General features: G+C 67.9%; 56 protein-coding genes, 1 other RNA gene and 2 pseudogenes (2 of these 59 only partly in view). 29 read left to right on the top strand and 30 right to left on the bottom strand.

The annotated features are described in order from the left end of the window. Positions 1–1,031, bottom strand: partial view of a glycerate kinase gene (locus ACQ260_RS09125; protein ID WP_432559114.1) — the 5' portion only. 67 nt of this gene lie to the left of the window's left edge; the window shows 1,031 of its 1,098 coding nt (coding positions 1–1,031); it begins with the start codon at positions 1,029–1,031; the stop codon falls past the left edge of the window. Between the two features lie 34 nt (positions 1,032–1,065). Here ACQ260_RS09125 and ACQ260_RS09120 point away from each other — a divergent pair, with 34 nt between their 5' ends. Continuing rightward, positions 1,066–1,596: a hypothetical protein gene (locus ACQ260_RS09120; protein ID WP_432559113.1), complete on the top strand. Its 531-nt coding sequence runs from the start codon at positions 1,066–1,068 to the stop codon at positions 1,594–1,596. 89 nt (positions 1,597–1,685) lie between these two features. Here the strand turns inward: ACQ260_RS09120 and pspAA are convergent, their stop codons facing one another. Then, positions 1,686–1,991 carry a PspA-associated protein PspAA gene (pspAA, locus tag ACQ260_RS09115; RefSeq protein ID WP_432559112.1) on the bottom strand — a complete coding sequence of 102 codons (306 nt, stop codon included), beginning with the start codon at positions 1,989–1,991 and terminating at the stop codon, positions 1,686–1,688. Positions 1,992–2,137: 146 nt separating this feature from the next. After that, positions 2,138–2,938 (bottom strand): annotated as a pseudogene (locus ACQ260_RS09110) (PspA/IM30 family protein); the annotation flags it as partial. Between the two features lie 243 nt (positions 2,939–3,181). Here ACQ260_RS09110 and ACQ260_RS09105 point away from each other — a divergent pair. Both ACQ260_RS09105 and ACQ260_RS09100 read left to right on the top strand, forming a co-directional pair. After that, positions 3,182–3,754: a DUF3043 domain-containing protein gene (locus ACQ260_RS09105; RefSeq protein WP_432559111.1), complete on the top strand. Its 573-nt coding sequence runs from the start codon at positions 3,182–3,184 to the stop codon at positions 3,752–3,754. Continuing rightward, positions 3,754–3,930, top strand: a complete 177-nt coding sequence (locus tag ACQ260_RS09100) for a hypothetical protein (RefSeq protein WP_432559110.1) — start codon at positions 3,754–3,756, stop codon at positions 3,928–3,930. The genes ACQ260_RS09105 and ACQ260_RS09100 overlap by 1 nt, the downstream gene beginning before the upstream one ends. A 48-nt stretch (positions 3,931–3,978) precedes the next feature. On the opposite strand, the gene gcvT is transcribed toward ACQ260_RS09100, so the two are convergent. Further along, positions 3,979–5,076 (bottom strand): glycine cleavage system aminomethyltransferase GcvT, encoded by a 1,098-nt coding sequence (gene gcvT / locus ACQ260_RS09095; RefSeq protein ID WP_432559109.1) that lies wholly within the window; start codon positions 5,074–5,076, stop codon positions 3,979–3,981. A 163-nt stretch (positions 5,077–5,239) separates the two neighbouring features. Here gcvT and ACQ260_RS09090 point away from each other — a divergent pair, with 163 nt between their 5' ends. Together ACQ260_RS09090 and ACQ260_RS09085 are read left to right on the top strand one after the other, a co-directional pair. Continuing rightward, entirely contained in the window at positions 5,240–6,724 is a 1,485-nt protein-coding gene (locus ACQ260_RS09090) for a leucyl aminopeptidase (RefSeq protein WP_432559108.1), read from the top strand. 7 nt (positions 6,725–6,731) lie between these two features. Beyond that, entirely contained in the window at positions 6,732–7,655 is a 924-nt protein-coding gene (locus ACQ260_RS09085; protein WP_432559107.1) for a DUF4031 domain-containing protein, read from the top strand. A gap of 42 nt (positions 7,656–7,697) precedes the next feature. On the opposite strand, the gene ACQ260_RS09080 is transcribed toward ACQ260_RS09085, so the two are convergent. Beyond that, positions 7,698–9,461 carry an FUSC family protein gene (locus ACQ260_RS09080; protein ID WP_432559106.1) on the bottom strand — a complete coding sequence of 588 codons (1,764 nt, stop codon included), beginning with the start codon at positions 9,459–9,461 and terminating at the stop codon, positions 7,698–7,700. Positions 9,462–9,638: 177 nt separating this feature from the next. Between ACQ260_RS09080 and sucB the strand changes: the two genes are divergently transcribed. The 6 genes from sucB to ACQ260_RS09050 all read left to right on the top strand — a co-directional run bounded on the left by sucB (position 9,639) and on the right by ACQ260_RS09050 (position 16,075). Continuing rightward, positions 9,639–11,576, top strand: a complete 1,938-nt coding sequence (sucB, locus tag ACQ260_RS09075) for a 2-oxoglutarate dehydrogenase, E2 component, dihydrolipoamide succinyltransferase (RefSeq protein WP_432559105.1) — start codon at positions 9,639–9,641, stop codon at positions 11,574–11,576. A 131-nt stretch (positions 11,577–11,707) separates the two neighbouring features. Further along, entirely contained in the window at positions 11,708–12,418 is a 711-nt protein-coding gene (gene lipB, locus ACQ260_RS09070) for a lipoyl(octanoyl) transferase LipB (protein WP_432559104.1), read from the top strand. Between the two features lie 68 nt (positions 12,419–12,486). Further along, on the top strand, positions 12,487–13,443 hold the full coding sequence (locus tag ACQ260_RS09065) for an ABC transporter ATP-binding protein (protein ID WP_432559103.1): 957 nt from the start codon (positions 12,487–12,489) through the stop codon (positions 13,441–13,443). Then, positions 13,440–14,210: an ABC transporter permease gene (locus tag ACQ260_RS09060; RefSeq protein ID WP_432559102.1), complete on the top strand. Its 771-nt coding sequence runs from the start codon at positions 13,440–13,442 to the stop codon at positions 14,208–14,210. The genes ACQ260_RS09065 and ACQ260_RS09060 overlap by 4 nt, the downstream gene beginning before the upstream one ends. 72 nt (positions 14,211–14,282) lie before the next feature. Next, positions 14,283–15,254: a lipoyl synthase gene (gene lipA / locus ACQ260_RS09055; protein WP_432559101.1), complete on the top strand. Its 972-nt coding sequence runs from the start codon at positions 14,283–14,285 to the stop codon at positions 15,252–15,254. A 32-nt stretch (positions 15,255–15,286) separates the two neighbouring features. After that, on the top strand, positions 15,287–16,075 hold the full coding sequence (locus ACQ260_RS09050; protein WP_432559100.1) for a DUF4191 domain-containing protein: 789 nt from the start codon (positions 15,287–15,289) through the stop codon (positions 16,073–16,075). An 85-nt stretch (positions 16,076–16,160) separates the two neighbouring features. Here ACQ260_RS09050 and ACQ260_RS09045 read toward each other — a convergent pair whose 3' ends face one another. Further along, entirely contained in the window at positions 16,161–18,056 is a 1,896-nt protein-coding gene (locus ACQ260_RS09045) for an ABC transporter ATP-binding protein (protein ID WP_432559099.1), read from the bottom strand. A gap of 181 nt (positions 18,057–18,237) precedes the next feature. Here ACQ260_RS09045 and ACQ260_RS09040 point away from each other — a divergent pair, with 181 nt between their 5' ends. Together ACQ260_RS09040 and ACQ260_RS09035 are read left to right on the top strand one after the other, a co-directional pair. Beyond that, entirely contained in the window at positions 18,238–18,729 is a 492-nt protein-coding gene (locus ACQ260_RS09040; protein ID WP_432559098.1) for a MarR family winged helix-turn-helix transcriptional regulator, read from the top strand. A 12-nt stretch (positions 18,730–18,741) separates the two neighbouring features. Continuing rightward, complete coding sequence (locus tag ACQ260_RS09035) at positions 18,742–20,538, top strand: ABC-F family ATP-binding cassette domain-containing protein (RefSeq protein ID WP_432559097.1); 1,797 nt, start codon at positions 18,742–18,744, stop codon at positions 20,536–20,538. Between the two features lie 16 nt (positions 20,539–20,554). On the opposite strand, the gene ACQ260_RS09030 is transcribed toward ACQ260_RS09035, so the two are convergent. Then, positions 20,555–20,989, bottom strand: coding sequence for an RDD family protein (locus tag ACQ260_RS09030; RefSeq protein ID WP_432559096.1), 435 nt, complete (start codon positions 20,987–20,989; stop codon positions 20,555–20,557). Between the two features lie 186 nt (positions 20,990–21,175). On the opposite strand from ACQ260_RS09030, the gene glnA reads away from it, so the two are divergent. Beyond that, entirely contained in the window at positions 21,176–22,597 is a 1,422-nt protein-coding gene (gene glnA, locus ACQ260_RS09025) for a type I glutamate--ammonia ligase (protein WP_432559095.1), read from the top strand. 67 nt (positions 22,598–22,664) lie between these two features. On the opposite strand, the gene ACQ260_RS09020 is transcribed toward glnA, so the two are convergent. The 10 genes from ACQ260_RS09020 to ACQ260_RS08975 form a co-directional block, all read right to left on the bottom strand. After that, positions 22,665–23,276: a TetR/AcrR family transcriptional regulator gene (locus tag ACQ260_RS09020; protein WP_432559094.1), complete on the bottom strand. Its 612-nt coding sequence runs from the start codon at positions 23,274–23,276 to the stop codon at positions 22,665–22,667. A 112-nt stretch (positions 23,277–23,388) separates the two neighbouring features. Continuing rightward, entirely contained in the window at positions 23,389–24,630 is a 1,242-nt protein-coding gene (locus ACQ260_RS09015; RefSeq protein WP_432559093.1) for a Fic family protein, read from the bottom strand. A gap of 59 nt (positions 24,631–24,689) precedes the next feature. After that, positions 24,690–26,300 (bottom strand): ABC transporter permease, encoded by a 1,611-nt coding sequence (locus tag ACQ260_RS09010; RefSeq protein WP_432559092.1) that lies wholly within the window; start codon positions 26,298–26,300, stop codon positions 24,690–24,692. A gap of 3 nt (positions 26,301–26,303) precedes the next feature. Continuing rightward, positions 26,304–27,194: an ABC transporter ATP-binding protein gene (locus ACQ260_RS09005; protein ID WP_432559091.1), complete on the bottom strand. Its 891-nt coding sequence runs from the start codon at positions 27,192–27,194 to the stop codon at positions 26,304–26,306. Beyond that, positions 27,166–27,825: a TetR family transcriptional regulator gene (locus ACQ260_RS09000; RefSeq protein WP_432559090.1), complete on the bottom strand. Its 660-nt coding sequence runs from the start codon at positions 27,823–27,825 to the stop codon at positions 27,166–27,168. Before ACQ260_RS09000 ends, ACQ260_RS09005 begins: the two co-directional genes overlap by 29 nt. A 112-nt stretch (positions 27,826–27,937) precedes the next feature. Further along, positions 27,938–28,258: a hypothetical protein gene (locus ACQ260_RS08995; RefSeq protein ID WP_432559089.1), complete on the bottom strand. Its 321-nt coding sequence runs from the start codon at positions 28,256–28,258 to the stop codon at positions 27,938–27,940. 184 nt (positions 28,259–28,442) lie between these two features. Next, on the bottom strand, positions 28,443–31,172 hold the full coding sequence (locus ACQ260_RS08990) for a multicopper oxidase domain-containing protein (protein WP_432559088.1): 2,730 nt from the start codon (positions 31,170–31,172) through the stop codon (positions 28,443–28,445). Positions 31,173–31,175: 3 nt separating this feature from the next. Beyond that, complete coding sequence (locus ACQ260_RS08985; RefSeq protein WP_432559087.1) at positions 31,176–32,306, bottom strand: DUF8744 domain-containing protein; 1,131 nt, start codon at positions 32,304–32,306, stop codon at positions 31,176–31,178. A gap of 41 nt (positions 32,307–32,347) precedes the next feature. Then, on the bottom strand, positions 32,348–32,665 hold the full coding sequence (locus ACQ260_RS08980; RefSeq protein WP_432559086.1) for a putative quinol monooxygenase: 318 nt from the start codon (positions 32,663–32,665) through the stop codon (positions 32,348–32,350). A gap of 17 nt (positions 32,666–32,682) precedes the next feature. Next, positions 32,683–33,111 (bottom strand): hypothetical protein, encoded by a 429-nt coding sequence (locus ACQ260_RS08975; RefSeq protein ID WP_432559085.1) that lies wholly within the window; start codon positions 33,109–33,111, stop codon positions 32,683–32,685. Between the two features lie 307 nt (positions 33,112–33,418). Here ACQ260_RS08975 and ACQ260_RS08970 point away from each other — a divergent pair, with 307 nt between their 5' ends. Next, positions 33,419–34,009: a TMEM165/GDT1 family protein gene (locus ACQ260_RS08970; protein ID WP_432559084.1), complete on the top strand. Its 591-nt coding sequence runs from the start codon at positions 33,419–33,421 to the stop codon at positions 34,007–34,009. Here ACQ260_RS08970 and ACQ260_RS08965 read toward each other — a convergent pair. Then, the gene (locus ACQ260_RS08965; protein ID WP_432559300.1) at positions 34,006–34,191 is read right to left on the bottom strand and encodes a hypothetical protein; all 186 of its coding nucleotides are present in this window, start codon (positions 34,189–34,191) and stop codon (positions 34,006–34,008) included. The two genes, ACQ260_RS08970 and ACQ260_RS08965, sit on opposite strands and share 4 nt — an antisense overlap. Here ACQ260_RS08965 and ACQ260_RS08960 point away from each other — a divergent pair. Then, entirely contained in the window at positions 34,190–35,029 is an 840-nt protein-coding gene (locus tag ACQ260_RS08960) for a hypothetical protein (protein ID WP_432559299.1), read from the top strand. The two genes, ACQ260_RS08965 and ACQ260_RS08960, sit on opposite strands and share 2 nt — an antisense overlap. A gap of 59 nt (positions 35,030–35,088) precedes the next feature. Here the strand turns inward: ACQ260_RS08960 and ACQ260_RS08955 are convergent. Then, positions 35,089–35,394: pseudogene (locus tag ACQ260_RS08955) on the bottom strand (glucosaminidase domain-containing protein); the annotation flags it as partial. On the opposite strand from ACQ260_RS08955, the gene ACQ260_RS08950 reads away from it, so the two are divergent. Next, positions 35,321–35,611: a hypothetical protein gene (locus ACQ260_RS08950; RefSeq protein WP_432559298.1), complete on the top strand. Its 291-nt coding sequence runs from the start codon at positions 35,321–35,323 to the stop codon at positions 35,609–35,611. The pseudogene ACQ260_RS08955 and the gene ACQ260_RS08950 sit on opposite strands and share 74 nt — an antisense overlap. A 262-nt stretch (positions 35,612–35,873) precedes the next feature. Here ACQ260_RS08950 and ACQ260_RS08945 read toward each other — a convergent pair whose 3' ends face one another. The 3 genes from ACQ260_RS08945 to ACQ260_RS08935 are packed head-to-tail and all read right to left on the bottom strand — an operon-like array spanning position 35,874 to position 40,492. Then, positions 35,874–36,074 (bottom strand): ferredoxin, encoded by a 201-nt coding sequence (locus tag ACQ260_RS08945; RefSeq protein WP_432559083.1) that lies wholly within the window; start codon positions 36,072–36,074, stop codon positions 35,874–35,876. A gap of 24 nt (positions 36,075–36,098) precedes the next feature. Next, positions 36,099–37,538, bottom strand: coding sequence for a hypothetical protein (locus tag ACQ260_RS08940; RefSeq protein WP_432559082.1), 1,440 nt, complete (start codon positions 37,536–37,538; stop codon positions 36,099–36,101). Further along, the gene (locus ACQ260_RS08935; protein WP_432559081.1) at positions 37,538–40,492 is read right to left on the bottom strand and encodes a bifunctional [glutamine synthetase] adenylyltransferase/[glutamine synthetase]-adenylyl-L-tyrosine phosphorylase; all 2,955 of its coding nucleotides are present in this window, start codon (positions 40,490–40,492) and stop codon (positions 37,538–37,540) included. The genes ACQ260_RS08940 and ACQ260_RS08935 overlap by 1 nt, the downstream gene beginning before the upstream one ends. 127 nt (positions 40,493–40,619) lie before the next feature. Here ACQ260_RS08935 and ACQ260_RS08930 point away from each other — a divergent pair, with 127 nt between their 5' ends. Beyond that, positions 40,620–41,405, top strand: coding sequence for a sterol carrier family protein (locus ACQ260_RS08930; RefSeq protein WP_432559080.1), 786 nt, complete (start codon positions 40,620–40,622; stop codon positions 41,403–41,405). Positions 41,406–41,417: 12 nt separating this feature from the next. Here ACQ260_RS08930 and ACQ260_RS08925 read toward each other — a convergent pair whose 3' ends face one another. Next, positions 41,418–42,761, bottom strand: coding sequence for a glutamine synthetase family protein (locus ACQ260_RS08925; protein WP_432559079.1), 1,344 nt, complete (start codon positions 42,759–42,761; stop codon positions 41,418–41,420). A 77-nt stretch (positions 42,762–42,838) separates the two neighbouring features. Here ACQ260_RS08925 and ACQ260_RS08920 point away from each other — a divergent pair, with 77 nt between their 5' ends. After that, positions 42,839–43,507, top strand: coding sequence for a hypothetical protein (locus ACQ260_RS08920; RefSeq protein WP_432559078.1), 669 nt, complete (start codon positions 42,839–42,841; stop codon positions 43,505–43,507). Between the two features lie 7 nt (positions 43,508–43,514). Here the strand turns inward: ACQ260_RS08920 and ACQ260_RS08915 are convergent, their stop codons facing one another. Beyond that, a complete protein-coding gene (locus ACQ260_RS08915; RefSeq protein WP_432559077.1) occupies positions 43,515–43,715 on the bottom strand; it encodes a hypothetical protein in 201 nt (66 codons plus the stop codon). Between the two features lie 66 nt (positions 43,716–43,781). On the opposite strand from ACQ260_RS08915, the gene map reads away from it, so the two are divergent. From map to rnpB, 5 genes are all read left to right on the top strand, one after another. Further along, on the top strand, positions 43,782–44,630 hold the full coding sequence (gene map, locus ACQ260_RS08910; RefSeq protein WP_432559076.1) for a type I methionyl aminopeptidase: 849 nt from the start codon (positions 43,782–43,784) through the stop codon (positions 44,628–44,630). Between the two features lie 13 nt (positions 44,631–44,643). Further along, positions 44,644–45,597 (top strand): DMT family transporter, encoded by a 954-nt coding sequence (locus tag ACQ260_RS08905; protein WP_432559075.1) that lies wholly within the window; start codon positions 44,644–44,646, stop codon positions 45,595–45,597. Between the two features lie 106 nt (positions 45,598–45,703). Then, entirely contained in the window at positions 45,704–46,333 is a 630-nt protein-coding gene (locus ACQ260_RS08900) for a hypothetical protein (protein ID WP_432559074.1), read from the top strand. Then, complete coding sequence (locus ACQ260_RS08895) at positions 46,334–46,948, top strand: hypothetical protein (RefSeq protein WP_432559073.1); 615 nt, start codon at positions 46,334–46,336, stop codon at positions 46,946–46,948. A 21-nt stretch (positions 46,949–46,969) separates the two neighbouring features. Continuing rightward, positions 46,970–47,322, top strand: an RNA gene (gene rnpB, locus ACQ260_RS08890) — RNase P RNA component class A. Positions 47,323–47,335: 13 nt separating this feature from the next. Here the strand turns inward: rnpB and ACQ260_RS08885 are convergent. The 3 genes from ACQ260_RS08885 to ACQ260_RS08875 are packed head-to-tail and all read right to left on the bottom strand — an operon-like array spanning position 47,336 to position 49,993. Then, positions 47,336–47,812, bottom strand: a complete 477-nt coding sequence (locus ACQ260_RS08885) for a PPOX class F420-dependent oxidoreductase (protein WP_432559072.1) — start codon at positions 47,810–47,812, stop codon at positions 47,336–47,338. Continuing rightward, entirely contained in the window at positions 47,812–49,260 is a 1,449-nt protein-coding gene (locus tag ACQ260_RS08880) for an RNB domain-containing ribonuclease (RefSeq protein ID WP_432559071.1), read from the bottom strand. Before ACQ260_RS08880 ends, ACQ260_RS08885 begins: the two co-directional genes overlap by 1 nt. A 19-nt stretch (positions 49,261–49,279) precedes the next feature. Continuing rightward, positions 49,280–49,993, bottom strand: a complete 714-nt coding sequence (locus ACQ260_RS08875; RefSeq protein WP_432559070.1) for a zinc ribbon domain-containing protein — start codon at positions 49,991–49,993, stop codon at positions 49,280–49,282. A 125-nt stretch (positions 49,994–50,118) separates the two neighbouring features. On the opposite strand from ACQ260_RS08875, the gene ACQ260_RS08870 reads away from it, so the two are divergent. The 5 genes from ACQ260_RS08870 to ACQ260_RS08850 all read left to right on the top strand — a co-directional run bounded on the left by ACQ260_RS08870 (position 50,119) and on the right by ACQ260_RS08850 (position 53,989). Next, positions 50,119–51,609 (top strand): aminopeptidase P family protein, encoded by a 1,491-nt coding sequence (locus ACQ260_RS08870; RefSeq protein ID WP_432559069.1) that lies wholly within the window; start codon positions 50,119–50,121, stop codon positions 51,607–51,609. Next, positions 51,599–52,669 carry a magnesium and cobalt transport protein CorA gene (locus tag ACQ260_RS08865; protein ID WP_432559068.1) on the top strand — a complete coding sequence of 357 codons (1,071 nt, stop codon included), beginning with the start codon at positions 51,599–51,601 and terminating at the stop codon, positions 52,667–52,669. Before ACQ260_RS08870 ends, ACQ260_RS08865 begins: the two co-directional genes overlap by 11 nt. Positions 52,670–52,673: 4 nt before the next feature. Then, positions 52,674–53,510, top strand: coding sequence for a PaaX family transcriptional regulator C-terminal domain-containing protein (locus ACQ260_RS08860; RefSeq protein WP_432559067.1), 837 nt, complete (start codon positions 52,674–52,676; stop codon positions 53,508–53,510). Positions 53,511–53,582: 72 nt separating this feature from the next. Continuing rightward, positions 53,583–53,789 carry a hypothetical protein gene (locus tag ACQ260_RS08855; RefSeq protein ID WP_432559066.1) on the top strand — a complete coding sequence of 69 codons (207 nt, stop codon included), beginning with the start codon at positions 53,583–53,585 and terminating at the stop codon, positions 53,787–53,789. Continuing rightward, on the top strand, positions 53,786–53,989 hold the full coding sequence (locus ACQ260_RS08850; protein ID WP_432559065.1) for a hypothetical protein: 204 nt from the start codon (positions 53,786–53,788) through the stop codon (positions 53,987–53,989). Before ACQ260_RS08855 ends, ACQ260_RS08850 begins: the two co-directional genes overlap by 4 nt. Before the next feature lie 9 nt (positions 53,990–53,998). On the opposite strand, the gene ACQ260_RS08845 is transcribed toward ACQ260_RS08850, so the two are convergent. The 3 genes from ACQ260_RS08845 to ACQ260_RS08835 all read right to left on the bottom strand — a co-directional run. Continuing rightward, positions 53,999–54,496 carry a YflT domain-containing protein gene (locus ACQ260_RS08845; RefSeq protein ID WP_432559064.1) on the bottom strand — a complete coding sequence of 166 codons (498 nt, stop codon included), beginning with the start codon at positions 54,494–54,496 and terminating at the stop codon, positions 53,999–54,001. A gap of 50 nt (positions 54,497–54,546) precedes the next feature. Next, positions 54,547–55,533, bottom strand: coding sequence for an HpcH/HpaI aldolase/citrate lyase family protein (locus ACQ260_RS08840; RefSeq protein WP_432559063.1), 987 nt, complete (start codon positions 55,531–55,533; stop codon positions 54,547–54,549). Positions 55,534–55,624: 91 nt separating this feature from the next. Next, positions 55,625–55,891, bottom strand: the 3' end of a protein-coding gene (locus tag ACQ260_RS08835) for a TIGR03086 family metal-binding protein (RefSeq protein WP_432559062.1). The gene runs 303 nt beyond the window's last position; the window shows 267 of its 570 coding nt (coding positions 304–570); its start codon lies beyond the right edge, outside the window; its stop codon occupies positions 55,625–55,627.

Genomic DNA, 55,891 nt, shown 5'->3' with positions numbered 1-55,891 from the left:
CCGCTGGGCCGATCCGACATGCTGTCGGGTGTCACCGGCGGATAAACCGGATAGGCCGACTCCACCCCCATCGTCCGCATCTCCCGCGAGCCGATCACGACCGTCCCGGCCAGCGCGATGCACGGTCGCATGGCGCGCTGGGCCTGCTCGGCGACGAATTGCATGACGCTGCCGCCCCGCGAACCGAAATCGAAGGACGACGATCCGGTGACGACGAGTTCCGCCACGTTGATCGTCTCCGAAAGCCCCACCAGTTCGGCGCAGGCGGCCGGTCCGGTGACGATCGTGCCCCCCAGCGCGGCGATCGCGTACGCCGCACCACCGGCCGCACCAGCACCGGGCAGGGCTGACGCCTCCGGATTGGCGAGCGCCGCCAGCCGCTCGAGGGCCGCATCCGCCGCGAGCATGTCGGCCGGGTCGGCGTTCACCTCACGCCCGCGCAGCGAGGTCACGCCGCGCAGTCCGAGGAGATGCTGCTCCACCTCCTCCGATCCCACGACTGCCACCAGTTCGGTGTCCCCGATGAGATCGCGGACGGGACCGAGATCGAGATCGGTGATGCCGGAGAGCGCCGCGTACCCCTCCGTCAACGGACGGTCTCCACGCGCCCCGAGGGCGCCCAGGATTCCAGCCCCGGCATCGTGGCAGTGGACCCCCTTGAGGTCCACGAAGACGCGACGCACCGGTTGAAGGCGCAGCACCTCTGCAAGCGCCAAGCCGATCGTCACCGACGAGGCGGTCGGGTCGAGACCGCGTGCCGCGCTGTCGGCTTCCACCGGTTCGGCGGCCACTGCTGCGATCTCGGGAGTGCAGAGCCGTGAGATCACTCGCCCATCGGGCTCGCTGATCAGCTCGAGGTCGGTCTGGAGTTGATCGGCGATCGCGCGGGCGAAGCCGCTGCCGGCCTCGCCCAACGGCGCGACCGCGAGTTGGGCACCTGGTTGGGCCTGCAGCCAGCCTGCGGCGATGGCGCGGCCCGCCTCGGCGGAGGACAGCGCGCCGATCTGGTCAGTGGCGACAAGGACTCTCATCCTCCAAGTATCCCCGGGCCACTAGTTTGGGGCCATGGCAGCATCCCGACTCCCCCGCCGCTGGTTCCTTCCGTCGGCGGTGGTGGCCCTCGCGGCGCTGTTCGCGCTCGGCGCCTCCGTGACGTGGCTGGTGTCGATGCTGGAGGCGCCGGACACGCGGGCGTTCGCCTGGCCATTCGTGGGCGCGATTCTCGCCTGCCTTGTGCTGACCGTCGCCGTGCCGGTCCTGCGAACCCGCTCGGTGCCCCGCTGGGCAGGCCTCACCGTTCCACCCCTGGTCGGGCTGTTCGCGCTGGTCGCCGCCGTCGCGGTCTGGTTGCTGACCCTGTTGCTGGCCTGTGAGGCCGACGGGGTCTGCCGTCCAGCGGACACGTGGCAGGCGCTGCCGAGCTTTGTCACGTGCGGCATCCTCGCCGCATCGGGCCCTGGCCTGGCCGCGCTGGCCAGCCGGCCCCACGGCGAGTGGCGGGGCCGGTTCTGGGCACTCACTGCGGTTTTCGGGCTGCTCGGGTTCGCCGTTGCCCTGGGCGCGTGGATCGAGCTCGGCATCTATGCCCTGTCCTGAGGCACGGCGAGCGCACGCTCCGGCACACCACCACCGGACAACGCGAAGGGGCCCGACCGACAGCGGTCGAGCCCCTGTGCACGAGAGCGTCAGGCCTGGGGTGCCCGTCCGGGGATCAGGCCGTCGTCGGAGTCCGAGCCGTTGAGCAGCGCTTCGACCTCCTCGACGGTCGCGTCCGCGCCCGGCACGATGAGATCGGATTCCTCCAGCGAGTCGAGCGGCAGCGGCTGGCCCAGCGCTTGGATCTCATCGATCAGCGTGCGCAACGCCGCCGTCAGCTGTTCCTGATCACGCGCCGCCATCGCTGTCTCGACCGCGTCATCGCACGCGTTCAGGTCATCCATGTGGGACTCGTCGAACCTGAACTGGCCCAGGTTGAGCACGCGGATGATCATCGCAGGTCCTCCTGATCGGGCTGACCGTTCACCGGATAGGCCTGGAAGGGAGGTTGCTGGCCGGACGGCTGGGCGTACCCCTGAGCCTGCTGCTGACCCGGCGCACCCTGCTGACCCGGCGCACCCTGCTGGGGCTGGTGGCCCTGCTGGGGCTGCTGCCACTGCGGGCCGCCCTGCTGGCTCTGCGGATCCTGCTGGTAGTGGGCGGGTCCACCCTCGATCGCCTGCGGCTGGGCGGCCGGCCCGCTCCCGAGCTGGGCCTTCATGCGGGCCAGCTCATCCTCGACCTGGGAGTCCGACGACAACGCCTCGAGTTCGCGGGTGATGTCGTCCTTCGTGGAACCGGTGATGTCCTCGAAGGCACCCGACGCCAGGAGTTCGTCCATCGCGCCGGCGCGGGCCTGCATCTCGGCGGTCTTGTCCTCCGCGCGCTGGATGGCGAGGCCGACGTCACCCATCTCCTCACCGATTCCGGTGAAGGCCTCATTGACGCGTGCTTGCGCCTGGGCGGCGGTATAGGTGGCCTTGAGGGTGTCCTTGCGGGTGCGGAAGGCGTCCACCTTGGCCTGGAGGCTGCGGGACGCGCTGATGAGCTTCTCCTCCTCCGCCTGCAACTGGGCGTGCTGGGTCTGCAGATCGCCGAGTTGCTGCTGCAGGCCGGACTTGCGGGTCAGCGCCTCGCGGGCGAGGTCTTCGCGACCGACCTCGAGGGCCTTCTGCGCCTGCGCGTTGAGCTTGTCGATCTGGGTGTTCAACTGGGTGGCCTGCAGCTCGACCTTCTTGCGGCTCGTGGCAACGTCCGCCACACCGCGACGCACCTTCTGCAGCAGTTCGAGCTGCTTCTTGTACGAATATTCCAACGTCTCGCCGGGATCCTCCATCTTGTCCAGCGCCTTGTCAGCCTTGGCACGGAACACAGTGGAGAGCCGGTTCAGAAATCCGCTCATAGGGGGCCAGGTCCTTCCGATCACCTTCGTCACATGGGCGCCCTTGAGGGCAGACGCCATTCGCGTGTGCGACTAGCCTAGGCGGTGCGGGCCAACCCGAGCAGGTCGGACAGGACGCGAACCGCGGGATCCGTCCACAGTCGAACCGTTTCGCCGATTCGATTTCGCCGCCCCGCTGCTGGGAGAATGCCCGGATCAACCAGCCTCCCGACGAGGCGGGCACCGACGACGAGGACTGCACCGATGGCCCTGTTCCGCGCCAAGAAGGACCCCGAGCCGACCCCGGCACCCGAGCCGGACCCGACTCCTGCGCAAAGGGGGCCCCGAAAGAAGGACGGCCCCACCCCGACGCGCCGCCAGGCCGAGGCAGCGCGGATGCAGCGGCTCAACCCGCAACTGTCCAAGAAGGAAGCCCGTCGGCGCAACGCCGAGGAGAACCGCAAGCGTCGTGAGGCGTACATGGAGGCCCGGGACGGCACCCCCGAACGCAAGTTGATGCGGGACATGGTGGACGCCCGCTGGAGCCTGGGTGAATTCCTGCTCCCGGCGATGATGCTGTTCCTCGCGCTGAGCTTCCTGCAGCAGAGCTGGGGCGGCGCGACGTTCATGTCGCTGGGTCTGATGTATGGCTACATCCTGCTGGTCCTGCTGGATCTGTTCCTGCTGTGGCGCAAATACAAGAGGGTTGCCGCCCAGCGCTTCCCTGGCCTGGATCTCAAGGGCAAGGGCGTCATGATGTTCGGCTTCAACCGCTCGATCCAGATCCGGCGCATGCGCATGCCTCGACCGGTCGTCGAGCGGGGTGGGACGTTCTGATGTGGCGCTGGGAGCCGGACACCGGCGCGATCGAGGGTCGTTTTGATTCCCAGGCCGAGGCCGAGGAGTGGCTGACGGAGCACTATCCGGAGTTGCAGGACAACGGCGTTCGCGAAGTCACCCTCTTCGAGGGAGACCGGGTCGTCTATGGCCCGATGTCCCTCGACCCGGCCTGATCGGACCCGGCTCGTTCACCCGGGCCCGATCACGGCGCACGGCCGCTATCAGGATTCCCGGACGCCCGGGGTCAGGAACGGCGGCTTGACCAGGTCGAACTCCTCGACTCGATTGCGCACCTTCACACCGACCTTGATCCCCGGTTCGAAAGCCGAGTCGACGAGCGCCAGACCGATGCCGGTCTGCAGGCTCGGCGAGAAGGTCCCGGACGTCACCTCGCCGATCTCGTTGCCGTCGCCGTCCACGACCACCATGTGAGGCCGCGGGATGCCCCGCCCGACCGCCTTGAGCCCCCAGAGCTTGCGCGCGGCACCAGCCTCGCGCTCGGCGCGCAGCGCCTCGTGACCGATGAACTCCGGCTTCTTCCAGCCGACCGCCCAACCGGCACGCGCCTTCACCGGGGAGATCTCCGGCGACAGGTCCTGGCCGTGCAACGGATAGCCCATCTCCGTGCGCAGCGTGTCGCGGGCACCGAGTCCCGCCGGGACGATGTCGAACTCGGCACCGGCTGCCATGACGGCGTCCCATACCTTCAGGGCATCGGCGGTGGGCGCCACGAGTTCGTATCCGCGTTCGCCCGTGTAGCCGGTCCGGCACACCGTCAACTGCACGCCGTCCAGTTCGGCCACGTCGAACGACATGTAGTCATGGCCGACCGGCAGGCCCATCGCGGTGAGGGTCTCGTCGGACTTCGGGCCTTGGACGGCGAGCACCGCATAGTCGTCATGGATGTTGGCGACTTCGATGCCTTCCGGAGCGCGGGAGCGCAGGGTCTCGACAACGGTGGCGTTGTTGGACGCGTTCGGAATCAGGAAGAGGTCATTCGCAGCGAACTGATAGACGATGAGATCGTCGACGACCCCGCCGGACTCGTTGCACAGCAGTGTGTACTGCGCCTGCCCGTCACCGATCCTGCCCATGTCGTTGGTCAGGCACGTGTTCAGGAAGTCGACCGCCCCCTCGCCGCGGACGGTGGCCTTGCCCAGATGGGAGACGTCGAACACGCCGACCGATGCCCGGACCGCCTTGTGCTCGGCCACGATCCCTGCGTACTGCAAAGGCATCGACCAGCCGCCGAACTCGGCGAATTTTGCTCCTGCGGCTTCATGGCGTGCGTGCAGGGGGGACTTCTTCAGCTCGCTCATCGGTGTTCCTTCCGAGGGTCCGGGCGGTGTCCGCGACCCTCGCCGAGCACCGTCGCCCTTATACCTGCGAACTTATCGCAGTTCGCGGCGGGTAACCTGACGAAGCCTGGTAATTCCGCGGACCCCGCGGAGTCATTCGAACCCGATCCGGAGGACCACCGTGGTGAACCCGATCACCCTGCCCGAACTCGTCCGCGTCAAGACTGTCCCGGCCAAGGCCGACGTCGTCGTCGTGCCCCTGACCGGGGATTCCGAACCCGCCGCGGTCGACCTGCCGACCAGCGTGGGACGCGGCTACGAGCGGAAGTTCGGACAGTCGGTCGTCGACATGGCGAAGGCGCTGGGGGCCAAGCCGAAACCGGGTGCGACCACGGTCGTGCCCGGGTTGAACGGGCAGCGTCTTGTGGTGGTCGGCATGGGCGCCGACGAGCCGACCCCGAAGACAGTGCGCAAGGCGGCCGGCGCGGCGTCACGCGCGGTCGCGGGCATGAAGGACGTGCGGACGATCGCCGTGGCGTTGCCTGCCGACGAACCCGAATTGCTGCGCGCGGTGGTCGAGGGGACCCTGCTGGGGCAGTACGCCTATGCACCCGTCACCGCTGAACCGGCCGACAAGCCCGCCCTGGAGTTCAGCGTGGTGTCGACCGTCGCCGACAAGTCGATCATCGAGCAGGCCCGCGTGGTCGCCGAGGCGCAACTCGTCGCTCGCGAGTGGGTGAATCTGCCGCCCAACCTGCTCTATCCGGAAACGTTCGCGGGGGCCGCAGAGGACCTGGTCAAGGGCACCAAGGTCAAGGTGCAGGTGCTGGATGAGGGCGATCTGACCTCCGGCGGGTTCGGTGGGCACATGGCGGTTGGCGGCGGTTCGGCGCAGGATCCGCGCCTCGTCCGCCTTTCGTACGCCCCAGCGCGCGCGAAAGCACACTTGGTGCTGGTGGGCAAGGGGATCACGTTCGACTCCGGCGGCCTCAACCTGAAGCCCGGTGAGTCCATGTCGACCATGCGCTGCGACATGGCCGGGGCCGCGGCGGTGATCGCGGCGACGCACGCGATCGCCCAGTTGGGGCTCAACGTGCAGGTCACGACCTATGGCTGCATGGCGGAGAACCTGCCGAGCGACACCGCCTTCCGCCCCTCCGACGTGTTGACGATCTATGGCGGGACGACGGTCGAGAACTACAACACCGACGCCGAGGGCCGGCTGGTGCTGGCGGACGGATTGGCGCGCGGCGCGGAGGACAATCCCGACCTGATCGTCGACGTGGCCACCCTCACGGGTGCCGCGATGGTCGCGCTCGGCACCGAGATCTTCGGGGTGTTCTCCGATTCCGACGAGGTTGCGGAGCGCGTCCTGGGTGCCGCCGAGGCCGCAGGGGAAGAGGCATGGCGCCTGCCCATGGGCGAGTGGAGTGCCAAGGCGCTCGAGTCGAAGGTCGCCGACCTCAAGTCCGGCGGCGGCCGCTGGGGCGGCGCGTCTATCGCCGCATCGTTCCTGCGCTCGTTCGTGGACGAGGAGATCGACTGGGCCCATCTCGATATCGCCCCCGCCAGCTTCAACGAGGGCTCCGCAGACGGCGAGACCCCCGTGGGCGGCACCGGAGTGGCGGTCCGCACGCTCGTCGAGATCGCCCGCAGCCTGCAGGCCTGAGCCTGCGGTGACCGTCTGGATCGACACCCCGGCGTGGCCCCATCGGGGTCAACTGTTCGCGCACATGGTCTCCGACACCGAGTTGGAGGAGTTGCACGACGTCGCCGAGCGCGCCGGGGTGCATCCACGGGCGTTCGACCGCGACCACTACGACGTGCCCGAACGGCTCCTCGCGGCCTGCATCGACGCGGGAGCCACCCAGGCGCCCACCCGCCGTCTGGTGCAGGCGCTGCGCGAGTCCGGGTTGCGCCTGACCAAGGCCGCCGCGAAGGCCGACCGGGAGGCGCGGCGGGCACGCTTGCTCGAGCGTTGGCCGCTGTCCACGGCCCGGTCCGCGGGGAGCCGGGCGAGCACCCCTCCAACGGGTAGCGCGCTTGCTGAGGACCTGCTGGACCGGTGGTCCGAGCGACATCGCCGTTATCACGATCCACGGCACCTCGAGCACTGCCTCGACTCCCTCGCCACGCTCGGCGGCGCGGAACAGGTGGTCGAGTTGGCGGCCTGGTTCCATGACGCGGTCTATGAGGGCCGCGCCGGGGAGGACGAGGAGGCCTCCGCCCAACTGGCGGAGCACGCGCTGGAGGGCCTGCTCCCCCGCAGTCACATCGGCGAGGTGGCGCGGCTCGTGCGCCTCACCGCCGGTCATCGTCCCCAGGACACCGACGACAACGGCACGCGGCTGTGCGATGCCGACCTGGCGATCCTCGGCGCCGAGCCCGCTCGCTACGCCCGCTACACCCGTGACGTGCGCGTCGAATACGCCGAGGTGCCACTGGTGGAGTTCCGTCATGGCCGCCGGCGCGTCCTCGCCCATCTGCTCGGGCTCGATCCGCTCTATCGCACACCGGCCGGCGCCGGGCTGTGGTCGGCTCCGGCGCGGACCAACCTGACCGTCGAGGCAGCCCGCCTCGACGACCTGATCGGTGCCTGATTCGGCCTGACCCCGCGCTATCGCGCACACGGTCCGGGAACGTCACCGCCAGTCGGTGATCACCTGCTGCACCCTGCGGACGTCGGCCTCGATGTCGGCTGCCGCCCGCTGCCGGTCGATGGGGTGGGACTTGATGATCTGCAAGGGCTCGACCGCACGGCCGAACGCTTCCCGCGCCCGCCGCACCTGGGGGTGCCAGCAGGCGCCCAGCACCAGATAGCCGAGCGTGGCGACTTGGTCGACCATCGCGCGATAGGGCTCGACGCGCCGCGGGTCGTCGGCGAGCGACTGGGCGAGGCCGCGCTCAAGCTCCAGAAGCTCGTAATAGAGATGACGCCGGTTCTCCCGTGCCTCCGCGCTGGCATAGCGGCTCTCCGCCAGGTCCTGCATGACATCCTCCGTCGCGAGGATCGACCGCCGTGCGTGCGCACGGACGAACAGGAGACTGGTCCGACCACCCACGAGCCACAGGACCGCCAGCGCGAGCACGACCGCGATGAGCGTGTCGATCCCCCGCTCCAGGATGAGCCGGCCCGGGTCGAGGGCGGGTGCCCCGGCCAGCGCGATCGTGAGGGCGATCGGGGTGATGAACACCACCGCGGCCGCATAATTCCGCACGATCAGCATCTCGATGGCGAATTGCAGGGCGAACACGAGCAGCACCAGCCAGAGACCGTGCGGGCTCCACCAGACGATCAGTGCATAGACCCCGAGACCGACCATCGTCCCGAGCAGGCGTTGGACACCGCGCAGGGTTTGGGCGTACCGACTCCCGCCCTGATGGAGCACGAGCGCCGCGAACGCCACACCCCAATAGCTGTGGTCGAACGCCAGGGCGAGCGCGACGATCCCGGACGCAAGCGCGGCCAAGCCGACCCGAATCGCGATCAGGCGGATCTCGCTGGGCCAGCGCAGCGCCTGTTTGATGAGGTACGCAGGGTCCGGCCGGCCGAGCGACGAGTCCCTCAACTGCTCGGCTTCGAACTCCGGGTCCAGGGTGGGGGCCTCCACCTGGTCGCCTTCCGGGTTGCCCCAGGGTTGCGCCTCTGCGCCGGTGGTCCGGCCGGCGAGTTCGGCGCTGCGACGGGTATACCGCGTCTGCAGAATCCCGATGCGCTCGAACAGTTCCGCGTTGCGCTGGTCAATCGGTCGCTCCCCGATGCCGTCGCGGAAACTGGTCCAGGCGAGATGCAGGGTGGCCGATGCCGCCGCGCGCGCGGCCCGCACCTCGCCGGGGTCTTGCGCGTGTTCGAAGGCCTCGATGGCGTTCTCCGCGGCGTCTGCCGCCTCGCGCTCGGGCCGGTGCGGGTCACCGACGAGGTCCGCCATTCCGACGATGACCGCGACCGCACCGCCGATGGCGGTCATGAGGATGACCCGGCCCGGTGACGCGCCCTGGTCGACCAGGAAACTGCCGGCTCCGCACACGAGGACCAGGAAATAGGACCCGGGCGGACCGATCTTGAGGATGACGCAGACCGCTGCCGCGAGCGCGGCGAGCACGACCATCACCGCCAGGAGCACGATCGGATGGATGGCGGCAGCCACCACCCCCACTGCCACCGAGATAACGAAGCTCGCCGCCATCGCCGACATCAGTTTGATGCGGAATCGCCCCGGGGTGTCGGCGCCGTACAAGACTGCAAAGGCACCCAGGCCAGCGATCAGGCCGAGGTCGGAATGGCCGAGCAGCGTGGTCACCAGCAGGGGCAAGCTGATGGCCACAGCGGCCTTGAGTGCGATCGGCCACCGGCGCCGCGCGGGCTGGAAGCGGATGAGGTCCCGGGCACGCGCAGCAGCGTTCACGGCTGCCCTCGTCGGGGGCGCGGGCGCGGCGTTCCGGACTCACTCACGCCCTTATTATGGCGACGTCGGAACAATCCGCGCTCCATTGACCGCACAGCCTCCCTGGTGGGGTGCTGAACCGCCCGGCTAATGTGAAGACACGCACAACAGGTCCCTGATTTAGGAGTTCCGACTCTCATGCCGACTTCAGTAACTCTCCCAGCGCTGGGTGAAAGCGTCACAGAAGGAACTGTCTCCCGTTGGTTGAAGCAGGTCGGCGACACTGTGGCCGCGGACGAACCCCTGCTGGAGGTCTCGACCGACAAGGTCGACACCGAGATCCCGAGCCCCGCGGCAGGTGTGCTCCTGGAGATCAAGGCCCAGGAGGACGAGACCGTGGAGGTCGGCGCCGAGCTCGCCATCATCGGCGAGGAGGGCGAGCAGCCCGCCGACTCCGGCTCCGACGATGCCGAGCCAGAGCAGGACGATCAGTCCGAACCGGAGCCGGAGCCGGAGCAGGATGAGCCGGAACCGGAAGAGGAAGCCGAGCCGGAGTCCGAACCCGAGCCCCAGCAGACGGGCACGGCCAAGAAGAAGCCGTCCGGCCCCGCCCAGGGGACCGAGGTGACGCTGCCCGCTCTGGGTGAGTCCGTGACCGAGGGGACCGTGTCGCGCTGGCTCAAGCAGGTCGGCGACAGCGTCGACGTGGACGAGCCGCTGGTGGAGATCTCCACCGACAAGGTCGACACCGAGGTGCCTTCACCGGTGGCCGGCACCGTTCTCGAGTTGCGGGCCCAAGAGGACGACACGATCGACGTGGGCGCGGTGCTCGCGATCATCGGTGACGCCGACGCGCTCGATTCGGGGGACGAGTCCGACACGAGCGACGCGCAGAGCGTGGAGGAAGTCGAGGACCAGGCCGAGGCCGGCGACGAGGGTGGCCAGAAGCCGATTCCTGCGCCCGAGTCGGACGGCGAAGCGGAACCCGAGCCCGCGGCTGATGAGGCCGATGACGCAGCAGAGGAGCCGGCGGCCGAGGAACACGAGGCTGAAGAGGACGAGGCCGCGGAGAAGCCGAAGGAAACTCCGAAGCAGCCCGAGCCCGCGGCCAAACAGGAGCCCGAGCCCACGAAGCAGGAGCCGACGCCGGCTGCGAACAAGGTGGCCCCCCGCTCGAGCGGGGACGAGGGTGCCTATGTCACTCCCCTCGTCCGCAAACTCGCCGCGGAACACGGGGTCGATCTGGGGTCGCTCAAGGGCACCGGCGTCGGTGGTCGCATCCGCAAGCAGGACGTTCTCGCGGCCGCTGAAGAGGCGAAGAAGGCCGCCGCCGCGCCCGCGGCGGCACCTGCTGCCGCAAAGGCCAAGTCGCCCGCCCGGACCAAGTCCGATCCGTCGGCGGAAGTGCTCGCCAAGCGTGGCACCACCGAGAAGCTGTCGCGCATGCGCCTGACGATCGCTCGCCGCATGGTGGAGTCCCTGCAGGGCTCGGCGCAGTTGACGGCAACGGTCGAGGTCGACCTGACCGGCATCTCAAGGCTGCGAGCCGCGGCGAAGGAAGCCTTCAAGGCCCAGCATGGCGCGAGCCTGTCCTATCTGCCGTTCATCACCATCGCCGCCGTCGAGGCGCTTCGGCACTTCCCGAAGGTCAACGCGACGATCGACACGGAGGCCAAGACGGTCACCTATGCCGACGCTGAGCACATCGGCATCGCGGTCGACACCGAACGAGGGCTGATGGTGCCGGTCATCCACAACGCCGGCGACCTCAACCTGTCGGGGCTGGCGAAGCGGATCGCGGAGCAAGCGGACAAGGCCCGCACCGGCCAGGTGGTTCCCGACGACCTGGTGGGCGGCACCTTCACGATCACCAACTACGGCTCGACCGGGACGCTGTTCGACACCCCGATCATCAATCAGCCGCAGGTGGGCATCCTGGGCACCGGAGCGCTGGTGAAGCGACCTTTGGTGATCCAGGACGCGGATCTCGGCGAGGTCATCGCGATTCGCGATGTGATGTATCTGTCGCTCTCCTACGACCATCGCCTCGTGGACGGCGCCGACGCATCACGCTTCCTGGCAGCGATGAAGGAGCGCCTGGAGGAGGCCGACTTCGGGGCTGAACTCGGGGTCTGACAACAGATCGGCAACGGAGCCCGCGGCGTTCGACGCACCGCGGGCTCCGTGCAGTCCGGCGCCCGGGCTCAGCGGTCCCAGGCTAGGCGTCCGCCGGGCCAGGGATCGGGCGGCGGCGTATCATCCCCAGCATGTCCCGTCACTATCGCTGGCTCGGTCTGGTCGACTATCAGGAAACCTGGGATCTGCAGCGCGAACTGCATGCCAGGGTCGTCGAGGGGGGCGACGAGACCGTCTTGATGCTGGAGCATCACGCGGTCTACACCGCAGGTCGGCGGACACTTCCGGAGCATCGGCCGATCGACGGGACCCCGGTGATCGACGTCGATCGTGGCGGGTTGATCACTTGGCACGGGCCGGGCCAGTTGGTCGGCTATCCGATCGTGCGGTTGCCGGACAGTGTGGGCGTCGTCGACTACATCCGCCGCGTCGAGGAGGCGGTGATCCGCTATCTGGCGGAGCTCGGGTTGGTGACGGGGAGGGTACGCGGCCGCGCGGGCGTCTGGCTCGCTGCAGCCACCGACAAGCCGGAGCGCAAGATCGCCCAGATCGGTGTGCGGGTCGCGCACAAGGCCGCGATGCACGGCTTTTCCCTCAACGTGGCACCGGACATGTCGTGGACGCAAACGATCGTGCCCTGCGGCATCACCGACGCGGGGGTGACTTCGCTCGCGCTCGAGCTCAGCGACCCGCCCACCGTGCGCGAGGCCGCAGACGGGATGGAGCGGCACCTCGAGGCGATGCTCGCGTGGGGGCCGTTCGAGCAATCCCCGGACGTGGAACCGACAGCCCCCGAGCCCACGGCGGTGCCCCAGGGCGTCAGCTATGGGCTCACGGTCTGACCGAACCGACGAATGGCCCGGACCACAGAACCTTCCGGGACGATCCCCGCGTCCGAGAAGGTATGCACGTGGCAGACAATCCTTGGGCCATCGAGATTGACGGGCTCACCAAACGTTTCGAGAACTGGCAGGGCGGGCGGCTCGCCGTCGACGGGCTGACCATGCGGGTCCCCCGGGTCGGGGTGCATGGGTTCCTCGGCCCGAACGGCTCCGGAAAGTCGACGACCATCCGCATGCTGCTCGGTCTCGTCCAGCCGTCCGGAGGCACGATTCGCCTGCTCGGCGCGCCCGTCCCCGCCCGGCTGCCCGACGTCATCAGCCGTGTGGGCGCGATCGTCGAACGTCCGCGCTTTTTCCCTGAGTTCAGTGGCCGCAAGAACCTGCTGCTGCTCGCGCGGTCGATCGGGGTTTCCCCACGCGTGGTCGGGGACGTGCTCGAACTGGTGGGGCTGCAGGATCGGGCCAGTGAGGGGTACGCGAAGTATTCGCTCGGGATGAAGCAGCGCCTCGCAGTTGCGGCGACTCTCTTGAAGGACCCGGAGGTGGTGATCTTCGACGAGCCCACCAACGGTCTCGACCCGAGTGGCATCCGGGAGATGCGCCAGATGATGCGTACGCTCGCCGACCGCGGCAAGGCCGTCCTCGTGTCGACGCACCTGATCGGCGAGCTGGAGCAGGTCGTCGATTCGGTGACGATCATCCGGGCGGGACGGTCGGTCGCCGAGGGGCCCCTCGATGAGATCCTCGGTGCCCGCAATGTGCTTCAGGTGCACGTCGCCGAGCCGGACCGCGCCGCGGCTGTGCTCCGGGCCCGCGGCTGGTCGGTCGATCGGCGCCCCAAGCACTTGGAGGTCACCGGCGACTGGCCGGGCGATGTGCTCAACCGCCAACTCGCCGAGGTCGGTCTCTGGGCCACCGGGATCAGCGCCCACCGAGGCTCTCTCGAACAGCGCTTCCTGCAGCTGACCGACGCGCCACCCGTTCCCCAGCCCCCACTCGCACTCGCTCCCCGGAGGACCGCATGACCAGCCTGCTTGCACCCGAACTGGAGCGCTATCTCACGCGCCGGGTGACGTGGATCGGAGGTGTGACGACGCTCGGCCTGCTCGCGCTCGCGTCGCTGTTCGCCGGTCTGCAGTCGCGGACGTCCTATCAGTCCGAGGTCGAGCTCGCGTCATTCGGCCCGGGCATGATCGTCCTGGCGGTCGCGCTCACCGGCGCCTGGAGCTATTTCACCGCCGCGTCGGCCATCGGGTCGGAACAGAGCTCGGGCGCGCTCGGCACCTGGCTTACGTTCAACCCGCGTCGGTGGCCCGTCTATGGCGCCAAATTGGTGAGCGTGGTCGTGCCGGCGGCCATCCTCTCCGGGGTCACGCTGGTCGCCGCTGTCGGCTGGTCGTTGCTCGTGAGCACCAGCAGCCACCCGACGGCAGTGGGTTGGATGCTGGCCGCCGCGGTGCGCGGGGTGCTGCTGGTGATGAGCATCGCTGCGCTCGGCTTCGTGCTTGCCTTGGTGACCCGCAGCACCCTCGGCGCGCTCGGGGTGCTGGTCGGTTGGTTGGTGCTGTTCGTCCTGCAGTTGCTTTTCGGTTCCGCAGCGGGCGGCTATTGGCAGTGGATCGGTCTCGAATGGGCCGCCGGCGAGTTTCTGCTCAACTCGGAATGGCGGACCTATGGACAACTGCACAGCGACCCGCTCGCCATCGGCAGCGCCGGCTTGGTGTGGTTCACCTTCATCGCGGTCGTCGTGGTGGTGGGCGGCCTCCTCTTCGCACGGCGTGACATCGATTGAGGCCGGGCCGGAGCTGTCCGATGCCCACCGACCGTGCAGTCCCGGGCTGGCGTCAGGGCGTAGGATGGCGTGGTGACTGTTTCTCCTGAAGGCCGCAAGCTGCTTCGCGTGGAGGTCCGCAACGCCGCGACCCCGATCGAGAAGAAGCCCTCCTGGATCAAGACGACCGCCAAGATGGGCCCCGACTATCGGGACCTCAAGCGCCTCGTCAACGACGAGGACCTGCACACGGTGTGCCAGGAAGCCGGCTGTCCCAACATCTTCGAGTGCTGGGAAGACCGCGAGGCGACGTTCCTCATCGGTGGCGACTCCTGCACGCGTCGTTGTGATTTCTGCCAGATCGAGTCGAAGAAGCCCACCGAATATGACACCGCCGAGCCTCTGCGGGTGGCGGAGTCGGTGCAGAAGATGGGGTTGAAGTACGCGACAATCACGGGTGTCTGCCGCGACGACCTCCCCGACGAGGGCGCGTGGCTCTATTCGGAGACGATCCGCAAGGTTCATGAGCTCAACCCGGGCGTGGGCGTCGAGATGCTCGCCCCCGACTTCTCGGGGCGCAAGGAATTCCTCGACCAGGTCTTCGAGACCCGGCCGGAGGTCTTCGCACACAACGTCGAGACGGTCCCCCGCATCTTCAAGCGCATCCGTCCGGGGTTCCGTTATGACCGGTCTCTGCAGGTGCTGACCGACTCACGCGCCGCCGGCCTGGTCACCAAGACCAACCTGATCCTGGGCATGGGCGAGACCCGGGATGAGATCGAGACCGCGCTGCGGGAGTTGTTCGACGCCGGCGCGGAGATCATCACGATCACCCAATATCTGCGCCCCACCCCGCAGCACCACCCCATCGACCGCTGGGTGACGCCCCAGGAGTTCGACGAACTGGCGGCCCTCGCACGCGAGATCGGCTATCCGGGTGTGATGAGCGGCCCGCTGGTCAGGTCCAGCTATCGCGCCGGACGGCTCTATCGTGAAGCCATGGCCGCACGGGATGCCCTTCCTGTGGCCGCCACTGCAGGGTCCGAGTCCTCGGCTCGGGCCTGACGCACCACGACCGGACGACCGAGAAAGCAGTCATGGCTGAACAACTGACGCCGAAGCAGGCGTACGCCAAGGCGGTGGCCGAGCAGAAGGCCGCGAAGAAGGCGGCCAAGGAGGCCCGCAAGAACTCCCGGGATCCGAATCAGATGGGGCGGTTCCGTCAGATCTGGGAGTCGTACAAGCTCACAGCCGAATACGACAAATCGCTGACCCCGCTGACGGTTCTCTGCTTCGTCGTGCCGATCGCGATCGTCGTCGTGATCGGTCTGCTCACGAACGCCTCGTGGTTCACCTGGATCATGATGGTCCTCACCGCCATCATGGCGGGGCTGCTGCTGGCGATGCTCCTGCTGGTCCAGAAGACCAAGAAGGCGACCTATCAGCGCTATGCCGGCGAAGTGGGTTCGGCTGAGGTCGCGCTGCAGATGCTCGGCAAGAACTGGATTCACGATCCTGTCATCGCCGCCACCAAGCACAAGGACGTCGTCCACCGGGCCGTCGGCCCCGCGGGCATCGTGCTGGTGTCCGAGGGCGATCCCAACCGCGCCCGCCAGCTGCTGCTCACCGAGCAGCGCAAGCACGAGAAGTTCATCAACAACGTCGTGGTGCACTCGATCCAGATGGGCGACAAGGACGGACAGGTGCCGCTCCCGCAGTTGGAGAAGCACGTGCGCAAACTGCCGAAGACGCTCCAGCCGCATCAGGTGACCGATGTCCGCAACCGGCTGCGCGCCATCGATGCCGTGCGGCCGAAGGTCCCCGTGCCCAAGGGACCCATCCCGACGTCCATGAAGGGCATGCGCAAGGGGATGCGCGGACGGTGAGACCGAACGGGCGGAGGATGACCCTCCGCCCGTTGGCATGTCCCATGCGGGACGGTCCGGGCTCGCGGGCCCGGCCCGATCGCGGTCACGAGGCGAGCGCCACCTCCTCGCGGTTGTCGCGAGCGCCGGCCGCGATCAGCGCGGCATAACGCCCGCCCCGGGCCAGCAGCTGTTCGTGTGTCCCCTGCTCGACGATCGTGCCCTCGTGGAGCACGACGATCAGGTCGGCGTTGCGCACCGTGGACAGTCGGTGGGCGATCGTGACCACGGTCCGGTCCCGGCCGACGCGGTCCAGCGCCGCCTGCACCAGTGCCTCGGTGCGGGTGTCGAGGGCGCTGGTGGCCTCGTCGAGAATCAGCACCTTGGGATCGCGCAACAGCGTTCGGGCGAGCGCGAGCCGCTGCTGTTCACCGCCGGAGAAGCGGTGGCCGCGGGCGCCGACCATGGTGTCGTAGCCCTCTGGCAGCGAACGGATCAACTCATGGACCTGGGCATCCCGGGCCGCCTGCTCGATCTCCTCGTCGGTCGCGTCCGGCTTGGCGAACCGGAGGTTGTCCCGCACGCTCGCGTGCAGCAGATAGGTCTCCTGGGACACCACGCCCACGATCGCAGCCCGTTCGGCGGCCGGCAGCCGGCGCAGGTCCACGTCGTCGAGGGTGACCCGACCCAGTGTCGGATCATCGAGCCGAGCGAGCAGCGCGGCGAGGGTCGACTTGCCCGACCCGGTCGAACCAACCAGCGCCACCGTTGCGCCCGCAGGAATCGTGAGATCGATCCCGGTCAGGGCGTTGCGATCGGAGTCGTGGTGTCGATAGGTCACGTTCTCCAGGCGAAGTGCCCCGTGCGCGGTGGCCGGGTCGAGGTGCGACGCGGTGCCGGGCTCGGGCTCGGCGACGTCGACGGGAAGATCGAGATATTCAAAGATCCGGCTGAACAGCGCCAGCGACGCGGTGACCTGCACACCGATGGAGAGCAGACCCATCACCGGCCGGAAGATCCCGGCCTGGAGAGCGACGAACGCCACCAGGGTGCCGATGGAAATGCCGGTTCCGGTGACCGGGAGGCCGGCGACGAGATAGAGCGCGGCGGGGACGATGGCGAACACGATGCCCATGGTGGCGGTCCGCCATCGTCCGGCGATCTGAGCCGCGACCTCGAGGTCCAGCAGGCCTGCGCTCGACGAGTGAAACCGTCGCGCGAGCTGCTCACCGGCACCGAGCGTCTTGCTCAGCCGAGCGCCGCTGACCGACAGTGACTCCTCGACCTGGCCGTGGAGCTCCGCCAGCGCCTTCTGCCGCTTGTCGGTCGCGTCCCGGCGCAGCCGGGCGACCGAGCGGGTGACGAGCACGGCCGGCGGGATGACCACGAGGGAGAGGAGCGCGAGCGTCGGGCTGAGAGCGAGCATCGCAACCAGCGTGCCGACGACGGTGGCGATGTTCCCGGCGAGCGAAGTGGCGGTCGTGGTGACCACGCTCTGCAGCCCGGAGACGTCATGCGTCAGCCGCGACTGCACCTCGCCCGAACGGGTGCGGGTGAAGAAGCTGATCGGCTGGCGCTGCAGATGGGTGAACAGGTCGGTGCGGAGCCGATGCATGATCCGCTGGCCGACGGTGGTGCTGATCCACGTCTGGAGGACGCCGAGCACGCCGGCAACGATGGCGACACCCACCATGAGCCCGACCAGCGTGAGCAGCAGACGCACGTTCTGCTGCGGGATCGCGACGTCCACGAGTTCCTTCGTGAGGAAGGGCGTGGCCAGGCCGAGGACCGAGCTGCTCACAATGAGCAGCAGCACGAGGGCGATCGTCCAGCGATGTGGGGTGAAGAGGGACAGGATGCGGCGCGCGCTCACCGGGTGGGCCGCGAGCTGGGCGCGGTCGCGGGGGTCCGGGCGGGCACCGGCCCCGGGGCCACGGTTTCCGCCGCGGCCACCGCCGTCGCCCAGCCCGTGTCCGGACGCAAGAGTCGAGAAGTCACTCATGTGCTTCTCCTTTCAGGTCTGTGGTCGAGGCGCACACCCGAGTGACGTGCACTGGGGCACCTCGAAGGGATCTCGGAACCGTGGAGTTCCGCGCCGGTCATCGATGCCGGCCTGAGGATGTCCATCTGTCACAACATGCAGAGGCTACCTCTTTATTCCCCCGCCTCGCTAAACTGAGGCCATGCCCACTGAAAACGCCCCCGACCCGGTCCGTCCCGATCGTGACCATGCGCGGCCTGACCACGAGCTCTCCGAGGTGGATCTGCTCATGCGTCTGGCACGGCGTTGGCGCCACCTCGGCGCCGAAGAGGCGGGGAACCACGGCCTCGCCCCGCACCAGCAGCGCGCCCTGTTGGCGCTGGCGCGCACGGCACGGCGAGCGGGTGGTGGGGTGCGCGTGTCCGGGTTGGCCCACCAACTCGGCATCGCCCCACGGTCGGCGACAGAGGTGGCGGATGCTCTTGAAGCTGTTGGGTTGATCGCCCGCGCCCCGGATCCCAGCGACCGGCGTGCGGTCCTCCTGCAACTGACACCGACGGGCAAGGAGGTGGTCGCTGAGGTTCGGGACCGGCGCCGAGCAGCAGGCGAGGCGGCGGTGGCGTCGCTGTCCCCCAGCGACCGCGCCGAACTCCGCCGTCTGCTCACGACCCTGTTGTCGGAATCCTCGGACTAGACTCCCTGAATTGTGTCCACTCCCGCGCCCAACCTGATCAACGCCGAACGGCTCACCAAGACCTACGGCACCCGGACGCTCATCGACGAACAGACCCTCGGCCTCGGCCGCGGCGACGTCATCGGCGTCGTCGGGCGCAACGGCGACGGCAAGTCGACGCTCCTCGGCCTGCTGACCGGCCGGGTCGAACCGGATTCCGGCCGGATCACGCACACCGGTGCGGTGTCGATCGGCACGCTCGAGCAGGCGGACGAGTTCCCGCCCACCGCCACGGTCCGCGACGTGATCGTCGGCGGCGAACCCGACCACGTCTGGGCCTCCGATTCCGAGAAGCGGGCAGTTGTCGAGCACCTGCTGGCGGACATCGACCTCGACGCCGAGCTCGGCCGGCTGTCCGGTGGAGAGCGCCGCCGCACCGCGTTGGTCGCGCTGATGCTGGGCGAACACGACCTGCTGGTGCTCGACGAGCCGACCAACCATCTCGATGTCGAGGCGGTGGCCTGGCTCGCGGAGCACCTCAACGCTCTGCAGGAACGCAGCATCGCCATGCTCGTGGTGTCCCACGACCGCTGGTTCCTCGATGCGATCTGCACCCGCGCCTGGGAGGTGCACAGCGGGGTGGTGGATGCCTATGACGGCGGCTATGCGGCGTACGTCCTTGCTCGCGCCGAACGCGCCCGCCAGGCGGCTGCCAACGAGGCCCGCCGCCAGAACCTCGTCCGCAAGGAGCTCGCGTGGCTGCGCCGGGGCGCCCCCGCACGGACCTCCAAACCGAAGTTCCGCATCGAGGCCGCCAACCGCCTCATCGAGAACGAGCCGCCCCCGCGTGACCGGCTGGCCCTCCAGCAATTCTCGGTGACCCGGCTGGGCAAGGATGTGTTCGACCTGAAGGACGTGTCGTTCGCGCTCCCCGACGACCGCGTCCTGTTCGATCGACTGACCTGGTCGATCGGCCCGGGCGACCGCATCGGGCTGGTCGGTGTCAACGGGGCCGGCAAGACGACCCTGCTCCGCCTCCTCGCCCACGAGCTCGCCCCCGACAGCGGCACTGTCAAGCAGGGCAAGACCCTCCGCCTGGGGCATCTCTCCCAGGCCGTGACCGAGTTGGATGACGACGAACGGGTGCTCGAGTCGGTGAACCGGCTCAAGCAGGAGACCAAGCTCGCGACCGGTCGGGACGCGACCGCTGGGCAGCTGCTGGAGGAGTTCGGGTTCACGGGCGACAAGCTCGTGACGCGCATCGGCGAGTTGTCCGGTGGCGAGCGGCGCCGTCTCCAGGTCCTGCGGCTGCTGATGGAGGAGCCCAACGTCCTGCTGCTCGACGAGCCGACCAACGATCTCGATATCGACACGCTGACGGTGATCGAGGACTACCTCGACCGCTGGCCGGGGACGCTGATCGTGGTGTCGCACGATCGGTACTTCCTGGAACGGGTGTGCGACGTGACGTACGCGCTCATGGGCGACGGGCGCTGCGTCCTGCTGCCGGGTGGCGTGGAGCAATACCTCGAGCACCGCCGGACCCGCGTACCCACCGCTCCCCCGGCCCCGGCGACACCCGCTGCCGCGGCAGGGTCCGATGGCCCGAGTCCGGCGGCCGTACGCCAGGCCCGCAAGGACATGGCCCGCATCGAGTCGCAACTGGCCAAACTCAGGCAACGCGTCGACCGCATCCACGCCGATATGGCGGCAGCGGCGACCGACTATCAGCGGCTCGCGGAACTGCAGCAGACCGAATCGGATCTGGTCGATCAGACCGAGGAGCTCGAGCTGGCCTGGCTGGAGGCGGCGGAACTGGTCGAGGGCTGAGGCAGCCCGCAGTACCTCAGCGGCGGTTGACCACGACCGTGCCCAGGGCCAGGTCGTGGAGGCCGCGCCGGTGGACACCGATCACGAGCGCCGGGATCACGAGGCAAACCATGAACTGACGCGCGACCGCACGGACAACCCCGATGTGCTTCCCGTCAAGGCGGATGATGCCGATCCGGGTGAGCAGCTTGCCGAACGAGCCCCCGGCGACAGCGGTCAGGATGCTGGTCTGGATGAAGAAGACGCCGAGGATCGTGAAGGCCCGCCAGTCCTGGCCGCGAATGACGTGTTCAACCCCGAAAATGGCCGACGCGATGACCATGGAGATCGCCCAGTCGAGCACCAGCGCGGTGATGCGCGAGGTCCACGACGCCAACGAGCCCCGTCCGGTCTCGGGCAGGCCCAAACCCTGACCGGGCCATTCTTCGGTGCGATTCGCTGTCTCAGCCACGCCTTCGAGCGTAACCGAGCACACGCCGGGGCCCCTCCCACGACCACGGGAGACGCCTCATAGGCTGCTGTTACACGCCCGAAACACAGGCGAAAAAGTCCGGAAATGACAGCCGCCTAAGGTCGAGCACGTCAACAACACGAGTCAGTGACGATCCAGCGCCACGGACCAACCAGTGGAGGAAACATGTTCCAAGGTCCCGAGGACCTTCAGAAATACCTGAAGGACGAGAACGTCGAGATGGTCGACATCCGGTTCTGCGACCTGCCCGGCGTGATGCAGCACTTCACCATCCCCGCGCACGCGTGCGACGACTCGGTGTTCGAGGACGGCCTGTCCTTCGATGGTTCCTCGGTGCGAGGGTTCCAGAAGATCCACGAGTCGGACATGAGCCTGCTGCCGGACCCGACGACGGCGTACATCGATCCTTTCCGCAAGGCCAAGACCCTCTGCGTCAACTTCTTCGTGCACGACCCGCTCACCAAGGAGCCCTACAGCCGCGATCCGCGCAACATCGCGCGCAAGGCCGAGGCCTATCTGCAGTCGACGGGCGTGGGCGACACGGCGTACTTCGCGCCCGAGGCCGAGTTCTACGTCTTCGACGACGTGCGGTTCGAGACCCGACAGAACGCCGGTTACTACCACATCGACTCCGAGGCGGGTGCCTGGAACACCGGCCGCGAGGAGGAGGGCGGCAACCGGGGTTACAAGGTGAAATACAAGGGCGGCTATTTCCCCGTCGCCCCCACCGACCACTTCGGTGACCTGCGCGACGAGATCGTGCTGCACATGGAGGACTTGGGGCTGCAGGTCGAGCGGGCGCACCACGAGGTCGGCACCGCCGGTCAGGCGGAGATCAACTGGCGCTTCGACACGCTGCTGAAGTCGGCGGACGATGTGATGAAGTTCAAGTACATCGTCAAGAACACCGCGTGGGTCAACGGCAAGACCGCGACCTTCATGCCCAAGCCGATCTTCGGTGACAACGGCTCCGGCATGCACGTGCACTCATCGATCTGGGAGAACGGTCAGCCGCTGTTCTATGACGAGGCCGGCTATGGCGGACTGTCGGACATGGCGCGGTGGTATATCGGCGGGTTGCTGCGTCACGCCCCCTCGCTGCTGGCGTTCACCAACCCGACCGTGAACTCCTACCACCGCCTGGTGCCGGGCTTCGAGGCTCCGGTGAACCTCGTCTACAGCTCCCGAAACCGGTCCGCCTGCATCCGGATCCCGATCACCGGCGCCAATCCGAAGGCCAAGCGCGTCGAGTTCCGCTGCCCGGACCCGTCGTCGAACCCCTATCTGGCGTTCTCCGCGATGCTCCTCGCCGGCCTGGACGGGATCGAGAACCGCATCGAGCCGCCGGAGCCGATCGACAAGGACCTCTATGAGCTGCCGCCGGATGAATACGAGGACATCGCCACCGTGCCGCCGACCCTCGACAAGGTGCTCGACGAACTCGAGGCGAACCACGAGTTCCTTCTCGCCGGCGACGTGTTCACCGAGGACCTGATCGAGACCTGGATCGACATCAAGCGTGAGGACATCCAGGCCATCCGCCTGCGGCCGCATCCGCACGAGTTCGAGATGTATTACGACATCTGATCCATCAGCCGCCCTTCGGGGCTGACGGGAGAGGTCCGGGAAGGCCAAGGCCGACCCGGGCCTCGCTCTATTCCGAGCCCGACACGTAGGACACGAACGCCTTCGTGTGCGTGCGCAGAACCGTGCGCGCCAGGAGCTCGTCCTGCTGGGCGATCTTGAGCAGGAGATGAATCGGCCCCCAGAACGAGAGGGCGAGATGCTCAGCCTCCTCGGTCGACACGCCGAACATCTGGATGAAAAGGGTTGCCTGATATTGCAGCGGCTCCAGCACGAACCGGCGGCGGTGCATCTCAGCAGCCTTCGGGTCGCGGAATTGTTCGAGACTTACCAACCGGCACAGCGCGACGGCCGACGGGTCGTGCAGATAGAAGTTGAACAACGTCTCGGTGACGTCGGCGAGGTGCTCGGCATCCAAGTCCTGGTACGCCGTCGCCGCACCCACTGGGTCGACAACATCGATCTCCAAACCCTGCGCCGCCACGTCGAAGCCGGCGGACAGCCGCTCCAGCGCCGCGTCCCACAGGGCCTGCTTGTCGTCGAAGTGGTCGTGGAAGGAATCCTCCGTGATCCCGGCCTCGGACGCGAGATCGCCGACGCTCGTGGCGTCGAAACCTTGAGCGGTGAACCTTTCCACCGCAGCGTCGAGCAGCGCATCGTGCGCATTCGTGGTCCGATTCATGATCCTCCTGTCCAACCAACAAGCGTTAGCTTAAACAGGATTTCTAGCTAACGGTGTCTCTGTGCCGATAACCCGGAACATTGCCAGGGGATGGCAGCGCGGCACCGGCGAATCAACCGCGGCGGCCCGCGCGTTCGGCGAAACGGTCGAGTGCGTCGATCACCTCGGGCGCGATCCAGGCCCGATTGCGTCGGCCACTCCCCACTCTGGTCAGGATTCCGGCGCTCTCCAGTTGGTCGACAGCACGCTGCGCAGCGGACAGCGCAACGCGCGTCTCGCGTTGCACCGAGTCGACCGTCACCGCCGGCTGGTTGAGCAGACGCGCCAACGCCCTCCTGGCGGCGGAGCCCCGGCGGGAGGGCAGTCGCGCCAGCCATGCGGCGTGGATCCCATCCAGGTCATCAACCAGGCGTCTTCCGTTCTCGATCCCGCGAAACGAAGCGTCGACCATCTGCCGGATGATGGGCTCGGGGTCTCCGGCGCGATAGTCGGTCAGGGCACGAAAGTACGCCGCCGTGTCCGCGAGCAGTCCCGCGGACACCGGCACCGTAAGGCGCCGCGTGACGTCCGCGTACCGCAACATCGCGTGCACCAGAATGCGTCCCACGCGTCCGTTGCCATCGTTGAACGGATGAATGGTCTCGAACTGCGCGTGTGCGATCGCGACCAGGGCCAAGACTGGAAGATCCACCCGACGCATGAAGCTGATCAGGTCGTCCATGCTGTCCGCAATGCGCTCGTGGTGCGGGGGGACGAACGACGCCGTGTGGGGGCTGATCGCACCGCTGCCGATCCACACCTGAGAGACCCGGAAGCGTCCAGGGGCCGCGTACGCATGGCCTTCCAGAAGCGCTTCGTGCGCCGCGAGAATCGACTCGATGCTGATGCGGTCGGCCAGAGCGACTGCTCGCTGCATCGCCACGGCATTCTGGGTCACGAGCTCTGCATTCGGCCCAGTTCCGTGGTCGATGGCCGCCAGCGCAAGCGCACGTGCGCCGACGGTGATCCCTTCGATCTCCGACGACGAGGCGGACTCGGTTCGCAGGAGCACTGATGACAACGGGGCGATTTCAGCGAAATCGTCGCCTTCCCGCAGGGACCGACGGGCCGCCATGGCGGTCACTTCGGCGTCGAATCGCGTGATCGCGCGGACCGCATCCTCGGCTTCGGCCTGAAGACCTTCGCCGATCCTGACGGGCAGCTTGGCGATGCGCACCGGGATCGACGCGCGATAGGGCCCTCGCGCAGCCAGCTGTTGCCGACGGGATGCCGCGCGGTCTGGGCTGCGGTCCCACTCTCGTTCTTCCCAATCCACCGCGAAGCCCGGCCTCGCTGATGCTTTTGGGTGGTCCATCCACTGATCTTACACCACTTTATTCATTAAAGTGGTGCATGGCCACCGTGAAGTCACGGTTAACGTCCCACGATGCTTCGCCGCCGATAACCGACAAGCCCGACAACGAGCAGCGCCACCCCGATCGCCAGCTCGATCGCGAACGGCGTCCAGTCCATGGCATCCCGCGGGATGACCGACAAGTGTCCCCACGGTTGGAACTTCACGACCCACTCCGGGAAGTTCAGCAGCGCCGCGAACCAGGACGTGAAGATCGACCAGCCGATCACGACCCACACGAGGGGGTACGCCCGGGGCAGCCATCCGATCAGCAACATCGCGAATCCCACGACTGCCACGAGCCCCGGGATCAGCCCGGCCGCTCCGCGGGCGAGGTCCCACACCTGGTCCCAGCCGTCGCCCGCCATCGAACGCGCGATGGGCAACCCCGCCCCCACGAGCACGAGCACGAGCATCGGCAGGCCGAGCGCCCAGACGAGGTGACTGCCCGCGAACCGCCACCTCGACACCGCGGTCGCCAGCATCGCCTCGGCGTGACCGCGGACTTCCTCACTCCGCAGGCGCCCGAGCATCGACACCGCCATGAACGCGACCACCGTGGTCAGGATCCCCAGTATCGCGACCAGGAAGGCGATCTTGATCTCGCCCGTGCCGCCCATGCGCCGGACGAGCTCCGCGATGTTGGCGTTGTCTGTGAAGGCCGAATCGATCTGCAGCACGATCGACCCGAACGCCACCGCGCTCACCAGCAGGCCCGCGGTCCAGCCGATCGCCGCCCCGCGCTGCAACCGGGCGGCGAGGCCGAAAGCGCCCGACAGCCCCGGGCCCGCGTACGCCCGCCCGAGGCTCTCGTGGCGCAGACCCGCACCGTGATCGCGCCGGGACTCCAGTGCGAACGCCAACCCGACCAGCAGCAGCGCCACGCCGAACGACAGACCGAACACCCACCACCGCTCGCCCGCGAACGGCCGGGCCAGCAGCGGCCACTCGAGCGGGATGGCCCAGCGCGCGGGCTCGAGCGCCGAGCCCGGGCCGGCCCCGTCGACCAGCGCGCGCAGCAGGAACATGCCGCCGACCCCGATGCCGGCGGTCCAGGCGCGGGCGGCCCGGGCGTTGTCGAAGACCTGGGCGAGCACCGCTCCGAGCGCGACGAAGAAGAACCCGTTGGCCGTCAGCGCCAGTCCCGCCGCCACCGATCCGGCCGGGCGCAGCCCGCCCGCGACGAGCAGACCCGCCGTGGCCGCGCCCATCAGGACACAGCCGGCCAGCGCCACCAGCACGGCCGCTGCCAGCGGCGCGTGCCGACCGACCGGACCGGAGCGGATCAGCTCCACCCGGCCCTCGTCCTCCTCGGCCCGCGTCGCGCGGATGATGCCGAAGGCGCCGATCAGCCCCGCCACCATCGAGGTGAAACCACCGGAGCGCCAGAAGACGAAGCCACCCTTGTCATAGAGATCGAACGCCGGCCCGAGAAGCGCCAGCATCGTGGGGTTGATCCGCAGCGGCTCGATCACGATGCGGGGATCGGTGCCGGGTGGGATGACGGTGTCGTACTGGCTCAACGTCGCCGGCATCATCAACGACAGACCGACCGCCCACAGCAGCCAGAACAGCCAGTTGCGCCGCAGCGTCAGGTGCAGCGCGGAGCCCAATCCAGCCAGCGTCGACATGGTTCAGGCCTTCTCGTAGTGGCTGAGGAACAGTTCCTCGAGCGTGGGCGGATTGGCCGTAACCGCCCCCACCCCGAGGTCGGCGAGGCGTCCGAGCACGCCCGGCATCGCCCCTTCCTCGACGTGCGCGCTCCAGTGTCCGCCCGCATAGGACGCGTCGTGGACACCCTCGACGTGGGTCAACCCGTGCGCCGCTTCCTCGTCGAGGACCGCGGTCACGCGCGTGCGGTGCAGGTGGCGGAGATCCGCCAGGGTCCCCGACTCCACCGCGCGACCGTCCTTGATGATCGTCACGCGATCGCACAGCGCTTCGACCTCGGAGAGGATGTGGCTGGAGAGCAGGACCGTGCGGCCGTCGCGCTGGCCCTCGCGGATGACGTCGGTGAACACCCGCTCCATCAGCGGATCGAGACCCGAGGTCGGCTCGTCGAGGAGCAACAGCTCCACGTCGCTCGCCAGGGCGGCAATCAGGGCGACCTTCTGCCGGTTGCCCTTCGAATAGGCCCGCCCCTTCTTGCGCGGATCCAGGTCGAACCGCTCGATCAGCGAGTCCCTCCGCGCCCGGTCGACCGTGCCGCGGGCCCGGCACAGCAGGTCGATCGCCTCACCGCCGGTGAGCGTCGGCCACAGGTTGACGTCGCCCGGGACATAGGCCAGCCGGCGGTGCAGTTCGGGTGCCTCACTCCAGGGGTCCCCACCCAGCAGCCGGATCGAACCGCTGTCGGCACGGAGGAGACCGAGCAGGACGCGGATGGTCGTGGATTTGCCCGAACCGTTCGGGCCGAGGAAACCGTGCACCTGACCGGTGTCGACGGTCATCGTGAGGCCGTCCAGCGCGCGCACGCGCCCGAAGGTCTTGACGAGGTCAGTGATCTCGATCGCTGGGTTGGTCATTTTCGTTCCTTGCCGGGTTCGTTGCAGTCATGGCGTTCAGGAAGGTGCGGTCACGGAAGAAGCCATCGGTGAACAGTTCGAGGGCGGCCTCGGCATAGCGGGGGAAGACCGCGGGTTCCATCAGCTCGTCACCGCCGAGGTGCCGGGCGATGTGACGGCCCAGAATGCTGGCCCCCATGGAATAGGCCACCAGCGTGGCCACGGCGGCCGCCCGGTCCCCCGGTTCGCGGACGAGCCCGGCGGCAATACCCTGGGCGTACATCTCCTCGGTGAACTCGCACAATCGGTCGAAGATCCGCGCAGCCGCCGGTCCGTCATGGCGGAGCACCTGGACGAGATAGCGCGTCATCGCCGCGGACTCCGGATCCGGGAGTGCGTCGCTCGGCTGCGGCATCACCCCTGTGCGGAACCAGCCCTTGTCTTCGTTTGCCCTGGCCAGGATCCAGTCGTCGACCGCCTGCCGGAGCCCGTCCTTGCTGCCGAAATGGTGGATCACCAAGCCTGCGGACACGTCCGCCCGCGCGGCGATCTGCCGGACCGTGGTTCTGTCGACCCCGTGTTCCCCGAAGAGCTCGAGCGCAGCGCGTCTGATCCGCGCCGCGGATCGCAGGTCATCGCTTGCTGAACCCATGTTCAATAGTCTGAACCGACGTTCAATCGTGGTCAAGCGCAAGCCGTTGAGGCACGGCAGACAAAGAGGGCCCGTCCGTGCGGACGGGCCCCTGGTGCGATGACCAGCGCGTTCAGCCGAGCAGGTCGCGCGCAGCCTTCGTGTAGTAGCTGCTCACCTCGAGCATGAACTGCGCCTGAGCACGCGCCATCGTGTTGACCCATTGGATCTGGGTGGCCTCGGCGAGCGACAGCTGGAATTCGAGCATCGTGCGAAGGGTGTCCTCATAGGTGTCGAGGACCCGATGGCCGGAGGCGGACGCCGACTCGATCATCTCCTCGTTGATCTGACGGATGCGCTCGATGGTGTGGTCGAGGCCGGCCACCATCTCCTCGGTCAGATGCTCCGCCGCATTCAGGGTGGATTCAACAGAACGGTTGGTCTCGTCGGCCATGACAAACTCCTTGTGCAGCAGCGCACGGAGCAACAGCCCTGTGCGCCGAATGAACATCTCGATGCTAGTCCTCCAGGTGTGCTGACGCACGCGTCCGCGTCACGACCCCGGAGCGATCACGACGACCCTAACCAGCCGATCAACGCCGACGAAACCCGCCCTCCCGGCTCCGGTCGACACGTGATCAGTCCGTGACCCGGAGTGTGCCCGCGGCTCCTCGTTCGGCAAGCGCCATCTGATGGTTGACCAGCGAATAGTGCCCGGCCTCCGGCATCTCCAATTCGACGAAGCCGCCCTGGCTCGCGAACAGCCCAAGGGTCTGGCTCCCGCCGGGCCCGGTGTCGACACAGTCTCCGGTGACCGCCCCCGGCGGCTCCCCGCAGCGGAGGTCCCAGCCGCCTTCACGCCAGACCGAGTCGAATTGCCCGCCCACGACGTGGAAGGCCAACGACTCGTTGGGGCCGGCGTTGAGCAACCAGATCCGCACCCGTTCCCCCGTCCGCGCTTCCAGGGGATCTCGCGCGTACTGCCCCGGGTATCCGTTGAACACGACGGCATCCGGCGCGCGGGCCGCGATCTTCTCCGGGCTGCCGGCAGCTTCCTGCGGCCCCCAGTACTGCTCGCTCTGCACCAGGATGAACTCCCGGTCCACCCGAGGCAGATCAGGCGGATCGATGATGACCGCGCCGAACATTCCGTTGGCGATGTGGAGCGACATGGGATGGGCTGAACAGTGATACATCCAGATGCCTGCGCGGGTGGCGGTGAACCGATAGGTCAGCCGCTCCCCCGGCGCGATCACACGCATCGGACGGTCGGGGGCAAGCGCACCCGCGTGAAAGTCGATGCCATGTCCAATCGTGCCGTCGTTGACGAACGTGATCTCGAAGACGTCGCCAACCTTCCCCCTCAGCGTGGTTCCGGGCGCAGTTCCGTTGAAGGTCCACAGCGACTGGCGCACTCCGGGCGCGACCTCGGTCACCTTTTCCTGCACGGTGAACGTGTGCCGATGCACAGTTCCCGACGGAGTGGGCGCAAGGACGGGACTGCGGGGCCGGTGGTCCGGTCCCGGTTCCGCCTGTGGATCGGCCTGGGCATCAGGCGCACCGGCGGGCGCGGCATGGCCCGTGTGAGCCGCTTCGTGGCCGATGACGTTGATGACCATGGTCATGCCCATCTGCCGGTGCCCGGCGATCGAACACCAGCCGTCGAGGGCCGCACCGATGATGCCCACGTCGACCGTTGCGCTTGCACCGGGTGCGAGCCGTCCGCTGTTGACGCCGTTGGCGAAGACGAGGTCGTGGACCTGGCCCGGATCGGTATTGGTGAGCTCAATAACAAGCCGATCACCTGCCGGCACGTCGATCTCCGCCGGCACGAATCTCATCCCTATGGCCTCGACCTGCACGGTGATTGTGTTCCCCGTCGCGGCCACCGGCGTCGTCCCCGCCTGCGCCGGCACTGCCGGATCAGCACCCGCCGGAGCGACATAGCGACCCACCACCGCCACTGGATCGACCATGGCGGCGGCGACGATCAGCAGTGCCACGGCGCCCACCACTGCGGCCGCCTGCCCGCTGCGGCGGCGCCGTTCGGTGGCGGCGTCGGCCTCGTCGTCCTTGCCAGGAAGTCGGGTGAGCGTCGCGGGTCGCGTTGCGGAGCGGACGGCGCGAAGACCGATCACCACCGTGGCGATGAGGACGCCGACGGTCCACACCAGGCCCGCGACGACAGCGAGACTCAGGGTGACCTTGACCAGACTTGGCACGGGAAAGAGATAGAGCAGCGCGCTCAGGTTGACCAGTCCCAGCCGAGGGACTGCTCCCCGCTCCGCCACCGCGACCGATCGGCGCACGACGGATGGTCCGCCACCCACGATGACCGGCAGGAGATAGGTCAGGGCACCCACCAGTATCTGCGCGATGAAGCCGACCGCGAACGGGCCCACGAGTCCCCGCACTCCGGCAACCCCGCCAACGAGGTCGGGGGCCATGGCCAGGTGGAGCGCGGCGGCACCGAGGCAACCGATCCACCACAGTGAGCCAGCCAGGATCGACCACGGCGCGAAGGAGTTCGGGCGCTTGATCAGGGCGACGCGGACCAGCGGCCCGGCGATCAGCGCGAGACCCAGGATGTACGCCAACACCCCCAGCACCGCCAGCCACCGAAGTCCCGCCAGACCACCGACCACCACCAGGGCGACCGCGACGACGAGCACCCACCAACCGCGGCGGCCGCTCGGCACTGCCCCTTCGTATGCCCGGGTGCGCAGGATGGTGGGCCACAGCGTGATGAGGGTCCCCGCGATCGTGAGCCCGACCCAGCCGAGGATGTTGGCGCCCAGATGGGCGAGCAACAGCCGGGAGTGCTCGAGCGTCGCATCGGCCAGCCGAACGCCGAGCCAGGCTCCGACCGGCAGGGCCAGCGCAGCAGCAACATAGAAACGGACCGCGATCACGAATTGACCGGCCAGGCCGACCCGCAGCTGCTGAAGAAGCCCGGCCGCGTGGATCACGGCGGCGGCACCGAAGAGCGTCGCGCCGGCGAACAACACCCACGGCGTCCCTTCGCCGGCCCGCGCCGGATGCATCAGCAGCCCGGCAACGACACCGATTCCGCCGATGTTGAGTGCTCCCAGGACGATCCGGTCGCGCCAGGCGTGACCGCCCGGCACGCGCAGAACGGCATCGGCGAAATAGGTCGACCAGACCACGATCGCGTTCGAGACCGCGCCCAGGAGCAGGAGATGCACCATGAGCCAGTTCGCTTCGGGCAAGAACGGATGGGCGACGACCAGGACGATGTCGGCAACGATCCACGCCAGCATGGGCAGGGAGCGCAGCAGCATCGTCCGCCGTCGCCCGGTGGGTTTGCGGGCTGCGGCCCGGGGAGGCATGGAGACAGCAAGGTTCATGGGTCAGGCCTTCCCGGTCAACCTGAGTTCGGCCTGGTCCGGCGTGGCCGGAGGCTTGGCGGTCAGCACGCTGATCAGGGCGGTGGCCACCAGCGCCAGGAGCGCCACGATGTTCAGCACCCCCGCGACCGCGCGGACCCTCTCCACGGCAAGCAGGTCCGCGCCCACCCGCACGAGCAGCGACCCGTGGAGCACGACCAGCACCATCCAGAACGCCGGCCCATAGGGCAGCGGTCGCCGGATGACGGCGGGCAGGATCACCGGAGCATGAGCGAGCACCATCGACATGACGAAACCCAGGAAGGTCGCGTGCAGAACGGCGTCATAACGGAAGCCCTCCATGGCCGGACGAAGCCAGAGCAGACCCGCGACGGCCAACCAGAAATACGCCGCCAGCAAGCCGGCTGCGCTGAAACGCGGCAGACCGGTCGACCGAATCGTTTTCCTGGCCACGTCCCGCCACCCGAACAGCACCGCCACGAGCACCAGGAGCGCACCGAACGTCGGCAGGCCCCATTGCGGCGCCATAGTTGCCAGCGCGATGACCATCACCAGGATCATCGACAGCCCAAGGGCCTGATCCTCCCGCCGGGCCCGGACCTCCTTCGCGTCGAACAACTGCCCGACCCGGGCCAGCTCGACCCGCTCGCCCGCGATCGTCAGAACGAAGAAGCCGGTCAACCATGGCACCACCATCGGCATGGCCACTCCGCGAGCCCACAGCGCGCACGCGCCGACGGCCAGAAAGGCGCCGAGTGCCTGGATCGCCACTGCTGGATCATGATTGCGGTTCCACAGGGGGCGATAGGTCACCAGAAGCACGGTGGCCCCCAGCAGCATCAGGACAGCACCTAGCCACAGCGGCGCGGGCGACAGCGTGAGCAGTGCGCCGACAGCCATCCCGAGCGGCGCAGCGTACGCCCATCCCCCACCCCGAGCGACGGCCCGCTCGAGCGCGATCAACGCCCCCACGAACCCGATGGCCATCAACATCCCGTGCACGTCTGGTAAGCGCTCCAGCGTCAACGGTGCTGGCAGCCCCAACAGCAGCAGCCCGGCATCGAGCCCGAGCAACAGTGCTGCCCCGCAGGGCAGCAGGAACAGCGACCGTCGGCTCGCGGGATTATTAATCACGGAGCAAGTGTATTAAATCAGCCGGGCCGGACCAACCTCACTCACATCTGGATCTCGCCGAGTTCCGACCAACCCTCGCCGGGCGCCTGAACAGAGACGATCTTGGGGCGCTCGGAGAGGTATTGCCCCAGCTCCCCCATCGCCTTCGCGAAATGGTCGGAGTTCACATGCGGGCCGGCGCCGTCATCGGTGAAGGCCTCGATCAGCACGAACGTGTTCGGCTCCTCGAGGCTTCGGGACCAATCGAACCAGAGGTTGCCGGGCTCGGCCCGCGTCGCCTCGGTGAACTCGGCCACGAGCTCGGGCCACTGCTCGACGAACTCATCCTTCACAGGGAACTTCACGGTGATTGCGATCATGACCCGATCTTGTCACCTCACTCCGACAGCGTCGCCCGTGATCGGGCGCGTTCCTCCCACCGCAGCACCAGGAAACCACCAAGACCGATGAGGCCACCTCCGGCCAAGGCGTGCAACAGGCGCCATTCGGGGGCAGGGTCGATCCGGGTGAGGAGATAGGCGATCGCGAACAGCGCGATGAGCCGAATCCCGTGGGCGCGCTGCGCGGCCGGGTCCGGCCGCTGTTGGCCGATCCGCACGAACCGGAACGTGAGGATGGCATAGAGCACCACGGCGATGACCAGCAGCACGACGGCCAGCAGCCAGGTGGTCGGCGAGTTGAACAGCGCGAGCCCATAGCCGATGCCGACCAACGCCGCGAGCGTCCCGTCGATCCACGGCGAGCGCGGCGCCGGTGCGGGCAACGGAGTCCCGCGGCGATCGGGATCGGGTGAGGGCTCGGACATCAGATCTCTCCTCGCAGGTCGTGGCCGATTGGTCTCAGTCTGCCCTCGGTCGCCGCTGGCTGGAACTCGTGACCGCGTGGAGGCGTTCCCGGCGGCCCTCTGGACTGAACCTGGCGGCGATGCCCCGGGCCTGCTAGCTTTGAGCCCGCGAAAGGGAGTAGTCCCAACAGCCGCCGTCGACATACTGGCCCCCGGGCCCGGCGCGGCAGGCCCCACCCAGGGCGGACGAGACTTTCGGCCACGCAAGCGTGCCTGGCCGATGAAGTGTCCGCAGTGGATCCCTCGGTCAGGTGGGAAGCAGGGACTGATGGACGGATTCTGGTACGCACTGCTGCTCAGCACAGGCGTCATCTTCGTCGCCGAACTCGGCGACAAGAGTCAACTCATGGCGATGACGTTCGCGAGCCGCTATCGGGCGCGCGACGTGCTGATCGGGATTACCGTCGCCACTGCGCTGGTGCATCTGGCGTCGGTCGGGATCGGCTTCTTTATCGGAGACCTGTTCGCCGCCCAACAACATTGGATCGCCATCGTCGCGGGCATCGTCTTCCTCGGTTTCGCGCTCTGGACCCTGCGCGGCGACGAACTCACCGAGGACGAGGCCGAGAAGGCCCGCCGGAGCAAAGGTCGAGCCATCATCGCCGTCGGACTCGCGTTCTTCCTGGCCGAACTCGGCGACAAAACTATGCTCGCCACGATCACGCTGGCCACCCAGGAGAACTGGGTGGGCACCTGGATCGGCAGCACGGTCGGCATGGTGCTCGCCGACGCCCTGGCGATCGTTGTCGGAGCCGTGCTGGGGAAGAAGCTGCCGGAGCGCGTCATCAAATACGGCGCCGCGATCCTCTTCGCCCTGTTCGGTTTCGTTCTGATCGCCGAGGGCATCGGCTGGCTCTAGCCCCTCCAGCCGGTCTTCGCCAGGCCGCCGTGACGCTCGTACTTCGGCCGCACCCCGGTCACGACCACCTGCCGGCCGTCAGGGTGCTGGGCGCCGACCTTCGCCGGATCCTGCGGGAGGATCGGCCGGACCGTCGCCGGATCGAGCGGCGCGGCGCTGTTCGACGGATCGGCCGAGACCATGGAGCTCCCCACATCCACCGACGGAGTCGCGGAGGCGACGCTTGCCTCCGAGGGAGTCGCAGGGGCGACGCTGGCATCCGGCACAACACCATCTCCGACAGCAGGCTGCTCGGCCTCGATCGAGTGGCTCGGGCTCAGCCCAGCCGACGACTGCGCGACGGTTGCGGACGGGGTGGTACGCACGGCTGCCGCAGTGGTAGCGCCCGGGGTCTGCGTTACCTCCGGGCTCCGCGTCACGTCCGGCGTGGTCGCGGTGGTTCGCGAGGCGGTCGGCTGGGTCGAAGCGGCCGTGCGGACCGGAGTGGCCGTGCGGACCGGAGTGGCCGTGATGGTCCGAGCCGGCGTGGCCGTGGCAGCCCCGGTCGGCCGCATGGTTGCGGCACGCGTCGGGGTGGCCGTGGCTGACGGTGTCGGGGCGGCTGTGCGCGTCGACGTCACCGCGACCGTCGGCGTCGTGGCCGTTCTGGTCGGGATGGCGTACGGCACCTCGCTGTGTCGCGAGGTCGGCTCCCCGAACGACGGGCTCGCCACAACGAGAGGCGTGCGGTCCGGAACGGCAGTCGGCGGCGCTGGGGTCACCGGCGGAGTCATCGTCGCACTCGGAGACGCCGTGGCACTCGGAGTCGGAGACGGCGTGGCACTCCGGGTGGGCGTCGCGCTCGGCGTAGGCGTTGCACTCGGCGTAGGCGTCGCGCTCGGCGTAGGCGTTGCACTCGGCGTGGGCGTCGCACTCGGCGTGGGCGTCGCACTCGTGGTCGGGGTCGGCGTGACGCTCCTGGTCGGGGTCGCGCTCGACGTCGCGGTGGCGGTCGCGGCGGGCAAGGTGTCAAACCGATAGAGGTCGTATTGGTCCATCAGCCGCACGATCATCGAGGTGTAGGTCGGATCGGTGGCGTACCCTGCCCGGTGCACTTCCGCGATGAAGCGCTTCGGATCATTGGGATAGTTGAAGGCTGCGCGATAACGGCTGTTGACGTTCAGGAACCGCCCGTGGTCGCGGAACGAATCGGTCGGGTCGTCGTATGTGCGAAATCCGTCGACGATGAAAGTCGGGGTGCCGTTGAACACCTCACGCGTGCGCATGTTGAGGCAACCCGTCGCATAGGGGCCCATGTTCGCAGAGCACTTGATGCCGAAGAACGCATTGCCTCGGGTGGTCAACGTCGACTTACCCCAGCCGCTCTCGAGGATGGCCTGCGCGATCGCAACAGAGGCGGGAACACGCCATTCCCGCTGGCCCTCCTGCGCCAGCGGCGCAACGGATCGGATGAACGCGGACTGGCTCGACGTGTCGATCACGGCCGCGGCGCGGGCCGGACCAGCAAGCACGGCGCCGGCCATTGCGGCGGTGGAGCCGAGCACAGCAGCTGCGGTGACAACCACCATCCCCCTGCTCAAACCGGAGAGTAAGTTCATCTGACGTCTCTTTCGCACGCGGTGATCCACGGCGGCAAGCCGCCTTGGGTCGGTCAGTCGAGACGCTAGAGCGAGACTGCTGCTTCGGGCACCTGAATGGTTCCCGGCCGAAAAGCAGCGGTGATGTGAATCACATCGATGTAGGACCAAGCGTGGCGCGGCTCAAAACGCCAAACGGCCCGCCGGACCCATCACAAAAAGTGACCTGAACCTCAACCACAACTTGACCCCCTTCTGCCTCACCTGTCACATGAGCCACAGAAGGATCAGTCGTCGTCCTCCAGAATGACCAGCGCTTTCGAGGGGCACAACACCGCGGCCTGACGCACTGCCTCCTCGCGATCTTCCGGCACCTCGACGATGCCCTCGATCACGAACCCGTCCTCGTCGAGCTCGAAGATGTCGTCCGCCACGGCCATGCAGCGCCCCGCGGCGATGCACAGGCGTTCAATCGCATGAACCTTCATGGTTTGCCCTTCCTGCCAGCGTGGCTAAGCACGGCTGACACCCCAGCCCAACATGAACGCCAACCCGAGGGCGCTCCGGGGAGCATAGGGCCCCCGCCACAGACCGCCCGACACCGCCTTGGCCGCTTCTTCGCGCCAGGGCTCGGTCACCGGCGCTCCCCCGTTCCGGAGGTCGTGGACCAGGAGGCCTGCCATGAGCACATTGCTCGTGGACGGGTTGAAAACCTCGACACCGAAGTGGTGCGCTCCAGCGTACGCCGCCGCGAGCGCCCGGTTCTTCGTCACCGAACGGGTCCGAGTGGGAGGCGCGACCAGCAGTGACACCGGCACCCCGGCCCGCCGCGCCACCGTCGCCCGCCAGCGCTGCACGCGCTTGGCGAGAAGATAGTTCGGACCCTGCTGGGGAATCACGGCATCCGCGACCCCCGGCTCCGGACCCGGTCGATAGTTCCGCTGCAGCAGCCGCCCGCCGCTGGCGGCCTTGAGCACCGAGCGAACACCTTTGACGCGGGCCCGGTCGTACGCAGCCGCCGAGAACTCGATGACATCGGTGGGCACGCCGAACACATCGGTCGGCGTGGCGAGGTAGGCCAACGACACGTCATTGCGGCGAGCGGTCAGCCTCAGGGCGAGCGCGTCGGTAGCCATCGAGAGGCGCAGGTTGGCCGCGCCGTCTGCGTACGCATAGTTCCCCACCACCAGCGGCCCTTCGAACGTCTCCAGCCATTCGGCCACCGCCGGCAGGTCGTGCAGGAGATCGGCGCCCGGGCGACCATCGATTTCGGGAATGTGGAGTACGCCGGCGCTCGCGCTCGCCAGCTTCTCCAGCCGCCGCCACAGATCGGGGCGGGGCAGATCGACGGCGATCACTTCGGCGCCCCAGGAAAGCAATGCCTGCAACGGTCCCATCTCCGCGCCCGCGCCCAGCACCACGACCCGCGTGCCTTGAAGCGGCAACCAGTCGGGATGGTGAGCCAGCTCCCGCACCGCCTCCGCCGCCGAAGGCTCCAACGCCCCGCGCTGCTCCCACAGATCGAGTTGCAGCAGGAGGGTCTCATCCTCGAGTCGCCGGCCGGACACTGGCAGCGTGAAAGTGTCGACGGGTGCGCTGCCGACGACACTCCGGGTGGTCAACCGCTGATGCACCGGCTGGTCGAAAGCATCGGCGAGCGGCACCTCGGCCCCCGTGGCGGTCACGACCCGCATCCGATGGTGCAGGCTGTTCAGGCCGGCTTCGGCGATAGCGACCGCAGCGGACCCATCCGTCAGTCCTGCCTCGACGAGGCGTCGGAGATGTGGCACATAACCGCTGCGCCATTCACTCGCACGCCGTGCTGCCTCGGCACCGATCGGATCCACCGGTGCCAGCGCATCGGCGACGACAGCGCGCCCAAGTCCCGTGCTGCTGCGGCGCCCGTCCTCATCGGCGGGCAGCACCACACCTGCAGTCTCAACGGCAGCCATCACTCATCTCCCCAGAACAGTTGGTCGACAACCTTGCGGGCTCGACGCGCTACGCGCTGCCAATCGGCCAACAGGTGCGAAGCCTCACCGGTCCCATAGCCCATCAGCACTGCTACCGCCGCCAGCTCTCGGGCGTCCGGCGGCAACGAGTCGGAGGGCTTCGACCGGACGAGCGTGATCCGGTTCCGCAGCCGTGAAGCCATCATCCAGGCCTCCCGCAACGCGTCCGCATCCTCTTCGGCGATCAGCCCGAGGGACTGCGCCGCCGCCAGCGCGGGCAGGGTGCGGGCGGTGCGCAGTTCGGGGTGGTCGTGCGCGTTGTCCATCTGGAGGACCTGAATCGTCCACTCGACGTCGGACAGCCCCCCGGGGCCGAGCTTGAGGTGGCGTTTCGGATCGGCCCCGCGGGGCAGTCGCTCGCTCTCCATGCGGGCCTTGAGCCGTCGGATCTCCCTGCGCTGGGTCGCGGTCAGGCCCCCTTCCGGCCAGCGCTGCACATCCATGAGCGCCAGCAGCCGGCCGGTGAGCTCTTCGCTGCCCGCTCCGTGACCGGCCCGGACCAACGCCTGCGCCTCCCAGGTGGCGGACCAGCGCTGGTAGTAGCCCGCGTACGACGACAGCGAGCGCACGATCGGGCCGCCCTTGCCCTCCGGACGCAGATCGGCGTCGATTTCCAGCTTCGGCTCGGGACCCGGTCGCGACAACAGAGCGCGGACTTCCTTGATCAGTTTCGTGGCCTTGTCGACCGTCTCCCGGGAATCCTCCCCCACCACGAACTGAGCATCTGCGTCCGATGAATAGTTCAGCTCTTCCCCGCCCCAGCGGCCCATTGCCACGATCCCGAGCGAAACCGGCTCGGTCCGGCGGGCGGCGACGAGGAGCGCCACATCGATCGTGGCCGATGCGAGATCGCTGAGGCCTTGACCGACCTGGTCGAGATCGAGCACGCCCAGCACGTCCCCGACACCGATGCGGAAGAGCTCCTTGCGTCGCACCGCGCGCACACCGTCGATGGCCTGGATCGGGTCATCGAGCCGTTCTGCCACCAGAGTCATCTCCCGCACGAGCGCAGCCTTGGGCCGTGGCCTGAGGTGCTTTCGGTCGGACAGCATCTGGAGGATCTCGGGAGATCGCGTGAGCAGATCAGTGAGATAGCGGCTGGACGACAGGATCAGCGCGAGCCAGTGCGCCATGGCGCCTTCGTCGCGGAGCGCCCGGAGATACCAAGGCGTCGAGCCCAGCGACTCGGACACCTGGCGGAACGCAAGCAGTCCGCCGTCGGGGTTCGGACCGTCGGCGAACCAGCCGAGCATCGCGGGCAGCAACTGCCGCTGGATCTCCGCCTGCCGGGTCATCCCCTGGCTGAGCGCTTGGATGTGCTGGAGAGCGGCCCTCGGGTCGAGGAAGCCCAGCGCCTGCAGTCGTGTCCGAGCCGCCTCGGTGGTGAGGTGGACCTCGCCGGAGGGGATCCGAGCAACCGCCTCGAGGAGCGGCGAATAGAACAGCCGACGGTGCAGCGCGAGAACCCGCCGGGAACGTCGGCGCCAGCCCTCGGTGACCTCGACCGGAGACAGCCCCAGCCCGCGTCCGATGCGGCGAAGGTCCGCCTCTGCGGTGGGGAGCACATGGGTGCGCCGCAACCGGAAGAGTTGCGTCCGGTGTTCCAGCACGCGGATGAACCGATAGGCATCGCCCATCTCACGGCCATCGGCGCGGCCGACGTATCCCGCGCTCACCAGCGCCGCCAAGCCGGGGAGCGTCGAACTCGTGCGGATCCTTTCGTCCGCGCGGCCGTGCACCAACTGCAGAAGCTGGACAGAGAACTCGACGTCCCTCAGGCCGCCCTCGCCGAGCTTGAGCTCCCGACCCTGCTCTCGGGCGGGAATGTGGTCGATCACGCGTCGGCGCATGGCCTGGCAGTCCTGGACGAAATTGTCGCGCTCTGCGACCTGCCACACCCGGGGCATGATCATGTCGACGAACTTCTGGCCCAGCGCGAGGTCGCCCGCCATCGCGCGGGCCTTCAGCATCGCCTGGAACTCCCAGCCCTTCGCCCATTTCGCGTAGTAGGCGTCGTGGCTGGTCAGCGTCCGCACCAGCGGGCCGGCTTTGCCCTCGGGACGCAGCGCCGCGTCGATCTGCCAGATCGTGCCCGCCGCCGTGTGGGCGGAGCAGATCCGGGTGAGGCTCGACGCCAGCCGCGCAGCAATCTGCACCGCCTGTTCCGGGCTGACGAGTGGCTCGCCGTCCGGGCCGACCGCTGGCTCGGCCACATAGAGCACATCGACATCGGACACGTAATTGAGCTCCTGTGCCCCGCACTTGCCCAATGCGATGACAGCAAGCCGGGTCTTCACCGCCTGCTCGACATCGACCTCCGCACGCGCGATCGCCAAGGCGGCCTCAACCGTGCCGTCGGCCAGATCCGCCAGCTCCGCCGCCACATCCGCCATCACCTCCAACGGCTCCGCGCTGCCGAGGTCCCGCGCGGCAATCCGCATGACCTCATCGCGATAGGCCATCCGCAGGTCATCGCTGCGACTCACCTCACCGACCGGCAGGTCCGAATCCGGATCCGCACCCACGGAACGCAGGAGCCTTGTCCTCAGGTCCGCCGCCGACGCGCGCTCCGCGGGCTCCTTGAGGACCTCCAGACGTGCTGGATGGGCCGCCAGATGGAGCTGCAGCGTCGCGCTCGCGGCGAGCACGTCGATGACCTGTTTCGCCCACACCTGGTTCCCGGCCAACCGGGACAGCAGGGCGCGGTCGTCCCGAGCGATCTTGTCCAGTCCCTCGAACGCGTGGTCGGGATCACAGGATGCTGCTGCCAGATCGACCAGAACGGCGCTGTCCGCCTCCGGGAGCTCCCACGATTCAAGACGGTCGGCGGCGACTTTGGCCGACTGGAAGCCCCGTCGCGCCAACGTTCCCGTCATCGACTCCGATCTGGCCACGGGACCGAGATTACTAGTCCGCCTCTTGGGTCTCCGCTCTGACTGCGCCCTTCGACCGAGCCCAGTGACATGCACCGTTAAGCGATGGGCAATCTGGTGTCCACCATCGGCCCCTAGAGTGGGATGAGTGGGTATTGCAACGCAGCAGCGCAGCGCGGTCCGAGGGATCATCGATCAGGGGAACAACCTGAGCGGCCTCCTCGTCTCGCTTCGCCCTGCCGAGTTCCACCTCCGCGTTCCGGGTGCCGACCTTGCTGTGCACGACGTGGTCGCCCAGTTGCTGGTGACCCAGAACACGCTCCTCGCCGCGCTCGACCAGCCCACCACTCAGCGCCCCAGTTCGCTGCCGGACTATTGCGCCGGCATCAGCATCCTCCGTCACCGCCGCGCCAGCCTCGCCCGGGAGATCGCAGATCACGATGCCGGCCCGGCGCTCGCCGCAGAGTTCCAGCAACTGCACCAGGAGATCGTCCCCCGGCTCACCGGCGACACCCCGGATGTGGTCGCCGTCGACCGAGCCGCCCTGCGCACAGTCGACCTGCTGAGGCTGATCAGCGTCGAATGGGTGGTCCATTCCGATGACCTCACCCGCGCGGTTCCCGACCGCACCCCGGTGGACCTCCCGCGTGCAGTGCTGGCCGATGCCGTTCGGCTGCTCGCCGACATCCTCCGCAGTCGACGGCCCGGGGGCTCGGTCGAAGTCCGCATCCCACCGTTCGCCGCGGTGCAGTGCGGCAATCCGGGCGAACCGCGCCACACCCGCGGCACCCCGCCGAATATCGTCGAGTGCCGGCCGCTCCCGTTCGTCCGGCTCTGCCGGGGACGGACAAGCTGGCCCGAAGCCGTCCGGCAGAACCACATCACCGCGAGTGGCGCGCGCGCGAACGTGTCCGAGTGGTTTCCCCTGTACTGACCGCTCGCCCCGTCAGAGCACCGGCAGATAGCGGCGCAACTCCATCGGCGTGACCTGCGCACGATATTCGTCGAACTCCGCCCGCTTGTTGCGCAGGAAGAACTCGTGCACATGCTCACCGAGCGCCTCCACCGCCAGGTCGGAGGACTCCATCGCGCGGATCGCCTCGTCGAGATTCCGCGGCAGTGGACGAATGCCCAGAGCACGCCGCTCCCGCTCGGTCAGCGACCAGACGTCGTTCTCGGCTTCCTCGGGCAGCTCGTAATCACCCTCGATGCCCGCCAGTCCGGCGTGCAGGACGAGCGCGAAGGCGAGGTAGGGATTGGCCGCGCTGTCGATGGAGCGCAGTTCGATGCGCGCGGACGAGCTCTTGTGCGGCTTGTACATCGGCACGCGCACCAGCGCCGACCGGTTGTTGCGTCCCCAACAGACATAGCTGGGCGCCTCCCCACCGAAGGCCAGTCGCTTGTAGGAGTTGACCCACTGGTTGGTGACCGCCGAGATCTCCTCGGCATGGCGCAGGACGCCGGCGATGAACTGCTTGCCAGTCCGAGAGAGGTGATAGACCGCGCCGGCCTCATAGAACGCGTTCGAGTCGCCGCTGAACAGCGACATGTGCGTGTGCATGCCCGAGCCGGGGTGTTCGCTCAGGGGCTTCGGCATGAACGATGCCCGGATGCCTGCGTGCTCGGCGACCTCCTTGATCACGGTCCGGAAGGTCATGATGTTGTCCGCCATCGACAACGCATCCGCATAGCGCAGGTCGATCTCCTGCTGACCGGGGCCGTTCTCATGGTGCGAGAACTCGACGGAGATGCCCATCTGCTCGAGGGTCGAGATCGCGCGCCGACGGAAGTTGGAGCCCATGTTGCTCACGGTGTGGTCGAAATATCCGGACGAGTCGATCGGCACCGGCCGACCGTCCGGCGCCAACGTCTTCTCGAAGAGAAAGAACTCGATCTCGGGATGCGTATAGAACGTGAACCCCAGATCCGCCGCCTTGCCCAGCGCCCGCTTGAGGACGTATCGCGGATCGGCATAGGACGGCGAACCGTCCGGGAGACTGATGTCGCAGAACATCCGGGCCGTGCCACCCTCGTCCTCCGTTTCCCGCCAGGGCAACACCTGGAAGGTGGACGGATCGGGATGCGCCACCATGTCCGATTCATAGATGCGCGCGAATCCCTCGATCGCGGAACCGTCGAAGCCCAGCCCCTCGGCGAAGGCCCCCTCCAACTCGGCCGGCGCGATCGCGACCGACTTGAGGAATCCGAGCACATCGGTGAACCAGAGGCGGACGAAGCGGATGTCCCGCTCCTCGATCGTGCGCAACACGAACTCGGTCTGCTTGTCCATGGTCCAAGTCTGCCCCGCCGTGTGTTTCAGCCGAGTTACAACCCCATCCGGCGCGTCGCCGGGCCTAAGGTAATCGGATGACCAAACGGCGTCCGGGCTGGCTCGTCCCCGTCATCGTGCTGGGCGCGCTCCTCGTCGGGGGCCTGCTCGTTGCGCCCTTCCTCTGGCTGTTCGCGGGCCCGGCCACCACCCCGAACCCGGACCGGACCACCCATGTCCCGGCCGAAGAACCGCTCCGGATCCCGGCGGGCGCGTGTGAGGTGGGCGAACCCCATTTCCGTGGCAGTGGTCCAGCCGACGGCGAGCTTCACGGCGGTGGCCTGGCGATGCCGTTGCCTGCCGGATTCGCTTTCGGCGACCCGGCCCGGATGGCGTACGCCTTCGACGTCGCCCTCGTCGACTCACCCGAGGACGAGTCGTGGGCCGGCGTGGGAGCGCTGCGGATCGAGGAGCCCTACCACACCCCCGAACAGGCGAGCAGCACCGTGACCGCCTGCTTGGCCCGGGCGTACGCCGACACCCGCGCGGAGATCACCGACTCTGCATTCGTGCAGCTTCCGGGCGTCAGCCGGGCCCACGAGCGGACCGGCCGCCTGACGCTCGAGGGCAGCGCGCGCGAATTCCGGGTCCTTGTCGCCGACACATACAGCCCCGAATCACTCGCCGTCTATGTGCGGGTGTGGACCCCCGGCAGCGCTGGGGCAGCGGCCCTCGCGGACGCGGAGCGGGATCTGGCCAAACGTTGACGAGGGCTCAGTCGTCTTCCTCGTCTTCGTCGTCGTTCCACTTGGGATCGTTCTCCCACGCTTCGTTGCGCGCGGCCACCCGGTCGAGGGCTGCCTGCGCTTCGGCGCGCGTCGCATACGGCCCCAGCCGATCGGTTGACTTGCAGCCGTCCCATGTCTCGACCGCATGGTGCTTGAGACAGAAGTAGTATTCGTTCTCCGAAGCCATGGCGTCCTCCCGCGGGCCGATCCAGAATGGTTGTGCCTTCGACTTGCCAGCATAGGATGTGGCGTCGTGACCGCTCTCAAGCCCTATCCCGTTTCGCCGCCGCTGCCTGTGCCGACGCAGATCCCGCGCCCGCATTACGTGGGACGCGATGCGCCACGGCCCTATCGCGGGCCGCACGTCCAGACGGCCGAGACCATCGAGAAGATGCGGGTGGCGGGCAGGATCGCGGCGCAGGCCCTGGCCTACGCCGGCAGCTTGGTCGAGCCGGGAGTGACCACCGATGAGATCGACCGCAAGGCCCACGAGTTCATCTGCGACCACGGTGCCTATCCGTCCACCGTCGGCTATCGCGGCTTCACCAAGTCGATCTGCACGTCGGTCAACGAGGTGATCTGCCACGGCATCCCGGATGCCCGCCCGCTGGAGGACGGTGATCTCGTGAAGATCGACCTCACGGCCTTCCATGACGGCGTGCACGGCGACAACTGCGCCACGTTCTTCTCCGGTGATGTCGACGAGGAGTCCCGTCTCCTGTCCGAACGCACCCACGAGGCGATGATGCGCGGCATCCGCGCAGCGAAGCCCGGCCGCGAGGTCAACGTGATCGGCAAGGTGATCGAGGCCTACGGCAAGCGCTTCGGCTATGGGGTGGTCAAGGACTACACGGGTCACGGCGTCCACACTGCTTTCCACTCCGGCTTGGTCATCCCGCATTACGACGCGAAGCAGTTCGACGATGTGATCGAGGTCGGCATGACGTTCACGGTCGAGCCGATGATCGCCCTGGGCGGGATCGACTGGCACGTGTGGGACGACGGCTGGACCGTCGTGACCAACGACCTCTCGCGGGTGGCCCAGTGGGAGCACACGGTCGTCATCACGCCCCAGGGCGCGGAGATCCTCACCCTGCCATGACCGAGCCCTGACCATGTCCGACGCCCTCGGCGAGCGTCGAGCGCCCATCGGTCCCCACCCGGGCCGAGGGCTCGGCGCCCTGGTCATCGCCGGCATCGCCTGGGGCTCTTCGGGCACGCTCGGAACCCTCCTGACTCGCAGTTCGGGCCTGTCGCTCATGGCTGCCGGTGGCTATCGGATCGCGGTGGGTGGCTTGCTCGTCGCGGCGTTCGTCCTGGTCACCCGACAGCTGCGGCTGCCGACCCGTCGCGCCGGTTGGGTGCGGGTGTTCGGCATCGCCGGCTGTTCAGCGCTCTATCAGGTGGCGTTCTTCACCGCGATCGGGTCGATCGGGGTCGCGTTGTCGACGCTGGTGGCGATCGGATCGGCCCCGATCCTGGTGCTGCTCGTCGATGCCGCCACCGGGCGGCACCGGCTGGATCTTCGGTCGGTGGGCACTGTTGCGATGGCCTTGGGCGGACTGGTCCTCCTGGTGGGTACGCCACCGCTCGGCGTCACTCCGAACGCGCTGCTGGGCGGGGTCGGTCTCGCGTTGCTGGCCGGTGTCGGGTTCGCCGGGATCAGCCTGTTGGGCGGCCGTCCCGAACCCGACTTCCAGAACCTCACCGGCACTGCGCTCGCGTTCCTGATCGGCGGCGTGGTGGTGCTGCTCTTGGCTTCGGTCGTCGGTCCGGTGACGTTCACGCCGACCCCCAGGTCGCTCCTGTTGGTCGTCGCCCTGGGGCTGGTTCCGACCGCGGTGGCGTACCTCGCCTATCTCCATGGACTCCGCACCCACAGTTCCACGACGGGCGTGCTGGTCTCCCTCCTCGAACCGCTCACCGCGGCGCTCCTGGCCGCGATCCTCCTCGGGGAATGGCTGACAACGCCCGCGCTGGTCGGCGCTGCGCTGCTCCTCGGCGCGGTGACGCTGACAGCGACGGGAACCCGACGCCGTCCGACCCCTGAACCAGGCAAACTCGGCTGACCGGCCTTGGCCGTGACCTTCGGTTAAGGTGAATCGATCACTTCCACAGGAGTCCCACATGTCGCGCGTGAGCCAGCCCCTCCCCCGCCCGGGCCGACGATTCCGGATGAGCACCGCCGCTGTTCTGGCCACGCTGGTCCTGGCCGGCTGCGGGACGAATTCCACGACGCCGGCAGCGACACCGGAGCCGGTGCCCACCGCCGCGCCCACAAGCTCTGCCGGCGAACCGCCGACCACTCCCACACCCACCGCGGACGCTGAGGCGGAGGCCACGCCCACCGACGAGCAGGAGTCCACCAGCCTCGACGATGCAGTGATCGAGTCCGACGGTGTCGGCCCGATCCGGATCGGCATGTCGCTGTCGGAAGCGCGGGCCCACGGGTGGGCGGCGCGCAGCGAGGTGTGCGACAAGTGGGATGCGTCACCGGCGCTCATCGAACGTGGTCTCAGCTTCACTTTCGTCGATGACGAGCTCTATGAGATCTGGGTGCACAAGCCGGAGTTCGCCACCGCGGAGGGGATCAAGGTCGGCGACACGCTGACCCAGGTCAAGGCGGCGTACGGCACCCGACTCCAGACCGAGTCGCGGGAAGGTGGCGGCGGGAACCTGCCGGCGTGGTTCGTGGTCGAGGGAGACCACGAACTGTTGTTCGTCGAGGAGGACCCCGGGCGCGACGAACGCATCAAGTCGATCTTGCCCCGCAACCACGGCACCTCGGTGATCGAAGGCTGCTGAGTGCGACGCCTCACAGTCGGTCTCGTCGCCGCCGCAACGCTGCTCACGGCCTGTGGTGGCTCCCCGCAGGCTGACCAATCCACGACGCCCTCCCCGACCCCGACCGCCTACCCCACGGCTTCTCCGGCACCCTATGCGGGCCCGTCGGGTTCGGGTGAGTACGCAGAACTGCGACTCTCTGCCACGGGACTCGGCCCCATCCGGTTGGGCCTCGACGCGGACGAGGGGCGGGCGCACGGGTGGGTGGCGCGGCTCGATCACTGCGACCGCTGGGGCGCGAGTCCGGACCTCCGGGCCGAGGGGGTCGACCTCGTGTTCAACGATTCGGATCAGCTGGCCGAGATCTGGCTGGGCAACTCGCTCCACCCGACCGACGAGGGCGCACGAGTCGGGATGGCGGTCGAGGAAGTTGCCTATGTGTACGGTGACCGTCTCGAATTCAACCAACGCGACAGCGTGGGCGGATCCGTGGTGGTCCCCTTCGTCCCGTCGGGTGAACACGAGTTGGTGTTCTATGCAATCGGTGATGAGAACGAAACCCCCGGACCGCGCGCCCCGATCAGCGCGATCGGCGCCATGGCCCGGGGCGGAGATATCCAGCGACCCCGCTGCTGAGGGTTAGACTGGCGTGGCGGACGAGGTGACCAGGCGATCGCGGAGCGTTCGATGAGCGCGCCGAGGAAAGTCCGGACTCCACAGAGCAGGGTGGTGGGCAACACCCACCCGGGGTGACCCGCGGGCCAGTGCCACAGAAAACAAACCGCCTCCGGCATCGTCGGAGGTAAGGGTGAAAAGGTGGTGTAAGAGACCACCGGCATCCCAGGTGACTGGGATGGCCAGGTAAACCCCACCCGGAGCAAGACCAGACAGGGAACGCTTGAGGGCTGCTCGCCCGAGTTCCCGGGTAGGTCGCACCAGGCCGTCGGCAACGATGGTCGCAGATGGATGATCGCCCACGACAGAATCCGGCTTACCGGTCACCTCGTCCCCACAGGTGCCGGCTCAGCCGTCGAGGCGCGCCGCGACGTCCGCGGGAAACCCGCCGGTCGCGATGGGCCCCCAGCGCTCTGGCGTGACGCGAATCAGTGACTTGCCCTGGGTCCGCATGGCCGCGCGATATTCATCCCAGTCCGGATGCTCGCCGCTGATGCAGCGGAAATAGTCGACCAGCGCTTCGACGCTCTCCGGCTGGTGCAGCACCTCGGCCGTGCCGTCGATCTGCACCCAGGCGTCGTTCCACTCGTCGGAGATCACGCAGAGGCTCACGGCTGGGTCTCGTTCGGCGTTCCTGGTCTTGGCACGGCCCGGATAGGTGGAGATGACGATCCGTCCCTGATCGTCCACACCGCCCGTGACGGGCGACAGTTGCGGAGTGCCATCCCGTCGGCTCGTCACCAGGATCATGCGGTGGCGTGGACGGACGAAGTCGAGCAACTCTCCGAGTGCGACTGTCGTGTTCGTCGCGATCTTGCGAGCCATCAGCGCCTGCCTCTCCTTGGTGTCACGTCTGCGAATTGGGTCACTCCGGTGGTGAGGTCAACGGAGGTCAGCCGGGCTTCGATGTCCTCACCGAGCGGCAGTTGGCTGCCCTTCACAGAGGCTTCCACAGCCGGTTCGGTGATCATGAACCGGCCCCGACCGCGCTTGTTGTCGACGTCGACGACGGTCCCGACGAAGACCTCGCCCTCGCGGCCCGACAGCACCAGTGCCTCGGTGAGATCGACGATGCCACGCTCATATTTCTTGGCCCGGCGGTTGGAGTCGGCCATCGTTTCGGGCAGGTTCTCGAGCTCGTTCACAACCCAGCCCGGAACGTCCACCTCGGCACAGATCGCCGCGCAGATCTCGAGCACGTAGCGGTCGACCAGTCGTCGCAGCGGCGCGGTCGCATGGGCGTATTCGATCGCCAGCGCAGCATGCAGAGCGTCTGCGGGCAGGACCCCGTTGAAGGCCTGATAGCCGGCGCCTCGGAACAGCGTCGTGCAGGCGTACAGCATCGCTGCGTGGTCTCCGCGACGCGAGTCCAGAGATCGCACGAACTCGGGATAGTCCATCTCCGCCGGCCACGGGATCTGCAACGCCCGCGCGACGTTGCGCAGCCTCCGCAGCGACCCGTTGTCGGCCGGCGGAAGGGTGCGCAAAATGCCGATATCGGCATACATCATCAAATGCGCTGCGGCCATGCCGGTCATCAGGGAGATCTGCGCGTTCCAGCCTTCCACCGGAAGAGTGCTGCGGAACTCCAATTCCCAGTGACCGTTGTCGACGTTGATCTCCTGCTCGGGGATGTTGAGGCTGACCCCGCCGCGATCGCGTTCGATCCGTTCCCGCAGCAGGCCGACCGTCTGGAGCAGCTTCAGGGACTCCGACGCGGTGCCGTTGTCGAGCTGGTCCTGCACCTCGTCATAGGTGAGCTGTTCGCGGCTGCGGACCAGCGCACGTTCGACGTGGGGCATGGCGAAGACGCCGTGGGCGTCCAGGGGCAACCGCCACACCAGCGCCGGCCGGACCTGGTCGGGGAGCAGGCTCGCGGCGTTCTCGGAGATGGCGGGCGGGTGCAGGGGCGTACGCCGATGCGGCGCATAGAACGTCTGCCCGCGGCTGTGGGCCTCGAGGTCGATCGGGTCACCCGGGCTGACGAAGGCCGCTACGTCGGCAATCGCGTACCACACCACGAAACCATCACCGCTGCGCTCGATGAACAGCGCCTGGTCGAGATCTTTCGCGCCGGGTGGATCGATCGTCACGAACTCGAGATCGGTCCGATCCAGCGACGGGAGCCGCGGCTCGGCAACCGCCCGATCGGCCGCGGCGAGGACCTCCGCAGGGAATTCCGCGGGCACCTCCAGCTCACGGCGCAGTCTTTCGAGGCCTTCCTGCAGCGGTGCTGGGACACCCTCGCGAAGGCGTACGGGACGAAACGGCATTGTTCCTCCAGAGACGAGGTCAGTCGGGCAGACCGGAGCGTGCGGTGCGGACGAGGATGCGACCGCACTCCTCGCACATCAGCACCTCGTCGGCAGGTGCAGCCGCGAAGGCCGTGACATCCGCCGAGTTGAGGTCGAGCCGACACCCGCCGCAACGACGTTCCACGAGTTCGGCGGCTCCGACTCCGTCCCGCTTGTCCCGGATGCGCTCGTATTGGGTGACGAGCGCCGACGGCATCTTTTCGACCACCGTTTCGCGCTTGGCCGCGGCATGCTGCAGCCGGCTGTCCAGCGCGGCCAGCTCGCTGTCGCGAACCACCATCAGCGCCCGGATGCTGTCCTCGAGCTCAGCGCGCCGCGCCCTGATCGCCGCGAATCGGGCCGTGGCCTGTTCGAGCTCATCCATCACCTCGAGTTGCGCGTCCTCCAGGACACCGATCCGGCGGGTCAGGTGCTCGATCTCGGAGATCAACCCGGTCAGCGCCTTGGGGTCCGCCGCGCCGGCATCCACCCGTTCCTGGTTGCGGACTTTCCGCGCACGCACCGGCTCCAGGTCCGCCTCCGCTTTGGCCTGCGCCCGCTCCAGGTCCGAAACCTGGGTCTCCGCCTGCGTGTAGTTCTCCAGCAACCGCTTGCGTTCCGTGAGCAGCGCCGCGATGCGCGCCCGTTCGGGAAGGTTGGTCTTGCGGCTGTTCAGCGTGGTGATCTCCGTGTCGATGCCCTGCAGGGTCAACAGCTTCTGCTGGTCGGACGGTTCGGCTTTGATGACGGGGCCCCCTTCGTCTCAGCCCGGGCGCCCGTGCCGGCGCCGGTACGCGGATCCTAGCGCGACCCCCGCCGTCACCGACGGCGCCTATCATGGCGAGGGTGAGTGAGGAACAGCCCAAGACCCGCAGCCGCGCAATCCCATATTCGGAGGCGTTCAAGACTTTCATCCCCACGGGCTGGGCGCCATACGCGCCTGACCTGCCGGAACCGCTGCCGGCCACCGCGTGGACCCAGGCCCGCCGGGACTCGCTCAGTGCCCTGTTCCCAGGTGACCGTCTGGTGGTCCCGGCAGGCGGGTTGAAGGTGAGATCGAACGACACCGACTATCGGTTCCGTCCGCACTCGGCATTTGCCCACCTGACCGGTCTCGGCACCGATCGCGAGCCCGACGCCGTGCTGGTCCTCGAGCCCACGGACAGCGGCCACGACGCCACCCTCTATTTCCGGCCCCGAGCGCCCAGGACGTCGGAGGAGTTCTATGCCAACGCGCGCTATGGCGAAATGTGGGTCGGCCAACGGGAGTCACTGGCAGAGATGGCAGCCCTGACCGGGCTCACCGTCGCGGACATCGCCGACCTCGAGGACGCCCTCGCCAAGAACGCGTCGGCGACGCGCGTCCGAATCGTCCGGGAAGCGGATGCAGCACTCACTGACCAGGTCGACGCACTGGACCACCTCGGATCCGCCGAGGCCGATGCAGAGCTGTCGACCGCGCTGTCCGAGTTGCGCCTGTGCAAGGACGAGTTCGAGGTCGACCAGATGCGGGAGGCCTGCGCCAAGACGGCAGTCGCGTTCGAGGAAGTGGTCCGGGCACTGCCCGAGGCCGTGCGCCGCGGCCGCGGGGAACGCTGGGTCGAGGGCGTGTTCGGGCTCCACGCGCGCCACGCGGGGAATGCGGTTGGCTATGACACCATCGCGGCGGCCGGCGACCACGCCTGCACGCTCCACTGGATCCGCAACGACGGTGACCTGCGCGGGGACGAACTGCTGCTTCTCGACGCCGGGATCGAGCTCGACACCCTCTACACCGCCGACATCACCCGAACCCTGCCGGTCTCCGGGCGCTTCTCCGAGGCCCAGCGCAAGGTCTATGAGGCGGTTCTCGAGGCGCAGCAGGCCGGGATCGACGCCGCTCAGCCGGGCGCCGATTTCCTGGCCCCCCACCTCGCCGCGGTCGTAGTCCTGGTCAAGCGGCTCGAGGACTGGGGCATCCTCCCGGTCAGCGCGGCGGAGTCGGTCGATCCGGAGACGGGTGGCCAGCACCGCCGCTGGATGGTGCATGGCACGTCCCACCATCTCGGGATCGACGTCCACGACTGTGCGCAGGCGCTCGCCGAGAACTACCGTGAGGGCACGCTCAAGCCGGGCATGGTCATCACCGTCGAGCCGGGGCTCTATTTCAAGGAAACGGATCTTCTGGTGCCGGAGGAGTTCCGGGGCATCGGCGTACGCATCGAGGACGACATCCTCATCACCGCCGACGGGAACGAAAACCTGTCCGCGGCCCTGCCGAAGGACCCGGACGAGATCGAAGCCTGGATGTCGGTCCTGTTCGAGCGCTCCTCCGACCGTGAGCACTGAATCCCAACAGGGCCCCGGTCAGCGTCGCCCGGGGCCACACACGTTGATGGCTGCCGACGGCGAGCCTCCGGATTCCGTGGTGGCCTGGGGCCTCTATGTGGATGGTGTACGCCAGGAAACCGCCGACCTCGACAACGCCGCACAGCGTGCGACCACGGGCGAGGGCTTCGTGTGGCTCGGTCTGAAGGATCCCTCGGACGAGGACATGGCCGGGTTCGCCGCGCGGTTCAACCTGCACCCGCTGGCCATCGAGGATGCCGTCGAAGGCCACACGCGCTCGAAGCTCGAACAGTTCGGCGACACCCTGTTCTGTGTGATCTCGACGGTGGCCTACGTCGACCACGCCGAGCTCACCGACAGCTCCGAGATCGTGTCCACCGGTCAGATCATGGTGTTCGTCGGCGAGCACTTCGTCATGACGGTGCGTCGTGGCGAGCACGCGCAGTTGCAGGAGATGCGCGCGAAACTGGAACGGAAACCCAACCGGCTCGCGCACGGCACCTATGAGGTGTTGTACGCGGTCCTCGACAAGGTCATCGAGGATTACATCATGGTGGTGTCGGAATTCGAGACCGACATCGAAGAGGTCGAGACGGCCGTTTTCTCCCGACAGGGCACCAACGAAGTCGACCGGGTCTATCAACTCAAGCGGGAATTGATCGAGTTCAAACGGTCGGTTATCCCGCTGGGCATGCCATTGCACGCGCTGGCGACCCGGCCACTGGCCACGATCCCGGACGGCGCCCAGGCCTATTTCCGGGAGCTGTCCGACCATCATCTGGAGGCACGGGAAGCGATCCAGTCGTTCGACGAAGTGCTGTCGACCATCCTGTCGGCGGGTCTCGCCAGGGCGTCGGTGGCGGACAACCAGGACATGCGGAAGATCTCGGCGTTCGTGGCGATCGTGGCGATCCCGACGATGATCGCCGGCATCTATGGGATGAACTTCGACAACATGCCCGAGCTCAGGACCCACTACGGCTATTTCGTGGTGATCGCCATCATGCTGGTGATCATGGCCGGCCTCTATATCGGGTTCCGACGCAATAAATGGCTGTGAGCACGTGGCCGAGGAACTCGAGCGATACACACCGGCATTCGGCAAGGTGCCGCTGGCCTTCGGCACCGCCGAGGCGCGCGCCCTTCCCGGTCCCATCCTGATCGAACTCGTCCGCGCCATGGACGGCGCCAGCGAGGCCGCGACGAAATCCCTCCTCCACCGGATGGTCGGTTTCGGGCTGCTCGACGTCGAGCGCGTGGGGCGCGTCGGGGTCTATCGGCTGGCGGGCCGGATGCTGGTGGCGTACGAAAAGCTCCGCGACGGTGCTCGACTGCGTTCTCCCGAGCCCTGGACCGGCGCCTTCCACACGATCCTCTATGACATCCCCGAGACCCGCCGCGCGCTCCGCGACCGGCTGCGGGCCGCGGCCTTCCGACTCGGCTATCGCCAGCTCCGACCGGGCGTGCTGATATCCCCCACCGACGAGAGCCTCGAACTGGAGACGCTCATCGAACCCGGTCTGCTTCTCCTGCGAGGACGGCTCGAGGTCGATTTGCCCACCGCCCGGCGGATCGCCGCAATCGCCTGGGAACTCGACCGGCACGGCGCGCTGCGCCGGCAGGCGTTCGCCCGTCTGGAGGCGACGACGGCCGCGACCGAGTTGCCCACAGGCCCGGAGCTGATGCGGCTGTGGCACGAGGTCGTGCAGCCCTTCGCAGACGTCCGGTTCAACGACGGCGATCTCCCACCGGAGCTGCTGCCGGAGGACTGGCCGGGGGCCGCTTTGCAGGATGCGCTCGGCCGCACTACGGCACGTCTGGCGGGTCCCCTGGATAACCACGTCCGAGCGGTGTTGGCGAGGTCGCCGCACGCCGGGCTCGTGGAGCCAGACAGGAATTGATTCTTTTCAGTTCCGATTCGTGTGACACTATGCAACACTTGTATTCCCGGATCCCCCACCGAGGAGACAACCGTGAATCCTGTCATCGGCGGCCTGATCGTCGGCGCTCTGGGCTTGACCTATGGCCTGCTCGCCGGCAACGAGGCCCTGCACCGGTCCAACCCGGCCTTCTGGAAACAGTTCAAGAACGTGGGCGCGTTGGTTCTGCTCGTCGCCTTCGTCGGCCTCTTCGTCGTGCCCCTGGCGATGTCGCCGGAGAGCCTGGGGCTGGGCTCATGAGTCGGTCGGTGTTCTCGACGGCCGGGGCGGGCCTGACGGCCGCGCTCGCTGTGCTCTATGGCCTGGGGGTCGCGTTCGGAACCCCTTTGTGGGGCGACGGTTTTGCCCGGTTCTGGCTCTTCGGCGGGGCGTTCGTCGTGGGCGTTCTCTTCCTCGCCTTCATCGTCGTCCCCGGCGTCCGGCGACTGCTGGCGTCCTGACCGAGCGGGTCACTCGAACAAGGTGGCTCGCGCGCCGGGCATGCCCAGCAGTTTCTCGCGCGCCTGCGCAGCGTGCTTGTGCTCGCAGAGGATCTCGTATTTGCTCGGGATCGTCGTGCGCACCGAGTTGAAGTCGCGGCGCCCGCCCGACATCGCATAGATGGCGGCCCCGAAGATGACGTTGAGGACGATTGCGATGCCGAGCGCCACCAGGAGCATCGGCAGGAACTGCCCCTCGGGCGAGAACAGCGCCACGAGAATGCCGACGAGCAGACCGGTGCTGATGCCGGTGAGCACGGACTGCGTCAGCACCGACCCCCAGTTCTTGCGTCCGGTCACGCGTTCGACCAGCTTGAGATCCGTGCCGACGATCGCGAGATTCTCCACGGGGAACTTCTGATCGGCGAGGAAGTCCACGGCCTTCTGAGCGTCCTCGTATTGGTCATAGACCCCGACCGAGTGCGGATATTCCAGCTCGAACTTGAGTCCCTGGAACTGCGCAGCCATGTGCGCCCCCTTCCTGTCGACAACCTCCAGCCTACTGGGGCTGTCGCGGGCTACTTCTGCGTTGCTTCCCCTGCGGTCAGCCCCGTCTCCCCTGCGGTCAGCCCCGCGGCTCTGCCCTTGGCCACGATCCGCTGCGCGACCTTCATGCCGGCTTCATCGACCATCTCGTCGTCCACGACGATCGCGCCGACCGCGCCGCCCGCTTCGGCAGTCGCCGCCGCATAGGCATCGATCATCCGGAGCGCCCGCTCGAAGTCGGTTTGGCGGGGTGTGAAGATCTCGTTGCCGGCGGCGATCTGGTCCGGGTGCAGGACCCACTTGCCGTCATAGCCGAGCGCGGCCGCAGCCCGCGCGGACCGCCGGAATCCGTCCAGGTCACGAATCGCCACATAGGGCCCGTCGACGGCGGCCAGACCATGGGCGCGTGCGGCGACGAGGATCGAGAAGAGCACGTGGTGGAACGCATCGCCCCGGTCATAACCGTCCGGCTGTTCGCCGACGTTGGTGGAGGCCATCCCGATCGAGGCCATGAAGTCGCCGGGGCCGAAGACCAGCGAGCGCATGCGTGGGCTGGCGGCGGCGATCTTATTCACGTTCAGCAGACCGGGCGCGTCCTCGATCTGCGCCTCGATGCCGATCCTGCCGACCGGGAGGCCGTGCGTACGCTCCACCTGCGTCAGCAGCAGATCCAGCGCGACGATCTGGTCGCGCGACTGGACCTTGGGCAGGACGAGCGCATCGATGTGCGCCCCGGCCCCGCCGACGACGTCCACGACGTCGGCATAGGTCCACTGGGTGGTCCAGTCGTTGACCCGGACAGTGACGAGCGGGGCGGCCCAGTCCTGCGCCAACGCCGCCACAACTTGGCGGCGCGCCTCGACCTTGGCGGCCGGCGCAACGGCATCCTCGAGGTCGAGAAAGACGGCATCGGCAGCCAAGCCACGGGCTTTCGTCAGGAATCGCTCGGACGACCCGGGCACGGCCAAGATGGTGCGGCGGACCTGGGCGGCGGACATGTCGGGCGCGGCAGCAGTCACAGCCGCAGCCTAGCGACGCGACCCGTTTCCCACCGATCGATCGGGCGGAGTGGCCGGGGGCGAACGGCCCCGGCACACCCGCCTCGAGGTGTCAGGCCGGACGTTGCCAGTCGGGATCGCGCCCGATCAGGCCCATGAGCCGGTCGACCGGATGGGCGTCCTCGGCGACGGGCACCGGCTCCCCGAACTGGCCCGACGCCTGCAGCCCCGGGCCCATTGAGGAGAGCCCGGCGTGCATCGCCGCCGCCGAATCAGCGTCGAGCTCCACGTCCTGGCCGGTCGCCTTGGCGAGATCCCACGCATGCATGAACAGGTCGCTGCTGTAGAAGCCGTCGATCACCCCGGCCAACGGAACCAA

It is taken from the genome of Ammonicoccus luteus, assembly GCF_050880385.1.
GTDB lineage: Bacteria > Actinomycetota > Actinomycetes > Propionibacteriales > Propionibacteriaceae > Enemella.
This window is presented reverse-complemented; position numbering and strand designations above follow the sequence as displayed.

Coding starts and splice junctions, on each gene's coding strand:
- ACQ260_RS09060 (WP_432559102.1), top strand. CDS start 13,440: ATGACCAGCCTGCTTGCACCCGAACTGGAGCGCTATCTCACGCGCCGG.
- ACQ260_RS08960 (WP_432559299.1), top strand. CDS start 34,190: ATGGAGCTCCCCACATCCACCGACGGAGTCGCGGAGGCGACGCTTGCC.
- ACQ260_RS09020 (WP_432559094.1), bottom strand. CDS start 23,276: ATGAATCGGACCACGAATGCGCACGATGCGCTGCTCGACGCTGCGGTG.
- ACQ260_RS08870 (WP_432559069.1), top strand. CDS start 50,119: ATGGCGAGGGTGAGTGAGGAACAGCCCAAGACCCGCAGCCGCGCAATC.
- glnA (WP_432559095.1), top strand. CDS start 21,176: ATGTTCCAAGGTCCCGAGGACCTTCAGAAATACCTGAAGGACGAGAAC.
- ACQ260_RS08845 (WP_432559064.1), bottom strand. CDS start 54,496: ATGGCTGCGCAGTTCCAGGGACTCAAGTTCGAGCTGGAATATCCGCAC.
- ACQ260_RS08950 (WP_432559298.1), top strand. CDS start 35,321: ATGCCGAAGAACGCATTGCCTCGGGTGGTCAACGTCGACTTACCCCAG.
- ACQ260_RS09000 (WP_432559090.1), bottom strand. CDS start 27,825: ATGGGTTCAGCAAGCGATGACCTGCGATCCGCGGCGCGGATCAGACGC.
- ACQ260_RS08995 (WP_432559089.1), bottom strand. CDS start 28,258: ATGGCCGACGAGACCAACCGTTCTGTTGAATCCACCCTGAATGCGGCG.
- ACQ260_RS08945 (WP_432559083.1), bottom strand. CDS start 36,074: ATGAAGGTTCATGCGATTGAACGCCTGTGCATCGCCGCGGGGCGCTGC.
- ACQ260_RS08905 (WP_432559075.1), top strand. CDS start 44,644: ATGTCCGACGCCCTCGGCGAGCGTCGAGCGCCCATCGGTCCCCACCCG.
- ACQ260_RS08940 (WP_432559082.1), bottom strand. CDS start 37,538: ATGGCTGCCGTTGAGACTGCAGGTGTGGTGCTGCCCGCCGATGAGGAC.
- ACQ260_RS08885 (WP_432559072.1), bottom strand. CDS start 47,812: ATGGCTCGCAAGATCGCGACGAACACGACAGTCGCACTCGGAGAGTTG.
- ACQ260_RS08900 (WP_432559074.1), top strand. CDS start 45,704: ATGAGCACCGCCGCTGTTCTGGCCACGCTGGTCCTGGCCGGCTGCGGG.
- ACQ260_RS08980 (WP_432559086.1), bottom strand. CDS start 32,665: ATGATCGCAATCACCGTGAAGTTCCCTGTGAAGGATGAGTTCGTCGAG.
- ACQ260_RS08965 (WP_432559300.1), bottom strand. CDS start 34,191: ATGGTCTCGGCCGATCCGTCGAACAGCGCCGCGCCGCTCGATCCGGCG.
- ACQ260_RS09040 (WP_432559098.1), top strand. CDS start 18,238: ATGCCCACTGAAAACGCCCCCGACCCGGTCCGTCCCGATCGTGACCAT.
- lipB (WP_432559104.1), top strand. CDS start 11,708: ATGTCCCGTCACTATCGCTGGCTCGGTCTGGTCGACTATCAGGAAACC.
- ACQ260_RS09015 (WP_432559093.1), bottom strand. CDS start 24,630: ATGGACCACCCAAAAGCATCAGCGAGGCCGGGCTTCGCGGTGGATTGG.
- ACQ260_RS08915 (WP_432559077.1), bottom strand. CDS start 43,715: ATGGCTTCGGAGAACGAATACTACTTCTGTCTCAAGCACCATGCGGTC.
- gcvT (WP_432559109.1), bottom strand. CDS start 5,076: ATGAGCGAGCTGAAGAAGTCCCCCCTGCACGCACGCCATGAAGCCGCA.
- ACQ260_RS09005 (WP_432559091.1), bottom strand. CDS start 27,194: ATGACCAACCCAGCGATCGAGATCACTGACCTCGTCAAGACCTTCGGG.
- ACQ260_RS08850 (WP_432559065.1), top strand. CDS start 53,786: ATGAGTCGGTCGGTGTTCTCGACGGCCGGGGCGGGCCTGACGGCCGCG.
- ACQ260_RS09045 (WP_432559099.1), bottom strand. CDS start 18,056: ATGAGTGACTTCTCGACTCTTGCGTCCGGACACGGGCTGGGCGACGGC.
- ACQ260_RS09120 (WP_432559113.1), top strand. CDS start 1,066: ATGGCAGCATCCCGACTCCCCCGCCGCTGGTTCCTTCCGTCGGCGGTG.
- ACQ260_RS08990 (WP_432559088.1), bottom strand. CDS start 31,172: ATGAACCTTGCTGTCTCCATGCCTCCCCGGGCCGCAGCCCGCAAACCC.
- ACQ260_RS08925 (WP_432559079.1), bottom strand. CDS start 42,761: ATGGACAAGCAGACCGAGTTCGTGTTGCGCACGATCGAGGAGCGGGAC.
- ACQ260_RS08880 (WP_432559071.1), bottom strand. CDS start 49,260: ATGCCGTTTCGTCCCGTACGCCTTCGCGAGGGTGTCCCAGCACCGCTG.
- pspAA (WP_432559112.1), bottom strand. CDS start 1,991: ATGATCATCCGCGTGCTCAACCTGGGCCAGTTCAGGTTCGACGAGTCC.
- ACQ260_RS08920 (WP_432559078.1), top strand. CDS start 42,839: ATGACCAAACGGCGTCCGGGCTGGCTCGTCCCCGTCATCGTGCTGGGC.
- ACQ260_RS09100 (WP_432559110.1), top strand. CDS start 3,754: ATGTGGCGCTGGGAGCCGGACACCGGCGCGATCGAGGGTCGTTTTGAT.
- ACQ260_RS09050 (WP_432559100.1), top strand. CDS start 15,287: ATGGCTGAACAACTGACGCCGAAGCAGGCGTACGCCAAGGCGGTGGCC.
- ACQ260_RS08975 (WP_432559085.1), bottom strand. CDS start 33,111: ATGTCCGAGCCCTCACCCGATCCCGATCGCCGCGGGACTCCGTTGCCC.
- ACQ260_RS09010 (WP_432559092.1), bottom strand. CDS start 26,300: ATGTCGACGCTGGCTGGATTGGGCTCCGCGCTGCACCTGACGCTGCGG.
- sucB (WP_432559105.1), top strand. CDS start 9,639: ATGCCGACTTCAGTAACTCTCCCAGCGCTGGGTGAAAGCGTCACAGAA.
- ACQ260_RS08970 (WP_432559084.1), top strand. CDS start 33,419: ATGGACGGATTCTGGTACGCACTGCTGCTCAGCACAGGCGTCATCTTC.
- ACQ260_RS09105 (WP_432559111.1), top strand. CDS start 3,182: ATGGCCCTGTTCCGCGCCAAGAAGGACCCCGAGCCGACCCCGGCACCC.